Here is a 42505-nt window from a genome sequence, read left to right on the forward strand (position 1 = left end):
TGGCGAGCGAGACATCAAGAGCGGCAGCGATGTCCGGCAGCAGGCCGGCGAGCATGAACTCCGACGTGCCCATCGCGAAGACGGCCACGGCAAGCAGATAGAGGGCAAGAGGCATCGAGAACTCCGAGGTGAGTGAAGACGAGTGATGGACGTCTCGTCACCGCGGTCAGCTCCCCGACATGTGGCGCGCGGGCGCACCGCAAGGGCTATGAAATCAGCGGGCCAGGGGGCTGACGGCGTGACCGAAAGCCCCCACCTTGGCTGCCTCTGGGCTCGACATGGCGCGAACCCTACGCAGGCTCACGGTTGTGATGCAATCGGATTAGACGCCGGGAAATGACATGACGTGGCAGTCGCATAGGAGCGGAGGACGACGTGGAGACCTGGGATGCGCTGCGCGCCCGACGCAACGTCAGGAGCTACCGACCGGACCCGGTGCCCGAGGAGGCTCTGCGGCGCATCGCCGAGGCCGGGTGGCGGTCACCGTCGGCGAGGAATCGTCAGCCGTGGGAGTTCGTGGTCGTCCTCGACCCTGCGACGCTGCAGGAGTTGTCGACGGTGTGGCAGGGCGCGGGTCACACATCGCGTCGGCGCCCGCTGCCATCGCGCTCGTCGCGCCGGTGCCGCCGGAGGAACGCCGCAAGACCCTCGACCAGTACGACCTCGGGCAGGCGACGATGGCGATGATGCTCGCGCTTACCGATCTGGGCATCGGCACCGGGCACTCCTCGGTCGGCAATCAGGACAAAGCCCGCGCCATCCTGGGTGTGCCCGATGATCGCATCGTCGCGTATCTGCTCGGTATCGGATATCCCGCCGACCGCCCGCTGGCGCCGATCACCACACCGGATCGCCGCCCGTTCGACGGCGTCGTCCGCTACGGCCGCTGGTGACATGCCGGTAGGCGCTACGCAGGATGCGTTCCGCGACGCGGCGCGCGACGACGGTGTCGAACTCGTCGGCCAGCGCGTCGAATGGCTCAATCAGCGAGGTCACCTCGGGCTTCCGCCAGGCGCGCAGTTCGCCTCGGTGAGGGCGACTCTGGAGAGCATCTACGTCGCCCTCGGCGGCGACCTGGCGACGCTGGCGACCGCCCGCACCACACCACTGCGCGGCGACTTCCTCCACGTCGACTCCGGGACGCTGATCGAGGTCGACGAATCGCAACACTTCACCTCGGCGAGGCTTCGCTCGCTGCAGCTGTATCTGCCTGACGCGCCGCTGGGATTCGACCACGGCCGGTACACGGACCTCTGCGAGACCTGGCGGGACAGGTCGGACAACTTCTACCGGACGAAAGCCGCGCGAGGCTTCGGAATCGGCGGCCGGCAGCGGCAGCGCGCGTACTACGACGCACTTCGCGACCTGGCCACGCCCGCGGCGGGGCATCCAGTGCTCATCCGGATCGACGCGGCGGACCGCGACGGTGCCGACGCTTATCGCCGGCATCGCGACCGGTTGCGCGCGGCGCTCGGGAGGTAACCCTCCCTGTTCGGATGCGGACCTTATCGCGGTCTAGTTCCGCATTCATGGTTGAATTACAGAAATATTGCCGCAGCTGCGGTTCTACATTCGAGCAGTGGGTGACGACGTGCCGACAATGAAGATCAAGGACGCCGCGGTGATCCTCGGCGTCAGCGACGACACCGTCCGCCGCTGGATCGACAGCGGCAGCCTCGCGTCGCACAAGGACGAGACCGGCCGCAAGGTCATCGACGGCAAGGCGTTGGCCGAATTCGCCCGCGAACACGCGACACCGCCACCGGACCCCCTCGGTGTCGGCAGTTCGGCGCGGAATCGGTTTGTCGGGCTCGTCACCAAGGTGACCGCCGACCAGGTGATGTGCGAGGTGCAGATGCAATGCGGACCGTTCACGGTCGTCTCCCTGATGAGCACCGAATCGGCCCGCCAACTCGGCCTCGAACCCGGTGTGCTCGCCGTCGCGGTCGTCAAAGCCACCAACGTGATCGTCGAGACTCCCGCAGGTACGTCATGAGGTCGATCGTCGGCATCACCGCGACGCTGAGCGCTGTAGCACTCGTCGCGGCGTGTTCGTCGTCGCAGACCGACTCGTCCTCCGCAAGCGCAGGCACGCCGATCACCGTGTTCGCCGCGGCATCGTTGACGACGACGTTCACCCAACTCGGCGCCCGGTTCGAACGCGATAATCCCGGGGCCACCGTCTCATTCAACTTCGCCGGCTCATCGGATCTGGCCACCCAGCTGACGCAGGGCGCACCCGCCGATGTCTTCGCCTCCGCCGACGTGAACAACATGACCAAGGCCGTCGACGCCGGCCTGGTGGCCGGTGAGCCGGTCAACTTCGCCACCAACAGCCTGACCATTGTCACGCAGCCCGGGAACCCCACGGGCATAGCGACATTCGCAGACCTCGCCAAGCCCGGAACGCAGGTCGTCGTGTGCGCGCCGCAGGTGCCCTGCGGCTCGGCCACCGAGAAGGTCGAGCGGGCGACGGGCGTCACCCTGACACCGGTGAGCGAGGAGTCCGCCGTGACCGACGTGCTCGGCAAGGTCACCTCCGGCCAGGCAGACGCGGGTCTGGTGTACGTCACCGATGCCGTCGGCGCGCGCGACGACGTCACCGCGATCCCGTTTCCCGAAGCCGGCGACGCACTGAACACCTATCCGATCACCGTCCTCGAAGACTCACCGAATCCGATTGCGGCACAGACGTTCATCGATCTAGTCACCGGTCCGGCCGGGCAGGAAGCCCTGGCGGCAGCGGGCTTCGCCGCGCCGTGACCACCACCCGGCGGACGAATGGCCTGATCCAGGTCGGGCTGCCGGCCTGGGTCTACCTCCCCGCCGCCGGGGGAGCGCTCTTCGTCATCGTGCCGCTGGTGGCGATCCTGCTCGAGATCGACTGGGCGAACTTCATACCGCTCATCACCTCCGAATCCTCGCGTGCGGCACTGCTGTTGAGCCTGCAGACCGCGACGGCGAGCACCGCGGTCTGCGTGCTGCTCGGCATCCCGATGGCGCTCGTCCTGGCTCGTGGCAGCTTCCCGGGACAATCCGTGCTGCGCGCGCTGGTGCTGCTTCCGCTCGTGCTGCCACCCGTGGTGGGCGGCATCGCACTGTTGTACACGTTCGGCAGGCAGGGGCTGCTCGGCCACCAACTCGACCTGCTGGGCATCCGGATCGCCTTCTCCACCTCCGCGGTGGTGCTCGCTCAGTCGTTCGTGTCGCTGCCCTTTCTCGTCGTCAGCCTCGAGGGTGCGCTGCGTTCGGCGGGGACGGGCTACGAACACATCGCCGCCACGCTCGGCGCCCGGCCCACCACGGTGCTGCGGACCGTGACCTTGCCGCTGGTGCTTCCCGGATTGGTGTCGGGCGCAGTGCTCGCCTTCGCGCGCTCGCTGGGCGAATTCGGCGCCACGCTGACGTTCGCCGGCTCACTGCAAGGCGTGACCCGGACCCTGCCACTGGAGATCTACCTCCAGCGCGAAACCGACGCCGATGCCGCCGTCGCGCTGTCGCTGCTGCTCATCGTCGTCGCCGCGGTGATCGTCATCGCCTCGGCGGGCCGCCGCCTGACGGGCCGACTGTGAGCAGCGTGCGCGTCGATGCGCGCCTGACAGGACGCGGCGTTGATCTCGACCTGGATCTCGGCGACGGCGAAGTCCTTGCTGTGCTCGGCCCCAACGGGGTCGGCAAGTCGACCCTGCTGCTGATGATCGCGGGTCTGCTGCGGCCCGACGACGGACGGATCGAACTGGGCGGCACCGTCGTCACCGACACTCAGACAGGCACCTTCGTCCCGGCTCACGCCCGCCACGTCGCGATGCTCACGCAGCGGCCGCTGTTGTTCCCGCATCTGAGCGTCGAGGCCAACGTCGCCTACGGGCCGCGCTGCGCCAGGCAGTCCCGGTCGGCGGCGAGGGCCACCGCCCACCGCTGGCTGGACGCCGTCGGCGCCGCCGATCTCGCCGACCGTAAGCCGGCCCAGCTCTCGGGCGGGCAGGCGCAGCGGATCGCGATCGCCCGCGCGCTTGCCGCCGAACCACGGCTGCTGCTGCTCGACGAACCGCTGGCCGCCCTCGACGTCGCCGCCGCTCCGGCGTTGCGCCGACTGCTGCGTGAGATGCTCCGCGATGCGGGCCGCACGGCGATCATCGTCACCCACGACCTGCTCGACGCGTTGGCCATCGCCGACAGGATCGTCGTCATCGAGAACGGCCGGGTGGTGGAGAGCGGTCCGGCCCGTCGCGTCCTCACCGCGCCCCGCAGCGACTTCGCGGCCAGGATCGCGGGGGTCAATCTCGTCCCGGGAGTCGTGACCGAACCCGGGGTGATCCGCACATCCTGGGGCGCCGACGTCCGCGGGATCGGCGACGTCGAGCCGGGCGCCGGAGCCATCGCGCTGTTCCGTCCCGGTGCGGTCGCCGTCCACCTCGAACCGCCGCACGCCAGCCCGCGCAACGTCATCGCCGTGACGATCGCCGAGGTCGACATCCATGGCACGGCCGTTCGGATCCGGGGGGCCGAACAACCTGACGGGAGCACGGGCCTGGCCGCCGACATCACCGCGGCCGCGGCGGCCGACCTCGACATCGAGCCCGGCAAGACGGTGCATTTCGTGGTCAAAGCTCAAGAAGTGCAACTGCATCCGGCGTTGCCGCGACCCTACTCCTCGCCCAGGTAGGCCTTCAGGCACCGGTCGGCCACGGCGCGCGCCGCCGAAGCATCCGCGCCATTGCCGACGTCCGCGGTGTACCAGTCCTCGCTCGACAGCCGCAGGAACCGGCGGCCGTCCTCGGTGGCCAGCCACTGCTGCCCGAAGGCGGGGTCGATGGACTCACCACTGCTCAGGTGCATCGCCAGACCGAGCAGCATCGAGTCCCAGCCGATCCCGACCGCACCGGGCCCGAACTCCCGCCAATTGTCGTCCTCGGCGGCGATGATGTGCTCGAGCACCACCCGGGCCCGACCGGGGCCCTCGCTGGTGACGCGGACGTCGATCCAGCTGACGTTGTCGCCGTATTCCCAGGTGGCCGTGAAGTTCTCGGGCGGATCGCAGGTGAGGATCTTGCCGCCGGCATGCCCCTCGAACTGGTAGGTGCCGCCGAGGGACAGGTCGCCGGATATCGGCAGGAACCATCGCGGGATGCGTTCGATGTTCGTCACCGCGTCCCACAGGTCTGCCTGGTCGGTGTCGTAGGCCTGGCTGATGGTCAGGATGCGGGCCTCCCCCGCGTCGTGCACCGTGTCGCCGACGGTGCGCCGCACGGCATTGATCTGATGATCGACGTCAATCATGATGTCTTCCCTCGTCGTTGTCGTTTCCCACGTGCGATCTCGGTGGCCAGCGAATCCAGGCGCGGCGCCCAGAATCGCCGGAACGTGTCGAGCCATTCGTCGACGTCGCGCAGCGCGGCGCCGTTCACGGCATAGAGTCGGCGCTGACCCTCCGGCCGCACCATCGTGAAGCCGTTGTCCCGCAGCACTTTCAAGTGCTGCGACACCGCCGGCTGGGTGATGGCGAACTCCTGCCGGATGGCGAGACCGATGGAACCCGCAGGCATCTCACCGTCGGCGAGCAGTTCGAGTATGCGGCGACGCACCGGGTCTCCGAGAACGTCGAACGCATGCACAGTCCCCGAAGATAAAGCTGCCACTTATATAAGTCAAGACTGAACTATTCTCCGCGGAGCGCCTCGCCAAGGGCAGCCATGAGGTGTGCGGTCCGGCTGGCGCCGGCCGGGGCGGACGGATACCGGCACAGAACGTCGATCACCACGGGTGTGGCGCGCGCCCGAGCCCGCTCGATCATCGCGTCGCCCACGGTGGCGTCATCCCCCGCCCGCAGCTCAGCCGCCCGCGCCGCATTCGCGGCGGCGCGCAGGATATGGCCGACCTGGGTCGCCTTGGCGAGTGGATGCAGGTAGGCCGCGGACGCCGCGTCGCCTGCGGCGCGCGCAGCATGACGCGCGGCCTCGTCGGCAGCCTCCCTGGCCGCGCGATGGGCGTCGAGCGAGGCCACTCGCTGCAGGGCCGTTCGCGGAGCGCCGCCGGCGAAGGCCCAGGCGGCCGCGATCGCATCGCGGGGCCTTCGGTCGTGCGGATCGCCGTCTTGGAAGATTGCCAGGACCTCCTGCGCGCTCTCGGCCGCGTAGCGGGCCACCGCCCGCAGTTCGTCCAGGGTCAACGCGAAATCACCCGGTCCGTTCGGCACGCATGCCATTCTCACGCGCCGAGCGTCGGCGAGTCGGCACCGTCAGGAGCCCGGGCCGCATCCAACCCCCGGAATGATTTTCGCGCCGATTTCGTTATCAGAGTTTGTCCCAGTTGTCACACGGGTAACTCCAGTAACAGCGGGCGGGACTTCTGCACCGCTGTCAACGGCGAGAAAGAGTCGAATGGATCATCGGGATGAACACAATTCTCTACTTCAGCACCCGCGGCACCGTCTATGAGACCCGGGCCTACACCAGGGCCGATGTCGAGCGTCTCGTCCACGACCAGGGCCTGCACAGCCTGACCAGTGCCGATCGGCAGTTCGACTTCTGGTTCAGTCCGTCGGCGAGCCGGTGCCAGCGCCGCGTCAATCGGGCGGCCACCGAACTGTTCCTGGCCACCACCGATTTCACGGCCAAGACCGTCCCCCTGTTGCGGGGTTCCGTCGTAGTGGCCACGCACGACGCAGACGGTGACCTCGACGGTCTCAGCTGGGAGCAACTCGATCTCCTGGTGGACCGCAACCGCGCCGTGACCAAGCGCGACGCCCGCGTGCTCGGCCGGCGGATACAGCGCGACCTGCGTCTCGAGCGGCGACCCATCGAGGCGCCGCAGGTCACAGGCGTCAGCTGCGCGAGACCGCGCACTCTCGTGAAGCGCTGACGACCTCTCGTCGCGCCATCGCGGGCGCAGTGGAAAAGTAGCCGCGATGAGTTCCGACAAGCCCGCCCTGGTGCTGCTGCACGGCGTCACGATGTCCGCCGCGGCCTGGCGGGACGTGACACCGCTGCTCGACGCGGACTTCGAGATCCACGCGCCCACCGCCGCCGGACACCGCGGCGGACCCGCGGCACGCTCTCGTCCCGCCACCATCGCCGACACCGTCGATGCGGCGGAACGCTACCTCGACGAGCGCGGACTCGACCGGCCGCACGTCGCCGGCAACTCGATGGGCGGCTGGATGGCCGTCGAACTCGCGCGCAGAGGACGGGCGGCGAGTGTGTGCGCCCTCTCGCCGGCGGGCTTCTGGACCGTGGGTCAGCGCTCGCACTCCGCGTCGACCGCACGCGTCCGGCGGACCGTCACGATGAGCCGGTTACCGCGGCCACTGTCGTCGGTCGCCTTGCGATCGGGTCTCGCGCGGCGGCTTGCCTTCCGCGACATCGTGTCTCGCGCAGATCGGCTCTCCCACGGGCAGGCCGTCGCCGCGATCGACGACGTGCTGGGCTGCGCGGTCGCGGCCGACCTGCTCGGCACCCCGGAAGCCGTCGCGTCCCTCGACCCGCTGCCGTGCCCGGTCACGCTGGCATGGGGCGAACGCGACAGAGTGTTCCCTGTCGACGTCAACGGCGTCATCGCGCGAGAACGCCTGCCGCAGGCGACGTTCGTGGTGCTGGCGGGCGTGGGGCATGTGCCGATGATCGACGACCCCGCCCTGGTCGCTCAGACGATTCGCGCGAGCATCGGTTGACCGCTTGACAGTGCGACGCAGCGTGACCCCGGAGACGCTGGGGGCCTGGGTGATCAAGTGCAACCCGCACAGGACTCCCGTGGAACCCATGCGCGCAGCGGGCCGGGCGAAGCCGGTCTGGTGCGTGGCCGACAACTACCGGTCGGCACTCATCCGGCCTGGTCACCGCGTGCTGTTCTGGGTGTCGGCGCACGCCCGGCGAGGGATCTGGGGGGCCGGCCGGATCGTCGGCGAGGTTTCCGACGAAGACGGGCAATTGCATGTGCCGGTGGACATTCCGCTGTTCACCGCGCCGCTCACCGCCGACGAACTCTCCGCGGTGCCCGGTCTGCGCTCGATGGAGGTGTTCCGCTCGCCGCAGCAGGCCAACCCGTCCTGGGTGAGCCTGGCGGAGATGGCGCTGCTCGAACCCCTGCTGCACAACCGGTGACGCAAGGCTCAGACCATGTGGAGGCTCAGCGATTGCGGCTGCTGGTGGGTTCACTGCACTTCCTTCGCGCCGGCATCGGCCTGCCGCCGCAACAGCAGCATGGAGGTGACGCTGATGACGGCGAGCGCGTCGATGTAGCCGGCCACCGACCAACTGGTGTGGGTGGCCGCGAGCAGCGATGCCGTCACCAAGGGAGCGAGGCCACCGCCGAAGACGGTGCCCACCTGATAACCCAGTGATGCCCCGGAGTAACGCACTTCGGTCGGGAACAGCTCCGAGTAGAGCGCCACCTGCGGGCCGAACATCATCGAGTGCCCGACGAAACACACGACGAGCGCGAGCAGCATCAGCCACAGGTTGGCCGTGTCGATCAGGGCGAACATCGGCCACGCCCAGACTGCCACTCCGAGCGCTCCGAGCAGGAACAGGCGCGGCCGGCCGTACCGGTCGCTGAGGTGGGCGAAGTACGGGATGCAGAACAACGGACAGACGCAGGCGGCCAGAATGACGCCGAGTACTGCGTCCCTGCGGAGTTCGAGAGCCTGAACGCCGTAGTTCAGCATGCCCGAGACGATGACGAACACGACCGCGTTCGGCAGGACGAACGCCCCGCCGGCGAGCAGGATCGTCCGCCAGTGCTCCCTGACGACGCGGACGATCGGCGCGGACTGCGTGGCGACGGCCGGGCGCACGGAACGCTCGGCCTCGAGACGGCGGAACATCGGAGTGTCCTCGATGGTGCGGTGGATGTAGAGGCCGATCCCCACCATGACGATGCCGCTCAGGAAGGGAATGCGCCATCCCCACGACAGCATCTGCTGGTCCGAGAACGCCAGCGACAGAACGAAGTAGCTCGACAGTCCGCCGATGAGGCCCAGTTGCGCCCCGAGCTGCACGAAGCTGCCGAAGAACCCCCGACGTGCGGCAGGAGAACCTTCCGTCAGCAACAGCGACGCGCCGCCCCACTGACCGCCGAGTGCGAAGCCCTGCAGAATCCGCATCGCGACCAGGACCGCAGGCGCCGCCCAACCGATCGCGGCCGCGGTGGGTAGCAGGCCGATCACGAACGTGCTCACGCCCATCAGCAGGTTCGACGCGACGAGGACGGGTTTGCGGCCGTACCGGTCGCCGAAGTGACCGGCGACCGCGCCGCCGAGCGGGCGGGCCACGAACCCGACGGCGAAGGTGCCGAAGGCGGCGAGAGTGGCTGCAGTGCCACTCAATTGCGAGAAGAACAGCGGGCCGAGGAAGATCGCCGAGGCGGTCGCGAAGACGAAGAAGTCGAAGTACTCGACGGCCTGGGCGAGCACGGCGACGGTGATCACCCGTCGCGGCGGCCCGGCGCTTTCCGTGCGCGCACCGCGAGCCGGGTCGGGATCTGCCTGCGCTGTGTCTGTCATCGTCGCCGCGGCTACGTGTCCACTGGTGTCGGCTCGGGCTTCTTGCGGATCGCGACGATGCCGCCGCCGATCACGAGAACCATGCCAAGGACGACGAACAAGGTCGGCGCCCGGTCCCAGAGCACCCAGTCGATCAGGGCGGTGAACACGATGACCGTGTAGATGAAGGGGCCCACCTTGACCGCCGACGCGTAGCGGTAGGCAAGGACGATGAACACCTGGCCCACGAGCAGGGTCAGCCCGATACCGACCAGGTAGATCGACGCCTCCGCCCCGAACGGTTCCCAGTCGAGCAGCGCGAACGGTGCGACCAGGACGGTGGAGAACAGGAAGTAGTAGAACAGGATCCTGGGCGCCGGCTCGGTCGTCCCCAGCCACCCCACGGACATCAGCGCCACCGCGAGGAAGAACGCACCCGCCAGCGCGTAGACGACGCCGACGTTGAAATCCTGGTGATGGGGTTGCAATACGAACACCACGCCGACGAAGCCGATCGCGGCGCCGACCCATGTCGCCCGCGAAACACGTTGGCGCCGAACCGCCCAGGCGATCACCGGCATCCACAACGGCGCACTGAACGTGAGCAGGATCGCGTTCGTCAGCGGCATCAGCGTGATGGCGACGAAGAGCGCATACCAGGCAGCCGTTCCGGTCACCGCACGCAGCACGTGAAGGCCGATCTTGCCGGTGCGCAGCGAGGCCCAACCGCGACGGAGGGTGACCGGGATGATGAACAGAAGACAGATCAGGTTCTGGAACAGCAGGATGACGGCGGTCGAGGTGAGGTCTTCGGTGGCTCTCACCAGGGCACTCATCACCGCGGTGCAGAAGAACGACAGTGAGCTCAGCGCGGCCCCGAATGCCAGGTTCTCCGGCATTGATCCTGCGCCGGTGCCAGGCATCTGGGCCGGCGTCATGCGATCATCACGCCGACGAGGTGGCCGATACCGAAGGTGATGACCATCGCGAGCGCGCCGCCCACGGTCACGCGCAGGATCGGGCGCAACGGTTTCGCGCCGCCGAGCCGGGCGGCCAGCCAGCCGGTGACCGCCAGTGCGAGCAGCACCACGACGGCGGTGACCGGTATCCGGGCGGTCGGCGGCGGAATGAGGATCGCGAGGAACGGCAGCAGGGCGCCGACGGTGAACGACGCCGCGGATGAGAACGCCGCCAGCCACGGATTCGTCAGGTTCTCCGGATCGATGCGCAATTCGACCTCCGCGTGCGCGGCGAGCGGGTCGAAGGCGGTCAGTTCGGCGGCGGCCTGACGCGCCGTCTGCGGCGACAGCCCCCGTGCCTCGTACAGCCCGACGAGTTCGTCCAGCTCGGCGTCCGGCTGCAGTTGCAGTTCCTGCTCTTCCCGGTCGAGCACCGCCCGTTCGGTGTCGCGGGCAGTGCTGACGGACACGTACTCGCCGACCGCCATCGACAGCGCGCCGGCCACCAACCCGGCAAGGCCGGCGGTGAACAGTGGTCCGCGGTCGGCGGAGGCCGCGGCGACCCCGACGACGATTCCCGCTGTCGAGACGATTCCGTCGTTGGCTCCCAGAACCGCGGCGCGTAGCCAGTTGAGCCTGCCGGCGACCGATCCGTGGTGCGGCTTCGCTGTGCCCGGCGTGGGGGCGCTTCCCGCACCGTCACCTGTCATAGGTTGAGGCTAATCCCGCCGCTGACGCTGACGACGATTTCCCGCAAAGCAACTTCACGCTTCGACAGGGAGGTTTAACCTCCGAGCTAACCCAAGGATCACATGTCGCGGATATTCCTCAGCCATTCCAGTCTCGATGCGCGAGAGGCGTTGGCCCTGAAGCGCTGGATGGTGGGCCAGGAGCCTGCGCTGGCGACCGAGATCTTCCTCGACATCGACCCAGAGGTGGGGCTGCGGCCTGGAGAGCGATGGAAGGACCGGCTGCAGCAGGCCAGCGCCCGATGTGAGGCCGTGGTCTGCCTGCTGTCCGCAAATTGGGAAGCGTCCCATGAGTGCAAGACCGAGTACCGCGTTGCGGAGAATCTGAACAAGCAGATCCTGTGTGCTCGAATCGAGCCTTCGGCCGGTGACGATCTCACCTCGGAGTGGCAGCGGTGCGACCTCTTCGGCGAGAGTGACATGACCTCCATTGACATCGGCAGCGGACCGCCGGTGTTGTTCGCCACCAAGGGGCTTTACCGGTTACGTGACGCGATCCGCGGGACCGGCACAAGCGCGAATTCCTTCGTCTGGCCTCCACCGGAGGACGTGAACCGGGCCCCGTATCGCGGTTGGGAGCCGTTCGAACAAGTCGACGCGGCGGTGTTCTTCGGCCGCGATGCGCCAATCGTGAGGGGGCTCGACGAACTCCGCGGCATGAGACTGGCAGAAACGAAGTCGCTATTCGTGATTCTGGGGCCGTCCGGAGCGGGCAAGTCCTCGTTCCTCCGCGCGGGTCTGCTGCCCCGCCTGGCACGCGAGGACCGGCGTTTCACACTCCTGGGCACCGTGCGGCCCGGCCGCAACGCGCTCACCGGGGCCACCGGACTGGCAGCGGCCATCTGGAACGCCCGGGACAGGATGGGCATGTCGACACCCAGCCTCGGCGACATCAAGACCGCCTGCACCGACGACATCGAGCGCCTGCGCGAATTACTGCTCGACATCCAGCGGGCGGCGGCCGACCGGTTGCCCGATCCGGTTCGCGGCGATGAGAAACCCGCCCCTCCGACTTTGATCCTCCCCTTGGATCAAGCCGAGGAATTGTTCTCCGCGGACGCCGGAGCGCAGGGTGGCGAGCTGCTGTCGCTGCTCAGACGGCTGACGGCACGCACCGACGCTCGGCCTCTGAACCTGGTCGTGGTGGCGACCATCCGGACCGACCGGTTCGAGATCATGCAGACCCATCCTGAATTGGCCGGTCTCGAGTCGAGAGTTTTCGACGACCTGAAGCCGATGCCGCCCACCCAGTTCAAGGAAGTGATCACCGGCCCCGCTGCGCGCGCCACCGAAGGGGGGCGTCGCCTCGCGATCTCGCCAGCCCTGGTGGAGATGCTGCTCGTCGACGCCGCCGAGGGCGCCGACACACTGCCGATGCTGTCGTTGACGCTGGCGCGCCTGTACTCCGACTACGGCTCGACCGGTGAGCTGACGGTCGAGCAGTACGAGGCGATGGGTGGGATGCGCCGCGTCGTCCAGACCGAGATCGACGAGGTCCTCAGCACCGATACCGAAGAACGGAGCAGACAACTCGGTTGTCTGCGATCTGCTTTCATCCCCTGGCTGGCCACGGTGAACCCCAAGAACGACCAGCCCCTTCGGCGGATGGCCCGCTACGACGACCTACCGGAGGCGAGCAGACCACTGATCGACCGGCTGGTCGCCAAACGACTGTTGGTCAAGGACCGGCGCGATGACCACGTGGTGGTCGAGGTCGCGCTGGAAAGCCTTCTGCGACAGTGGGACGAGCTGGCGAAGTGGCTTCGCGAGCAGCGGCACGAACTGCAGGTCGCCGATGACGTCGAGCGTGCCGACACAGCGTGGAAGACCAACAATAGAGATGCGGCATGGCTCCTCTCCGGAACCCGTCTCACGGATGCCGAAACCGTGGTGAGCTCTCCCACATTCATCCAACGCATGCAGCCGGTTCGCGAATACCTCGACGCCTCTCGGCAGAGCGAGAACGAACGGGTGGCCGCGGAGGAAGAACGCCGGCACGCCGAATTACGTCATGCGCAGGAACGGCAAGCGGAGGCCGAGGCGCACACGATCGATCTCCGCAAGCGATCGCGCATCCTGCGTGCCGTTCTCGCCATGACCGCGGTGGTCGCCGTTGTTGCCGTCGTCGGACTCGTCTATGCCACCAGCGCTCGCCATCAGGCACAAGACCGGTTCCGCCAGGCGACGAGCGTGCGGCTGGCCTCCGATGCCGACAGCATGCTGAACGGCAGCAGACCGGGCAGTGATGCACGGGCCCTGCTGGAGCTACTTGCCGCGAACGCCCTGTCTCCGAACACGTTCGACCAGAACATGTACTCCGTCGGTGTCGACACGTTCGACACGCTCAAGCTGATCGACCCGGCAATGGGCGTCTTCGGAGCCATCTTCAGCCCTGACGGCCGCCGCTTCGTCGCAGGCGGGGACAACGGGACATTGCGCTTGTACGACGCTCAAACCGGCCTTCAGCTGGGCCCGGACCTTGTCGGACACACCAAGTGGATCGACGGCGCCACCTTCAGTCCCGACGGTCACACCATCGCCTCCGTCAGCGACGATCTCACCGTACGGCTGTGGAACGCCGACACCGGGCAACCCATCGGCCAGCCGATGACAGGCCATCAGGACCAGGTGTGGGCGGTGTCGTTCAGCCCGGACGGGCAGATGCTCGCGTCCGGCAGCATAGACCGCACCGTGCGGCTGTGGAATACCAATAACGGCATGCCCATCGGCCAACCGCTGAGACACCCGGACAGGGTCATCAGCGTGGAGTTCAGTCCCGACGGCCGGCGCATCGTCACCGGGAATGCCGACGGAACGCTGAGGTTGTGGGACGTCAGGACCGGGAGTCAGGCCGGGCCTTCGCTGACCGGTCATGCCGGCGAAGTGATCGATGTGGCGTTCAGCCCGGACGGCCGCCGCATCGCCTCCGCGGGCGGCGACGGGGATGTGCGGTTGTGGGACGCCGGAACCGGGCGGCCGACCGGCGAACCCCTTGCCGCCCGCGGGAGCCGGGTGCTCAGCGTGGCGTTCAGCCCCGACGGGCACCGGCTCGCCTCCGGCAGTGGGGACGGTGCGGTGCGGCTGTGGGACGCCGACACTCGCCGAATGCTGGGTGCGCCCATGCTGGGGCAGAAGGGTGGAGTGTGGACGCTGTCGTTCAGTCCCGACGGAACGCGCCTCCTCTCGGGATCGCAGGACGGGACGATCCGATTGTGGGATGTCGGCATACGTCGGCCCTTGTTCGGTCACATCGGAGGCGTATCCAGCGTGGCGGTGAGTCCCGACGGTGAACGCATCGCGTCGGCCGGCGACGACGGCACGGTGCGCCTGTGGGACGCGGCCAACGGCCGCCCGATCGGCAAGCCGCTCGTCGTCAGTGACAAGCCGCTGTCCAGCGTCGCATTCGGCCCGGACGGACGGCGCCTGGCAATCGCCGGCGCCGACGGCTTCGTCCGGATGTGGGACGCAGACACCGGCATGGCTGTCGGTGTGCCGATCGACCCCGGGCAGGGGCCACTGACGAGCGTGGCGTTCAGTCCCGACGGACGCCGTCTGGCCATCGGCGGTGGCGACACGTCGGTCGGCATAGAAAGCGACCGCGATGGCACCGTCCAGCTGTGGGATGTCAAGACGTTCCGTCCCGTCGGCGAGCCGCACAGACACGGCGAACGAGTGAACAGTGTCGCGTTCAGTCCTGACGGTAACCGCATCGTCTCCGGCGGTGACGAGGGTGACAACACCGGGTCCGTGCGGCTGTGGGACGCCAACACAAGGCAATTGATCGCGGCCACCACGATCGGCGAGGCGCGGCGGATCGTGTGGGCGGTGACCTTCAGCCCCGACGGGCGTCACGTCGCGGCAGCCGGTGTCGACGGATTCATCGAGGTGCTGGATGCCGACGGGCTCGACGTCGCCGGTCAGCCGATGGAAGGCCACGAGGACAGGGGCGTTTCTCTGGCGTACAGCCCGGACGGCCGCACGCTCGCTTCCGCCAGTCGCGACGAAACCGTCCGGTTGTGGAACGTCGAATCCGGCCAGCAGGTGGGTGATGCGTTGACCGCGCACACCGACAACGTGAACAGCGTGGTGTTCAGTCCTGACGGCCAGCGCATCATCTCGGGCAGCGCAGACGGTACGGTACGAGTCTGGCCGGCCGTTGCCGGCGCAAAAGAGTTGTGCGACAAATTGTCCGGGAACATGAGCCACAAGCAGTGGAACGAGTGGGTTTCGCCCGACCTGGATTACATCAAGGTCTGCCCGGATCTGCCGATCCCCACCGACTAGCGAGGCCCTGTTATCCGATCGTCGTTGACGAGCGTGGGCTGTCCCAGACGGCGTGGGCCGTCGGCGGACCGGACGGCCTTGAGGTCGACCAGCGCGAGTGCCTCAGGAATCTGACGCACCGCGTCCCGATCAAGATCGGCGATGTCGTCCGGCAGTTCGTCGAACGGGACCAGATACGGCGTGGTCTTCCGCTCGACGTCTTTGGGACCTGGCCGCCAGCCCGCCTCCAGGCGTTCGGTGACCCAGCGTTTGTGCTCCGCGACGGCAAGCATCTCGAACTCCGCCTCGGTGAACTCGAAAGCCGGTGCGCCGATGTCATGCAGCGGCGCGATGCTGCATCCGATGCTGCGCAACTTGACCGGCATGTCGCGGGCTTGGGCCCGGTTGGACTCCCTGCGCGACTCGTCGAGCTCCGACCAGGGCGGCGCGTCCTTCCCGACGGCGAGCTGCCCGGCGCGCCAGCGGTCGTGGATGGCGATGGCAACCCGCTCGAACGACCCGCCCGCGACGAATTCGGCCGTGCACGTTCGCTCGAGGGCGGGGAACACATTGACGTGGGTCAGCTCGCCGCTGGCGGTGGCGTCGGTGATCAATCGGGCCACTCCGTCCGTGCGTGACAACACGACGACCATCGGAACCGCCGGGCCGACGTCGTGGCGCAGCCTCAGCATGGCCTCGATAGCGTCCTCGTCGCGGTACGCACTCACGTAGGCACGCGTGACAGGGGGCGCTCCCGCCTCGGCATGCATCGCGTCGAGTCGGTCCAGATCACGCACCGACATCGACGACTCGATGAACCGGCACGTCGATTCGAGTGCGGGATACCGGTCGAGAAGCCCCTGGATGCGGTCCCGGGCCTGATCGTCGACCACCGTGACCCACAGCGGCGTGTCGTCCTTCCGGTCCGAATACCAGCTCCACGCCGCGTGTTTCACCAGCCACGTGCCCACCGCGTCGAGGCGGCTGACCAGGATGTGCGGCCGGTCGCAGTCCCCCACCGCGATCGGGAACTCGTCGAGGCACAACTGCGCGCTGATCTCCTCGAGGTTGAAGAAGTCGAGCGATGACGGCGAACCCGCCGACAAGTTCGCCTCTTGTACCCGCAGCAACCGGCACAGTTCGGGATTGTCGATCCGCGCCAGGCATCGCAGCGGACCGCGTCGTCGACCGGTGACGAGTCGCCGCGCGACAGCGACGATCTCGGTGTTCACCGAGTCGTCCGGGCAGACCGCGAGAAGGCGGTCCGCGCGTTCCACACCAGCCTCGCGCAAGGTGGCTTCCAGTCGCGCGTCGCCCACGATGACAGGACTGCGCCAGCTCCGGGACACCTGTAGCTGCGGATTCGCCGGGTCCAGCTCGACGACGACGACCCGGTAGCCGGCCCGCCGAAGGCGGTCCACGAACAGGGTGCCGACATAGCCCAGTCCGCAGACGATGACGTGTCCCCGCATCAGCGGGATGCGGAGTTGTTGCATTCTGTCGCGAAACAGCAGGGCCAGCCCGCTCAGCGCGGCGTACCCGGACACGACCGGCGCAAGGATCCGGGCGATCTCGAGCGTTACCGGTAACGCCGTCGCGCCGGGCGATCCCCCGAGGAAGAGCTTGAAGGTGTTGTAGGCGATGTCGGTTGCCACCGGGGGATGCTTGGCCGATCCCTCGACGTACAGTTCGGTGAGGTGGTCCGAGTAGCCCACCCAGCCGAGCACGAATGCCACGAGCGCGGCGAATCCGAGCCACGCCCAACGGAAGTCGGCGAAGACGCGTCTGACAGACCGTGGGCGGACCATGCAGAGATCCCTACGCCGACATCACGTCGTCAATGCGCGATCCACCTCGGAGCGACGCCATCGGGCGAGCGTATCCGACCACCTGCGGTCGCCATGGGCAATCGCCGGCATCCGTGCTGCGCCGCAGATCCGATCACTGATCCGGCGGCCGTGCAGTGGCGCGACCACGGAAGGCTTCGACAGCCGTCGGCAGGGTCATGAAGATGCGGTCCTCCCCGATCTTCTCGACCAACCCAGCGGCGTCCAGAAGTTCACGAAGGTCCTGCTTCACCCGGGCCATCGCGAAGACAATGCCGCGTGTCTCGAGATCGCGGCGCAACTGGTCAAGCGCATCGACCGCGGTGAGATCCACTTCGACATTGGCTTCGGCATTGAGCACGAACCATTCGATCGGACCCACGCCCTCCGCATTCTCCGCAACCGCCGCAAGGGCGCGTTCACGGAAATCCTCGGCGTTGGCGAAGAACAGCGGCGCGTCATACCGGTAGACCATGAGTCCGGGCACCGGTTTCGCGTCGGGATAGTCGTCGAGATCGTGCATCCCTGCCACACCCGGCACCAGCCCGAGGACGCCGTCATGCGGCCGGGCCACCCGCCGAAGGAGGTCGAGGATGGACAGCGCGATGGCCACCAGCACGCCGTAGAGCACGCCGAATCCGAGTACCGCTGTGGTGGTGGCCAGCGCCAGCAGCAGTTCGCTGCGCCGGAACCTGCCGAGCCTGCGGAACTCTGCGACATCGATGAGCCGGAGCGCGGCGAACACGACCAAGGCGCCCAGGGCCGCGGTCGGGAAGTTCTCCAGGAGGCCGCGTCCGAAGAACATCACCGCGACCACGGAGGCCAGCGCCACCAACGAATACACCTGGGTCCGGCTACCGACCGCGTCCCCGAGAGCAGTACGGCTGCCGCTCGAGCTGACCGGGAAGCCGTGCGTCAGACCGGTTGCCACATTGCAGATCCCCAAAGCTCGAAGTTCGGCGTTGGCGTCGATGTTCTCGCCCTTGCGCGCCGCGAAAGTGCGAGCGGTCAGCGCATTGTCCGAGAAGGCCACCACCGCGATTCCAGCCGCGGGAATGAGCATCGCCAGCAGATCTGCGGCGGGAATCACCGGCACACTCGGAGTCGGCAGGCCCGCCGGTATCTCGCCGACGACGCGGATCCCCCGGGATTCGAGCGCGAAGACCACCACCGCAGCAGTCGCGGACAGGACAGCGACCAACGCGCCCGGGAACTTCGGCGCCACCCGCCCGATCGCCAGCAGCATCACCAGCACGGCCGTGGCGAGTATGACGGTCGGCCAGTGGGCGCCAGCGGCGCCGGTGACGAAACTCCGTATCTGATCCACGAATTCGGCGCCCTCGACGGTCACACCGGTCACCTTGCCCAGCTGTCCGCCGATCATGATGACCGCCACCCCGGTCATGTAGCCGATCAGTACCGGCCGCGACAACAGGTCAGCCAGAAAGCCCAACCGCAACAATCCGCCCAGCAGGCAGAACCCGCCGACCAGGACTGCCATCACCGCCGCGAGCACGGCATAGCGGGCGGGGTCGCCCAACACCAGCGGCGCCAGCGCGGTGGCCGTCATGAGCGCGGTCGTGGATTCCGGTCCCACCGACAGCTGCCGTGACGACCCGAGGAATGCATACACGGCCAATGGCACCAGCGCCGCCCAGAGGCCGGCTACGGCGGGGAGGCCCGCAACCGTCGCGTAGGCCATCACCTGCGGAACGAGGTAGGCAGCCACGGTGACGCCGGCGAGTATGTCGCCGCGCAGCCAACCACGCTGATAATTCAGAAGCGGGCGCAACCCAGGGGCCAGCGTCGACCAGCTCGCCGACGAATTCCTCGGTGACGTCATAGCAGAGACAGTGTGCCGAACTCGCCGAACGGTATGCAGCCGAATGGAGAGTTGGACGCTGCAGCCCCCTCGATGTCACTGATCGACACGCGCGAAGACCGGTCGATCAGACATTCGGCCAAGGCACATCCGGTGAGCGATCGATGCGGCATCATCTGGATAGCGCGACGGACGGAAACGATCGAAAGGCCCCCTTGCCCGGCACAGAATCCCAGGACCACAACGACGTCGAGAGACTTGCCGATGCACTCCTGGCAGCAATCGAGGAGGGCGCCGAGGCGGACACCAGCGCCGCGGACACCCCCAATGACCTGATCAGCGGTGCGGCCTTCGCCTTCCGGCGCATCGCGATCGAGTTCGTCCGTCGATACAACCGCCTCGAGGTGACCTCCGAGGCCACGACTCCAGACGACCCCGTTCTCTTCGTGGCGAATCACGGGTTCGGCGGGATCTTCGACCTCAACGTCTTCGCGGTGGCAGCCACGCTGGAACAGCTGGCACTCGAGCGCGAGGTCACCATTCTCACTCACCAGTTGGCCTGGACGCTGAGAGTCGGCAGCCTGATAGAACCTCTCGGGGCGCGCCCCGCCGACAAGCAATCCGCGCAAGAGGCATTCGCGCGGGGTGACCACGTCGCCGTGTTCCCCGGCGGCGACATCGACTCTGCCAAGTCGTGGGACGACCGTAACGTCATCAAGTTCGACGGTCGCGCCGGGTTCGCCCGGTTGGCCATCGAAGCGGGTGTTCCCATAGTCCCCATCGTCACCGCCGGCGCCGGCGAGTCTCTGTTCGTGATTTCCAGCGGGGAACGCCTGGCTCGGGCGCTCCGGCTCGACAAGCTCCTTCGTCTCAAGTCGGCCCCGATCAGCGTTTCTCTTCCCTGGGGCATCAGCGTCGGCGCCGTCGGGTTGCTGCCCTACCTTCCGCTGCCCACCAAGCTGGTCACTCGCGTACTACCCGCCATGTCGGCATCCGACGGCGAGAATGCCGACGAGTACGCAGCCCGCGTCCAAGCAGCGATGCAAGATGCGCTCACCGACATGACCGCGACGCGAACCCCCCTCATCGGCTGACGCCCACACTCGCTGCGGCGCGGCGCCATGCCGCTGTGCCGTGCCACCGCGCTTGATACCACGCCGCCGGCCGATCGTCGGCCAGAACATCTCCGACCGGCTGCTGCACATCCGCCGAGCGTGATCACACCCGAGGGCCTGCCCGCTCAGACGACCCCACGGTCACCTTTACCCCCGACGGCGACTTAGTCCGAGCAGCCGCCACCGGGACATGACTAGTGCTGTCCAGCAGGGCATCTCGGGACTCAGGGCAGACACCTGCCAGCCGGGCGAGGCCGCCGTCGATACCGGATCCCACATTTAGTGATTCTTTGTCATTGACATGAAGTCAATCAAATCGTAGGGTCAAGCGAAGTCGCCGACGAATCGGAGCCCGCAATGGCCTCACGCGCAGAACAGATGCGCGTCCACCAGGACCTGCGGCCCCTGGTGTTCCACGATCCGGTGTTCCGACAGCTCGCCAGGTAGCCCACACCACCCCGGCACCACGCCCCCGACCATGAGGAGAAACGAATGACCACCCTCGACGCCACGACCACCGAAACCGCCGCCGACGTCCTCGACCGGGTGCGGGCGCTGCAACCGTTGATTCGCGAACACTCGGCTCAAAACGAGCGCGACCGCAAGGTCTCCAACGAGGTCATCGCCGCACTGCAGGACGCCGGCGCTTTCCGACTCGCGGCGCCGCGTCGCTTCGGCGGACTCGAGGCGGGGCTGCGTGCCATGCTCGACCTATCGGCCCTCATTGCCGAGGCCGACGGTGGAACATCCTGGGTGACAACGCTTTCCAACATCAACGCATGGTCGACGTGTCTCTATGACGAAGCTGTCGTCGCCGAGATATACGCGAACGGACCCGACACCATCCTCTCGGGAGTGGTGTCCCCCGGTGGCACAGCACGCAAAGTGGCTGGCGGCTACGTCATCAACGGACAGTGGCCGTACTCCTCGGCGAGCCTGCACGCCGACTGGGTCTCCGGCGGCGTATGGGAGGTCGACGGAGACGGCGACGAAATCGACCAGGCGATGGTCGTCATGCCCATCGCCGACGTCGAGATCAAGGACACCTGGTACGTCGCCGGGATGCGCGCCTCGGGAAGTAACACCATCGTCGCCGACGAGGTGTTCGTGCCCGACCACCGGCTCAGCTCCATGCTGCCGGTCGTCTCCGGCGGGTACCTGGAGCAGTACCCGGACAACCCCTTCTACCGGGCGGCGTTCGCCTCGATGCTGGTGCTCGTCCTGGTCGGCCCCCAGCTCGGATTCGGCCGCGCCGCCCTCGACATCGCCGTGACGAAGGCCTCGGCCAAGGCCCTGGCCTACACGAACATCGAACATCAAGCCGATTCTGTGGCCTTCCAGCTGCTGGTGGCCGACGCCGCGTCGAAGATCGAAACCGCACACCTGCATGCCTACCGCGCCGCCGACGACGTCGAGAGGTACGCCGCCCAAGGCGTCTACCCCGATTTCGCCGCGCGCGCCCGGATGCGCGCAGACTCCGCCGTCGCGCTGACGAGCATCAATTCCGCCATCAACATCCTGCTCAATGCCTGTGGCGCTGGCAGTTTCGCGGATGTCAACCCCATGCAGCGCATCTGGCGCGACTCCAACGTCGGACAGCGGCACGCGGTGATGCTGCCCCAGGTCTCGATGGAGACTTACGGAAAGGCGTTGCTGGGCAAGACCGATCACATCACCGCCATCCTCTGATGCGCACCCCCGACCGGCCACCGAGAAAGGCGAGCGATGCCTGAGATCACCACGTCGCGAGAGATCGATGCCTCGCACACGCACGTCTGGTCCGTGGTGTCCGACCCGCGGCGGTTCGCCGACTGGAACACCTTGCACCTGAGGTGGGACGAGGAACCGCCCGCTGAACTCGTCAAGGGAACGCGCCTCGTCGACGTCGTGAAGATCAAGGGCATCGTCGACACCATCGACTTCACCACCGACGACGTCCGCAACCCCGGGTTCGTATCCCTGTCGGGCAGGGGCAGCACGGGATCGTCCGTGGTGCTGGAGTTCACGGTGGACGATCATCCCGGCGACCGTTGCGTGGTCACCCTGCACATCGATTTTTCGAGTTCAGTCCTGTTCGGACCGCTCGGCAAGGTGGTCGAGCGCGCGTTCCGCAAGGAACTCAACGCCTCGCTGGAGAAGCTTGCCGACGTCGTCACCGGAGCATGAGAACGCCCCGTGCCGGTGGTCTACGTCGAGGACTGCGCGTCGACCTCGTTCAATGCGCCCTCGACCCCCATTGCGGGGTCGAGGCGGGTCGCCTCGCGAACGATCGACGCGGTCATTCTCACCATCCAGTCGACCATGTCGTCTTCGGCGAAGGGCTGCTCGTTGTTCAGCCAGAAGATGGTGGCTTCGTCCATGGCGCTGACGGCGGCCCGCCCCGCCATGCGCACGGCCGGACGTCGGGGATCGACGCCGAACAGTTCGGCGGTCGCTTCGACAGCTCGCCATCGGGCTGCCTCAAACACCTCCCATGCCACCGGATCCGCGCCGCGGCCACCCAGGATCAAGCGGAGGGCGAGACCACGATGGGTGGCGAGGTAGCGCAGGTGCGAGGCCATCGCGTGGCGGATCTGTTCTGCGGGTGGCAGGTCGGGCTCGAAGGCGAAGGCGACCTCGAGTTCTTCCGCTGCTCCGCGCATCGCCTCCAGATAGATTCCGCGCTTGCTTCCGAAGTAGTGAAACAGCAGCCCATGTGCGACACCCGCAGCCTTCGCGATGTCGCTGACGGCAACGTCGTCGTAGGTCTGTTCGGAGAAAATCCCGACCGCGGCGGTAACGATCCGTTTGCGGGTTTCCACAGCTTGCCGGGCTCGCGCGGTGGGTTTCCTCGTCGCCATGCTGCCCCCCTTCGACTTCGAACGCTCGGCTACTGCGACGCAGCGGCGCTTGTCCATCGTAAGTCAATGACCGACAGTCAACGGCATTGCCGGCGGGCCCGACGTGCGTGGCCTGATCTTGGACCGTGAACCACGCAGTGGCATGGCCACACGGTCTTCACCTGAAGAGTCCTGTTCTTCACCGACCAGAGGAGTTTCGGTGGTCACCCACCTCGTTCGCTACCGCCACCACCAACGAGTCGGGTGGGGGGTCCTCGCCGACGGAGCCATCTCTGCTCTCGACGGGAGCTACGACCGCACCGCCGACCTGATCGAGCACGGCGAATCCGATTGGCGCGCCGCCGCGGCCACACCCGGTGACCTCGCGTTCACGGAAGTCGAGCCGCTGTCACCGGTCACCACCCCCTGCCGGGTGATGTGCCAAGGAGCGAATTACCGCCAACACGCCATCGAATCCGGGATGAATCCCGACGAACGCGCGTTCAACCTGTTCTTCGACAAAACCGACGCCGCCATCACCGGGCCGAACGCTGCGGTCACCCGTCCGGCCCACGTCGCGCTCCTGGACCACGAGATCGAACTGGCGCTGGTCATGCGCCGAGCCGTCAATTCGCCGACCATGATCACCCCGGACACCCTGCACGAATACGTTTTCGGCGTCACCATCGCCAACGACCTGTCCGCGCGCGACGTGCAACTCCCCCAGGGCCAATTCCTGAAGGGCAAGAGCTACCGGGGCTTCTGTCCCACCGGACCGGTGCTGGCCGTACTCGAACCCGAAGACTTCACGCTGCTCGACGACCTCGATCTGCGGCTCGACGTCAACGGTTCACCGCGCCAACGCGACAACACCGCCAACATGCTCTACCGCCCTGCGGAGACGATCACCGAGTTGACCGAGTTCTGCGATATCAGCCCCGGAGACCTCCTGCTCACCGGTACCCCGCACGGATGTGTGGCCACCTCCCCGCCGCCGCTGGTGCGCCGGCTCGCCACCGCGCTGCTCCCCGAGGACAAACTGTGGGCATCGTTCATCAAGATCAACAAGGGCAAGCCGTATCTGCAGCCCGGTGACCTCATCAACGCCTCCATCCGCAATCGCAGCGGTTCCCTCGACCTCGGGACCCAACGGACCCTCATCTCAGCACCATCGGAAGGAGACCGCTCGTGAGCGCGACGCCCAGCCCACTGCAACCGTCGGACCCGGAGGAGACCGACACCGCATCCTCGGCGCCCGACCTGGATCGGCTGCCCGACCGGGTCGTGCCCGCCTTCATCGCCCACTGGGTGGTCAAGACGGCCCGCAGCGCCGAGATGATCGACTGGTACGGACACGTCTTCGGCGCGCGGGTCGTGCACGAGGACGACCAGATCGCCTTCCTCACCTGGGACCACGAAAGCCACCGGCTGGCACTGGTCAAACTCCCAGCACCGCTGCGGCTCGCCTTCCCGTTGGCTCGGTTTCGGCGCAAGACCTACGGAATCGACCACCTTGCGTTCACCTTCCCCTCGCTGAAACACCTACTCCTGACCTATGAGCGACTCACGTCGGCCGGAATCGACCCCGTGTGGTCCATCAACCACGGACCCACCACCAGCCTCTATTACGAGGACCCCGAGGGGATACGGCTGGAGTTCCAGGTCGAGAACTTCCCGACGGCCCAAGAGACCGCCGACTACTTCAGCAGCCGGGAATTCGCCGACAATCCGATCGGCGTCAACGTCGACCCGGACTACCTACTGGAACGTCTGCGCGGTGGCGAGGAGGAGTCCGAGTTGCTCAAGCGGGGCGCGGGGACTCGGCCGGGCACTAGGCAGCGGGCCAACAAACGCACAATCACCTGGAAGACATTGTGACACATGCGTACTGAAACGGTCATCGGTCGTACGGGTGCCGCCGGACGTACTACGATCGGAAAGCTCACGGCCCGCCACCAGGAGCAGTCATGACCCGTACGGAGCCGACGCCGCCACTACCAACGGACGCGCGTCGCGAAGCGCTGGCGCAGATCCACGACGCGACGCTGTGGCTGTCCACGGCGATCGTGCACCACGCCAATCGTGTCCGACCCAACCCGACCGGCCTGAAAGTCGGTGGACATCAGGCCTCCTCGGCGTCGATGGTCTCCATCATGACGTCGCTGTGGTTCGAGCACCTCCGACCCGAGGACCGTGTCTCGGTGAAACCGCACGCCTCCCCCGTGCTCCATGCCGTGAACTACCTCCTCGGCGAACTCGACGAGAAGTACTTGACCACCCTGCGGGAGTTCGGCGGTTTGCAGAGCTATCCGAGCCGATCCAAGGACCCCGACCCGGTCGACTACTCCACCGGCTCGGTCGGGATCGGTGCCACCGCCCCCATCTGGGGTGCCATCGCCCGCCGCTACGTCGACACCACCCTTGCCGACTCCGGTGCCGGTCGCCAGTACTCACTGGTCGGTGACGCCGAACTCGACGAGGGCGCGGTGTGGGAGGCCATCCTGGACCCCTCGGTGCAGCATCTCGGTGAGATCGTCTGGATCGTCGACATGAACCGCCAATCCCTGGATCGCGTCGTCCCCAACATCGCGGCCGGACGGCTGGAGTCGATGTTCTCCGCGGCCGGCTGGCAGGTCGTCACCGTCCGGTTCGGCAGGCTGCTCGAGGAGCTGTTCGCCCGCTCCGGTGGAGGCGCGTTGCGCCGCCGAATCCTGGACATGCCCAACCCCGAGTATCAACGCCTCTTGCGTTGTTCCGCAGCCGAACTGCGGGAGCGACTGCCCGGCAGCGCGACCGACGCCGAGCAGATACGCACGCTCGCGGATGAGTTGGATGACGCCACGTTGATCGCGGCGATTCGCAATCTCGGCGGCCACGACCTGGATGCACTGCGCGAGGCGTTCGCTCAGATCGACGACACCCGTCCGACGATCATGATCGCCTACACCATCAAGGGATACGGCCTTCCCACCATCGGACATCCACAGAACCACTCGTCACTGTTGACCGACGAGCAGTACGGCGACCTGGCCATGACCCTCGGCAAGGACGTCACCCGGCCGTGGGCCACCTTCGACGCGGACAGCCCCGCGGGCCGTCTGTGCGCGGCCACCGCCGCACGGCTGCACAGAGTTCACCCGACGCCGGTGCCGCCGCCCGCGGTGCCCCCAGACCTGGGCCGCACCCCGCCCGCGGTGACGACCACCCAGGCAGCCCTCGGCCGCGCCCTCCTCGACCTCAGCCGAGACGCACCCGAGGTGGCCCGACGCGTCGTCACGGTCAGCCCCGACGTCAGTTCGTCGACCAACCTCGCCGGCTGGCTCAACAAGGTGGGGGTCTGGTCGACCGACGAACGGCGCAACTGGTTCGACGACGATCGCGAAACGATCATGCACTGGCGGGAGAACCCCACCGGGCAACACATGGAACTCGGCATCGCCGAGACCAATCTCGTCGGCCTGATCTCCGAACTCGGTGCCACCTGGAACCGCTGGGGTCAGCCGCTGTTTCCCATCGGGGTGCTCTACGACCCGTTCGTGGAACGAGCGCTGGAACCCTGGTCCTACGGCATCTACGCCGGCGGCCAGTCGATTCTGGTCGGCACCCCGTCGGGCGTCAGCCTGGCCGCCGAAGGCGGCGCGCATCAATCGATCAAGACTCCGTCCATCGGTCTCGAGCAGCCCGGATGCGTCAGCTTCGAACCCGCGTTCGCGGTGGAAGTCGAATGGGCGCTGATGGATTGCCTGTCGCGGCTGGGCCGCCCCGAGGGCTCCTCGTCTTACCTGCGATTGTCCACCAGGCCGGTCCGGCAGGAACTCGCCGACATCCCCACCGACCCCGTTGCGCGCGAACGCCGTCGACGCCACGTCGTCGCCGGCGGCTACACCCTCAGGACCACCGCAGGCGATCCAGCCATCACCCTGGTCACCATGGGCGCCATGGTGACCGAAACCCTAGAGGCCGCAGAGCGATTGGCGCACCTCGGCGTCGCCGCCGACGTCGTGTGCGTCACCAGCCCCGGACGGCTCTACGCGGCGCTGCAGGCACGCCGCGGGCTCGACGGCGGTCCGTCCTGGATCCTCGACCAGATCCTTCCCGCCGGCCGTGCCGCCCCCATGGTCACCGTCCTCGACGGACACCCGCACACGCTGACCTTCCTCGCCACCATCAACCGGGTCCCGGTCATGTCGCTCGGCGTCAGCAGATTCGGACAGGTGGGATCCCTCGACGCGGTCTACGAGTACCACGGCATCGACTCCGACAGCATCGTCCGCGCAGGTCTGGATCTCGTGAACTGACGCGGCGCGGGCGTCGTGTCGACCACACCCCGCCATTCCCCGAGCGTTTTCCCAGCGCATGAAAACGGCCCCCGGAGTGATCTCCGGGGGCCGTTTCAACTGGTAGCGGGGACAGGATTCGAACCTGCGACCTATGGGATATGACACAGACTTTTCTGATTGTGTTACTGAGTGCGCCCTCCGAGCGGTTCCGTCTGATCGCATCCGTCTGGGCCCGTTTCGCCGAGTTTGGTTCCCAAAATTGTTCCCAGATCAGACCGAATGGGGCGTCGCTCGATCTTCTGGAGTGCCTGTCAGGCTGGGAAGTTCTGTCCGTTACGGCGGCGCACACGGTCAGGCTCAATAGGGCAGGCGAGGTCCTACAGGCCGCATCCGAGAGGCAGGGTTGCTCAGGCGGGTGCACCAGGTCTAGCACGCTTCATCGGCACGCTGCTGCGCTTCGTCTGCGATGCGTCGCAACGCATTCTCCGTGGCGTGAGTAAGTTCGGCAGGAACACCGAGTTCTTCGAGATAGGCTGCGGTGTCGTGCATTTCGTGAGCGCGCCGATCGGCATGAGTGCGGGTGCCGCTGAGCAGACGATCGATGACGGCGTGCCCATCACCAGCGAGTTGGGCCGCGATCTGATCGCGGATCCACATTTCATACCCCGCTGCTGCACCGGCGGTGACTGCTTCGGTGACGACACCGGCCAGTCCCTTCATCAGCACGCTGCGGAGAAGTTTGTGTGCCATCGCTGATCCTGGTGGTCCGTCGACGATCTCGACGTGCGCGCCCCATCGTCTCGCGACCTCAGCGACCTGGGCTGCACCATTGCCGGCGACCATAAGCGGTGTCTGCGCACCATGCCACGACACTGGCCCCAGGATCGCTACATCGCAGAATTCGGCGCCGGCACCTTCGACGAGATCGGCTACAGCCCGCATGGCCGACGGGGCCGACGATGTGAAGTCCGCATAGCAGGCGCCTGAGGCCAGCTGCCCCACGACGGATTCAGCGACGGGGTGAGATGCCTTGGCGGCGGTGAGGACGAGAATCAACTTGGCACCGCGTACGGCGTCGGCGGCCCGGTCTACCCGCGTCACTCCCGGTGGGGTTGACACTGGACCGGGGTCGAAACCGACTACTGACCAGCCAGTTTCAGTGAGCGCTGCCGCATATTTCGCGCCCGCTTCACCGAGACCGATAACCGCGCAGTGCGCACGTTCCGTGGGTTCGGTGGGTTCGGTGGGTTCGGTGTTCATCATCGCCCCGCCTTTATCTCTGCGCGCCGAGCCGTCTCGTCTGCGAACTTGGCTTCCGCGGCCTTCAGTACGTGCTCGGCATCCTGCTGCGGGACGATCACAACTCCGTCGGCGTCACCGAGCACGATGTCACCGGGTGCGACTGCGACACCGCCTACCGCGATGACGCTGCCCAATCGACCCGGGCCGTACTTGTAGGGACCGGCCGGTGTGACAGCGCGCGCGAAGACAGGCAGCTCGATCTCACCGATGATGTCGGCATCGCGGACTGCGCCATCGACGACGAATCCCGCCAACCCGAGTACTTTGGCACGTTCGGCCATCAGTTCACCCAGAAGGGCGCGTGATTCGTCACCCTGGCCGTTGACGATCAGCACGTCTCCAGGGGCTGCCATCCGCATGGCTTCGTGCAGAAGTTTGTTGTCGCCGGCACGGGTCCAGACGGTGAAGGCCGGCCCGATGATCGTGGCGCCGGGCCACACGGGTTTGATCCGCGCATCAAGCGCACCGAGGCGATCCATCGCGTCGCCGACATTCGCCGCCGGGAGCTGGGCGAATCTCTCCAGCATCTCGGGCGACGGGCGGTCTACACCGCTGCTTGGGTGGCCTGTGGTCGAGGTGTGCATCAGTTGGCTTCCTGGCTGACGGCGGGCATGAGCTCCTTGTAGGTGGTCTCCTGCTCGGTCCACAACTGCTCGTACTGCGTGGCGTCGAGGTATCGGGTCTCCAGACCCAGGTCAGTCATTTTGGTGACGACTTCTTGCTTCTCGATGGCCGACTTGAGCGCCTCCTGCAACTTTTTCGACACCGCGTCGGGCAGGCCTGCCGGTGCAGAGTAGCCGCGCGCGGTGGTCGACACGACGTCGTATCCGGACTCCTGGAACGTCGGCACGTCGGGCAGGAACTTGCTGCGCTGGGTATCCATCACTCCGAGGACACGGATTTTGTTCTGCTTGACGAGATCGATCACGTCGCTGGTGCTACCGACGTAGACCTGTACGTGATTGCCGAGAAAAGCTGCGACAGCTTGCGATTGACCTTCGGAGAAGTGCACTGGTGAGAGTTCTGCCCCGGTGACCTCATTCATGTCGGCGATGGCGAAATGCTCGCCGGTCTGGATGCCGGTTGTCGTCGCGGTGATCGTCCCCGGCGCCGCCTTTGCGGCATCGATCAACGAACTCAGTGATTCGTAGGGGCTATCCGGTGCGACACCAACGACGGCGGGATCGACGACCTGCATGCCTAGCGGTTGAAAGCTCTCGCGGGTGTACGTGGCGCCCCGTGCCGGATCCAGCGGCGAGACCACCACCGAAGGCGAGCCCGTCGCGCCGATCGTGTACCCGTCGGCTTTGGCGCCCGTCAGCTCGGTGTATCCGATCTGACCACCCGCCCCGGGGCGGTTGACGACCTCGACGTTGGTTCCGAGGTTCTTCTCCAGTTCGGGGGCGACGAGACGGGCGGCGGTGTCGACGGCGCCGCCGGGCGCGAACGAAACGACCAGCTCGATCGGTTTGTTACCCGGAAAGCCGTCACCGGCGCTGCCACTTTCCGTCGGGCGACCGCAGCCGGACAGGGCCAAGCTCGCCATCAACGCAGCGGCAGCCGCGATTCGAAGTTGTTTGGTGGACATCATCTCTCCTTGATTTTCGAAGGGGTGGGTTCGGTGATGGTCGGAACCGTTCAGGTCTCCGGATCGTCTTGCAGCAATCGCGGTTTGCGGAGCTTCAGCAGGGGGCTGATGACGATCAGGGCGGCAATGATCAGCAGGACTGCGCTGATAGGCCGGGTGAAGAACACCGTCGGGTCACCGAGCGACAGCTCGAGGGACTCGCGCAGTGAGCGTTCCATCAAGGGCCCCAGGACGAGCGTGAGTACCAATGGGGCCAAAGGGATGTCGAGTTGACGCATGGCCAGCCCGACCACACCGGCGCCGATCATCACGAATACGTCGAACACTGTGAAGTTGATCGTGTAAGAGCCGACGACGAGGAACAGCAGGATGATCGCCGCCAGAACCGGATACGGAATACGCAGGATCGAGGTCCACAACTTCACCAACGGCACATTGAGCGCGAGCAGGATCACGTTGCCGATGAACAAGCTGGCGATGATGGTCCATGCAATCGCCGAGTCCTCGGCGAACAGGGTGGGGCCGGGGGTGAGTCCCTGCTGCAGGAACGCCCCCATGAGGACCGCGATGGTCGGTGAGGCCGGAATTCCCAGCGTGAACAACGGGATCAGCGCGCCGTTAGCGTGGGCGTTGTTGGCGGTCTCCGGACCGGCGACGCCCTCGACAGCGCCGTGGCCCAGATCATCTCGGTGGTGGGAGAATTTCTTCTCCGCACCGTAGGCGAGCAGCGACGATACCGAGCCGGTCATACCCGGGATCAGACCGAGGGCAGAACCGATGACAGTTCCCCGGCCGATAGAGGGTGTACTGCGGCGCCAGTCTTCGCGTGTCGGCATCAGCGACCGGAAGCCGGGTGCTTTCGGCGCGGCGATCTTCGAGCGGCCGGCCATCAGCAACTCGGACAGGCCGAAAAGGCCGACGACAATCGCGACAAAGCTGACACCATCGAGCAGACGGTCGGCGCCGAAGGTGAAACGCGGGGCGCCAGCGACCGGATCGACCCCGATCATCGCGATCAACAGCCCGAGCACACCCGAAATGAGCGCTCGAACCATTGACTTACCGGACAGCGCCACCAGCAACGACAGCCCCACCATGACGAGCGCGAAGAATTCGGGCGGGCCGATTCTCAGGCCGAGGGACCCGAGCGGTTTGGCCGCGATGACCAGAAGGACGGTTGCGGCTGTTCCTCCGACGAAGGAGCCGACGGCCGCAATGGTGAGTGCAGAACCAGCGCGGCCCTGCTTCGTCATCTCATAGCCGTCGAGCGTGGTGATGGCTGATGCCGCTTCACCGGGTGTATTCAGGAGCACGCTGGTGATCGTTCCGCCGTATGTGGTGCCGTAGAAGATGGCAGCGAGCATGATGATCGCGCTCGCCGGATCAAGGTTCATGGTCAGTGGGATCAGCAGGGCGACTCCGGCGACAGGCCCGATCCCCGGCAGGACCCCGATGAGGGTGCCCAGTAGGCATCCAATCAGGGCGAACGCGAGGTTCTCCCACGTCAGCGCAGCGGCGAAGCCGTTCGCCAGTTCATAGAGGACGTCCATCTACAGCCCCAATCCCGACAAGAACGGCAGTGAGGACAGCGGTAGTTGCACGGCCAGAACCCGGTCGAACAGCACGAAGACCCCGATACTGCCGACAAGGGCTACCGACGCGGCCACCCACCATTTCTGGCGGCCGAGAAACATGAGCTCGGCGAAGAGAAATACCGCCATCGAGATCTGGAAACCAATCAGTTCCATCACGGCCGCCAGCACGATCAAGCCGCCGACGACGCCGAGAATGTAGGGGCGGTCCAATGGCTCGGCCGGACCGTCGTCGTCCCAGGATTTGGTAGCCCGGCGGCGGTCCAGAACCGTCTGAACCAGCCAGGCTGCCGCGAGCCCGACGAGAGCGACGCCAAGGATCAGAGGGAGAAGACCCGGGCCGGGACCAAGTTTCGTCCATAGGCCCAGCGATCTGGATTCGACAGCCACGTAGAGGCCCACCGCGATCAGGACGAGCTGAGCAGCGAGCACCAGAACACGCTGAGCCACGGGCGAAGGGGTGTCCGGCGGCTGCGCTTGAGCATCGGGATATGTCACCGTTGATACCGTTCTATCATTGTGTGATAGCTCCTATCACTTGATGCAGTAATGGTGGTCACACCTGGCCGTCGATGTCAACCCCGAACGGAATTCCCACGTGCTTGTCCCCGTGGACACTTGTGAACGTCCCGGGGCTCTGCTCAGCGCACGTCGGTGCGCGGTGTTGAACGCGCACACGTCGATTGAAAGCCGCGACGGTGGCTTGGCAGGCGAGCCGTGATGTGCGAGGAGGCGGATCTATCCGGTCACAGGCAAGCGGGCGCCCAGCGCCGTTGCCGCGCGGCGAACCTCGTTGATCACGCGCGCGACGTGCGGCTCGGTCATCTCGTCCGCGGGACCAGTGATTCCCAACACGGCCACCAACGTCCCGCTTGGCGATCGGACCGGGGCCGCGACCGACGCGATCCCGTAACTACGCTCGCTGACCGAGTAGGCGTGTCCATCGTCACGGATCCTGTCCAGTTCGGCGAGAAGGTCCGACTTGGTCGTAGCTGCGCCCGAAGCCAGAGGAATGGGCTCGCGAGGGACGATCTGATCGACCTCTTCGACATCGAGTTCGGCGAGAAATATCTTGCCGGCCCCCCCGAGGTGCAGAGGAAGCCGTTCACCAACAGGCAGCACGTAGCTCAGTGGATTCGCGCTCTCCACCCGGGCCACCAGAACGCGCGAATTCTCCACTCGCACATAGAGCGATGCCGTAAAACCGGTGATTGCGGCCAACTGCTGCAGCGTAGTCTGCGCCAGGAGGCTCAACGGGTTAGTCACCATGAATGCGTGTGCCACGGCCAGCGCCGCAGGGCCGGCAGTGTATGTGTCGCCGGTCCGGGCGACGTAGCCGCGGGAAAGCAAGACGTTGAGGATGCGCTGACCGGTCGCAACGTGAAGACCGCTGAGACGCGCGACTTCGCTGAGACGCAACGGTTGCTTCGCAACCTGCAGCACAGTCAGCACGTCGAAAGCGCGATCCAAGGACCGCATGTTGCCATTCGGCGCAGCCATCTCGCTCCTCAAACCGTTTGTGATTGCATTTATCATCCTACGAGATGCGAAGGTGAGCGAGCGGGCCTAGTCGCCGCCAACGAACAGCGCACGGCCAACGCTTCACGTGCGGAAAGCGTGATGTGTGCGGATTCTGGTGCTGTTCAGTCCCACCGCGGCAATCGCGACGCAGGATGAGTGACCATGGATTCGCGAATCCCTCCCGCTTTCAGCTTCTTCCAGAGATCGTTGACGGTGACGGGTGCTCAAGACCCCACATCGCAATTGATCTCCGGGGGCCGCTTCAACTGGTAGCGGGGACAGGATTCGAACCTGCTAAGGGATATGAGCCGGGCGCCAGGGCTCGTCACGTCTCATGAGCCCAGTTCATGGCACGTTCGCTGTCGTGGACATTCCACTAGGTCCCAACCGCTCGGGTCGGAGGGGAATTCGACGGTCAGGTATGCGTGCAGGGTGTCGCCCTCGTTGCGGAACTGGTGCCGGACGCCTCCGACGACGTGGCCGTCGAGTACTGCGCGGCCGGCGACGACCTCTTGCCGGCGCGGATCGCCATTATCGGACGGCCGCTGTTCTACTCAGAAACCGGACGCTCGGAGGACATCCTCGCCAGCTCTACACCCACGCGACCAACAGCTGAAGCCCTAGCTGTCAACTCGATACGTCGTCGACCAGCCCGAGTGGCCAAACCTGATCACTGCCTACTTGAACGGGTTGAAGGTGCGACCCAGGACGTATTGAAGCCGCTGCGGGATAGGGCGCATCGCTGCAGCGGTCAGCTTGTTGACAGTGCCCGGCACGCAGACGGGGTTGCCTTTGGTGACGGCGGCCCATCCCTCCCGAACCACTGGTTCGGGCTGTTGCCACAGGAAATTCGGGAGTCGGTCGGCGGCATCGCGGGTTCCCATGACGTCGTGGAACTCGCTATGGGTGAAGCCGGGGCACAGCGCGGTGACGTGGATACCGTGGGGTTTGAGTTCCATGTCCAGCGACTGGGAGACGTCGAGCACGTAGGACTTGATGCCGGTGTAGAGCAAGCCTCCGCCCGGCGGACTCAACGCGGCCAGTGAGGACATATTGACGATGCGTCCCCACCGGCGTTCCTTCATGCCGGGAATGACGCGGTGGATCAGTTCGGTCGGGGCGGTCACCATGAGTTGTATCTCGCCGGCCACCGACTCCCACGGGGTCTTGGAGAACGTCGTGCTCGACGACAAGCCGGCGTTGTTGATGAGTACGTCAATGCGCAATCCGACCTGGCCGGCGTGATCGATGATGGCAGCCGGCGCGGCGGGGTCGGTGAGGTCGGCGGCGAAGACCTCGCACCGCACGCCGTGCGCCTGGCGGAGGTCCGCAGCCAGTTCTTCGAGACGCTCGGCGCGGCGGGCGACGAGCAACACGTCGTGTCCCTCGGCGGCGAGGTGGCGGGCGAAGACGGCTCCGATACCAGCGGAGGCACCGGTGATCAGGGCGGCTCGTCGACTTGTCGACATCGGAAGTTCCTCTCTCGTCATACTAGGGTCGTTCGCTTTCGTGGATGGAGACGCGCAGTGCGAGTTTCACGCAGCGGCCTACCGGGCTCGGCGAGCGTCGTCGTTGGCTACGTCGAAGGTCTCGTGACCATGTCGGCCAATTCTGCGAAACCCGCCCCGACCACCAGGCGATGAACGGCAGCCAGGCGGGTCGGGGCCGTCGACGGCGGTGTGATCAACGGGGTTCACCTCCGATGTGACGGTTCAGGAACGCGATCTGATCGGTCACGACCTGCTCGAAATGCGGCTCCAGATACGGCTCGAAATGCGTGATGTCGTAGGACCGCACCTCCCCCTTCGGGATCCGTGCCACGATCTTCCGCGCCTTCGCGTACGGCGTGACGTCGTCCTTCGTGGCGAGTTGAACCAACGTGGGCACGGTGATCTTGGCGGCGCGTCGACCGGGTGAATACATCGGCACGCGCAGGGCGATTCGGGCGGCGACGTCGTTTTCGGCCTCGAGTTGCGCGCGCAGGTGCTCAGCCGCCTCGCCCCCAGCCATCTCCTCGACGAGTTCATAAGCGCCGGGTGAAGTCATCATCGCGAACTCGCCGGGCCTGCCGATGGACGTGACTCGATACGGTTCGCGCCCGAGCCACGCGCCCACCTGATCGCGCAGGCCTGCGGCGATGAGACGCGCGACCAACTTCGGGGATTGAGAGAACGCTGAAGCCGGTCCGGAGACATGGGGCACCTGGACGATGGCGGCCGCGAAACTCCGGTCGCGGGCGGCCAATGTGAGAACGTGGCCACCGCCGAAAGAAGAACCCCACCCCACCACCCGAGTGGTGTCCACGTCGTCCAAACTACGGGCGTAAGCGACGGCGGCCCGCCAGTCCGCCTGCTGTTTGGCGATGTCCAGAACGCGGCGGGGCTGTCCCTCGCTGGCACCCCAGTGCCGGTAATCGAACACCAGAGCGGCGTAGCCCGCCTGAGCAAAACGCACGGCGTAGGCGTCCAGGCGCAGTTCGCGGAACGCGGCAAATCCGTGTGCCAACACCACAATGGGCGGATTCTCGACGCCGTCGGGCCGGTACAGCCACGCCGCGCACGACGTGCCCCCAGAGGAGAACGTGACGTCGGTCCGGACGTAGGTGTGCTCAGTCATGTCTCTCCCTGTGGTGCGCAATCTTCTTGATTGTCGTTCAAGAAGGTTAGCAGTATCTTGAACAGCAATCAACACACTGATCTAAGCTGACCGCATGCCGCGAAATCGACGACCACGGGCATCCGAAGAGAAACGTGCCGAAATCGTCGCAGCGGCGCGAAAGCTGTTCGTCGACGCGGGGTATGACGCCACGTCGATGAGCCGTCTCGCCGCAGCGGCCGGCGTCGCTGCTAACACCGTGTACTGGTATTTCGGCGATAAAGACGACGTGCTCATCGCGGTGCTCGACGATGTGATGACCGACGTGTGGTCACAGTACGAAGCGGTGGCCAACGAGTCGATTTCCGCGCGACTTTTCTGGGTGGTGCGCCAGCTGCAGCAGATGAGCCGGCTAGTGAGCGCCGTGCACGCCCGAGCCGAACGTTCATCGACAGTTGCCCAGTGGCACAACAACTTTCACCTGCTCACCGGGAGCATCTATCGATGGGAACTGCAGAGCGCTGGTGCCCCCGAAGCGGTCCTCGACGCCGAAGTCATGATCGGCGTGTTCACCATCGAAGGCTTGCTGATGCATCCCCTCGGGGAGGAACAGGAGCGTGCGATCTGCGACACCCTTGCCGCGCGCTGGTTCACAGCACCGCCGCAACAGATCGATCCCGAATCGTTGTCGTAGCACACGCCGCCTGAGTCTCACGACAGATCGAACGAGCGACTTCTCGACAATTCCCATATCCAATTTCTGCCCTTTGTCGTGCCCTGTCGCAGAACCCACACCGCCCCACATGGGTTTGTTACGGGTTCGCTTCTGGTTGGCGGGAAAACTAAACCGTCACAGGTGCGCGCTGCCGGGAGAATTGCAGTGCGTCGTCGTCGATCTTGCCGTCGCGGATGACCCGCAGGTCGACGAAGTAATTCTGCTTGAGCCGCCACGGTGCCTTGGAACCGGACTTCGGGATCCGGTCGGTCGCCCGTTTGATGTAGCCCGAGGTGAGGTCCAAGAAGGGCCGGCGCTCGACGTCGCTGCCGGGCTGGCGCGGCTCGACGGTGGTCAAGCCGTTGTCCTCCATGTAGTTCAGCAGGCGGCTGACGTACTCGGAGGTGAGGTCGGCCTTGAGCGTCCAGGACGCATTGGTGTAGCCGAACGTGAAGGCCATGTTCGGGACACCGGAAAGCATCATGCCCTTGAAAGCCACGGTGTCAGCGACATCGATAGGCGCACCGTTGCGTTGCAGCTGGGCGCCGCCGAAGAATCGCACGTTCAGCCCCGTGGCGGTGACGATGATGTCGGCCTCGAGCGTCTCGCCGGACGTCAGCAAGATCCCCTCGGGGGTGAACCGGTCGATCGTGTCGGTGACGACGTCAGCTCTGCCCGTACGGATCACCGTGAAGATATCGCCGTTGGGTGCCAGGCACACCCGCTGGTCCCAGGGCTTGTAATCAGGCGCGAAGTGCTTGTCGTAGTCGAAGCCCTCGGGCAGGCGGCGCTCGGCCATCGAGCGCAACGTTCTGCGAAAGACACCGGGCAGCATGCGAGCGATCTGATATTGCGCGGTGGCGGTCAGGATGGCCTTCCACCGCACCGCCGTGTAGGCGGCCTTCTGCGGCAGCAGCCTGAATGCCCGCGCCGCGAAGGGATCCTTGTCGGACAGCGAGCCGATATAGGTCGGGGTGCGTTGCAGCATGGTGACGTGGCCAGCGCCATCGTCCGTCAGCGCGGGGACCAAAGTGATTGCGGTGGCACCGCTGCCGATCACAACGACCTTCTTGCCCTGGTAGTCGAGATCCTCCGGCCAGTGCTGCGGATGCACGATCGTCCCGGCGAAATCGTCGGCGCCGGCGAACTCCGGCGAGAAACCCTCGTCGTAGTCGTAGTAGCCACTGCACGCCCAGAGGAAGCCGGCGTGAACGATTGCCTGCTCGCCGCCGCGGTCGACGGTGATCTCCCAGACGCCGTCCTCGTCGGACCAGTTCGCCGACACCACCTTCTGGCCGTAGCGGATGTGCTTATCGATGCCGTTCTCGGATGCTGCCTCGTCGAGGTAGTTCCAAATCGAAGGACCACTGGCGATCATCTGGTCGGTCGCCCACGGCTTGAAGTGGAAGCCCAGGGTGTACATGTCCGAATCCGACCGGATACCGGGGTATTTGAACAGGTCCCAGGTGCCTCCTAGCTTCTCGCGGCGCTCGAGGATGGCGTAGCTCTTGCCGGGGGCTTGCTGCTGTAGGTGCCATGCGGCACTGATGCCGGAGATCCCGGCACCCACGATCACTACGTCGACAAAATCGGTCATGATGTAAAGCTATCAACAGTGCGTCGAAAAGGTCAACACCGTGTTGAGAAACTCGACACCATGTAAAGTCGGCTGCGTGACCACCGCCGCTACGGCCCGCGTGTCCCGCGGTCGCCGACCGATTCGCCGGTCCGGCGACGAGCGCGAACAGGCCATCCTCACCACCGCCGAGCGCCTGCTCGACGAACGAGGCTTCGCCGCAATCTCCGTCGACGAATTGGCCCGCGGGGCCGGGATCTCGCGCCCGACCTTCTACTTCTACTTCCCGTCTAAGGATGCGGTGCTGCGAACGCTGTGGGCGCAGGTGATTCGCGAGGTCGACACGGCGCTTGAGGTACTGGCCGATACCGCCGACGGTCGCGAAGTCTGGCGGCCCGGCATCAAGGTCTTCATCGACACCTTCGGCGCGCACCGGGGCGTCACGATGGCCGCATTCAGCTCCGACAACCCCGAGGTTCGTCAGATGTTCTCGACGTTCATGAGCAAGTGGATCGACGTCACGGCAACCGCCATCGAGGCCGAACGCAAATGCGGCGCCGCACCGGTCACTCTCCCTGCACACGACATCGCCACCGCACTCAACTTGATGAACGAACGCACGCTACTGGCGGCGTTCACCGGCGGGTCGCCCGCCGTTGCAACTGACCAGGTCCTCCAAACGCTGGTCCATATGTGGACGTGTGCGATCTACGGAGCGCGAACGGACTCGGGGTCAGCCGGAAGGTATGGCCAACCGTAGTCACGCCGGACGTTCGCGACCGAAGCGCGTTGGCGGCCGACAGCCGGCACCGATCCGGTGGCAACGTCCTCAAGCCGTCCGCATCTCGACCGCCTGACGACCTCCACTCGGCACCGGTCGCCACATTGCCGGCAGGACGAAAACCTTCGGTGAATCCTCAAATCGGGAAAACGGCTCGAGAATCACGATCCGGCGACGGTTGCGCCGCGATGCGCCACCACTGCGGCCTGAAGACGTCGTCAGCCGCTCAGGCGCATCACCGCCGTGTCCACACTCTCCTGTCCGCCGGTCCGGGGCAAGGACCGTCGGTAGGCCGAACAACGACAGGGACCTACTCGGTCGGTCGCAGAGTCGACAGACGACGACGTCTTCGCCCATCGCCCGCTCGATGAAACCCTGTCGGCGTCGTAGCGTCCATTTCCGAGAAACTCCGCCAGTTCCCAAACTGGTTTCCCAGACCGCATGAAAACGGCCCCCGGAGTGATCTCCGGGGGCCGTTTCAACTGGTAGCGGGGACAGGATTCGAACCTGCGACCTCTGGGTTATGAGCCCAGCGAGCTACCGAGCTGCTCCACCCCGCGTTGGTGAACGCAAGGTTACCTATGCCGAGGGCACAGCTCCAAATCGCGTGGTCGCCGACAGGATCAGCACCCTCGGAACGCATCGATCGTGCACAATCCGCTGGTCATCAGCGGCGTGTCCACCGGCAGACACGCACGCTCGCGCAAACCAGGTGAGGTGTGGTGCTGGTCACGGTCATCGAAATCCCTTCAGTCTGGTGTGCGACCAGCATCGAGGACCGCGCTTGGCGTCGGCTTGGCGCGCACACCAAGTGCCCGCCAAGGATTCAATCGGCCGTGGCCGGAGGGTTGGGGGTGCAGACGGCGGCGAAGTCCTTGCCATCCTTGGCGGCGACGTCGGCCGGGTTCAGCCAGCCGACCCCGTCGAACCAGAAGGTGTCGGCGGGATGATCCGGCGAACCGTTCACGATGTCGGATACCTCGGTCGTGGCACCGAAAGTCACGTCTTTGCCGTCGACCTGCAGTACCAATTGGTCGGCGGCGCGCCAGTCCATTCCGGCCGGCCATGACTCGGTCACGCGGAAACCCGGGTACGGCCCGCCCAGCGTCAGGTGTTCGACGTTCGCCCCCTCGGAAGCGGCGGCCGTCAAGACCAGGTCAGGCCCGCCCATGTCGTGCCCAAGGGTGAGCTTGGTGATACCCACGCATGGCGTGCCAGTCCAAATTTGCAGCTTCCCGTCGGTCTCCCTCGCGCCCCACGAGGGCAGCAGCGAAGGTGCGCCCGGCGGCGGGCGGTAGCCCTTCTCGCTGTCGCACGCGCTCGAGGCAACGAGCGCCGCCACGGCCACCGCGACGGCGAATCGACGACGAATCACCGCGTGTATCCCCCGTCGTGCAGGCCGGCGTCCTCCTCGAGGGGATTCGTCATGCCGTGCTGATCCATGTAGTAACCGGTGCCGTAGTCGATGCCCATCAGGAGCGTTCCCTTGTCCGCCCACTGCTGGGAGTGCCGCTCCTCGTGATGCAGGATCCGGTCAAGATCGAGGGTCCCCTCTCTGGCCGAGCCCGGTGTGGCACCGGCACCCCACTCATGTCCTGACTCGATCATGTCGCGCATCGTTTCCTGCGGGTTCTTCAGGTCGTTGATGTTGACCGCGAAGATGTCACCGTAGGTGGTCCCTGCTTGGAAGGCTGCGTAGTCGGTCGGCTTGCCGCCCATCGACATCAGCATCCCGTTCGGTGTCGTCGCGACCGCCGCACCGGTGTAGGGCAGTCCGGCGGCGACGAGGTAACTCCTGTCGTTCTCGTTCTGCCGGTCGATGATCCGCTGGATCTCGTCGGCCGAGTACGGCACTTCCTCGAAATCGTTCTGAACGTCGTCCGAGGTGCCCGCGATCCCGTCGTCACCGGCCGCGGCCTTGCCGTAGTCGGTACCGGCATTGAGCACGTAGGTCATCATGGTCGCCTTCTTGATGTCCGCCGGGCTGGTGCCGGGCGGGATGATGAAGAACGACTTGCCGTCGGCATCCTTGACCTCCTGCATGCCGTCGAAGACGTCGAAGTCCTGCGGGTCGATGTCGTGGGTGCGGGCGATGTCGACAATGGTCTCGGGTGGCACCCCGTTCTCGGCGGCGTTGCGCAGCCACTGTTCGTACTTGGACCCCTTCTCCACCGGACCGGTGAGCAGACCGGCGTCACGCAGCGCCTGCTCGTAGGCCGGAAGCTTCTGTTCGGGTGTCGCGTTGGGGTCCTCGGCCGGGGGTTCCTCCGGCCCGGCGAAGTCGATGTTCTCGGCCGCTTCGATGTCGCCGTCCTGGTACTTGCTCGCCGCCAGATAGAGCTTGTCGGAGAAGTCGGATACGTCGTTGCCAAGCGATTTCGCCTGACCGGTCAGCGATTCGCCGACCTCGGTGAGCGCAGACGCGGTCGCGAAGCCCGACATCCCTCCTGCCGCTTCCGAGACTTCTCCGCCGGCATGGTCGAACCAGAGCCACTTCGCGATCGTGGCAAGCCCGCTCGCGCTGTCGCGCATCCCGTCGATGCTGACTTCCAGGGCCTCCGGCGCCACGTCAGCCCCGGTTCGCCGTGCGGATCGCGCCTGCGGCGGCCTTGTCCGCGGCGTCGAACTTGTCGAGCGCCGTCTGGATCTTCGTCTGCAACTGCAGCCGCCTGATGTTGACCTCCATGGCGTTTCGCGGCGACAGCGCGCCCCACGCCAACAGTCGCCAGCCGGGCGTCACGGTCCCGTCGTCGGAGATGTCGAAATACCCCGCCTCGCCGCTGGTGACGAGGTCGGACAGCTCCTTGCGGATGTCGCGCAGGCTCCCCCCGTAGTGGTTGAGCTGCTTCTCCAGAGCCGACAGCTTGTCGCGGTAGATCACCTGGTCGCCGATCATCTCCGCACCGCTGACCTGAGCCGACTCGGCGGCGGTGCCGTTCCACTTGGTGTCCAGATCAGCGAACTGGGTGCGTCCGCTGGCGATCTGGACATCGACGTTCGACACCGACTCGACCACCTGACCGGCAGCGGTGATCAACGCCTCGGGCTTCGAGCCGAGGACCGCTGCGATTCCCGGAGACACCGTGCCGATCCCCTGTCTGCGTGGCCAGTGCCTCCATTGTGCGTGCCGGACTCGAGGGTCGGGCGCACCAATATCGCGATCAGGCCAGTCGGTCGGCGGCCTCGGCGACCGCTCGCATCCCGAGCCGTCGCGCCTGCTCGGACCACCTGCAGGGGTCCGAGCAGGCGATAGTGCACCGGTCGAGCTTAAAAGGGCCGTCCGCGCCGGTCAGCGCGCGCTGTTGTACTCGGTCATCGCGTCGTTGAGGCGCTGCAATGCCTCGCCGTACTGGGCGAAGTCACCGCTGCGCTGCGCCTCGCGGGCCGCCGTCAGCGCGGTCTCGACCTCCTGCAGGGCCTGCGCCTTGGCCGCCGACAACTGCTGCGGTCCAGCGGGAGTCGGCGGTACCGCGCCGGCGGGCGCCGGTGCCTCCGGGGCGCGGCCGGCCTGGTTGGCCGGCGGC

40 protein-coding genes, 1 tRNA gene and 1 pseudogene (1 of these 42 only partly in view) are annotated in these 42505 nt (G+C 66.2%); 18 read left to right on the forward strand and 24 right to left on the reverse strand.

Annotation, left to right across the window (positions count from 1 at the left end):
- Positions 1–115 carry the 5' portion of a Cmx/CmrA family chloramphenicol efflux MFS transporter gene (locus H7I41_RS27775; protein ID WP_264015868.1) on the reverse strand. The gene continues 1070 nt to the left of window position 1, outside the view, so 115 of the gene's 1185 nt are visible here — the first part of the coding sequence; the start codon lies at positions 113–115; its stop codon lies beyond the left edge, outside the window.
- 260 nt (positions 116–375) lie between these two features.
- Here H7I41_RS27775 and H7I41_RS27780 point away from each other — a divergent pair.
- The 6 genes and pseudogenes from H7I41_RS27780 to H7I41_RS27805 all read left to right on the forward strand — a co-directional run bounded on the left by H7I41_RS27780 (position 376) and on the right by H7I41_RS27805 (position 4666).
- Positions 376–893, forward strand: a pseudogene (locus H7I41_RS27780) (nitroreductase family protein).
- Between the two features lies 1 nt (position 894).
- A complete protein-coding gene (locus tag H7I41_RS27785; protein ID WP_264015869.1) occupies positions 895–1482 on the forward strand; it encodes a DUF7255 family protein in 588 nt (195 codons plus the stop codon).
- A 118-nt stretch (positions 1483–1600) separates the two neighbouring features.
- Positions 1601–1996, forward strand: coding sequence for a TOBE domain-containing protein (locus H7I41_RS27790; RefSeq protein ID WP_276009793.1), 396 nt, complete (start codon positions 1601–1603; stop codon positions 1994–1996).
- Entirely contained in the window at positions 1993–2763 is a 771-nt protein-coding gene (gene modA, locus H7I41_RS27795; protein ID WP_264015870.1) for a molybdate ABC transporter substrate-binding protein, read from the forward strand. The genes H7I41_RS27790 and modA overlap by 4 nt, the downstream gene beginning before the upstream one ends.
- Positions 2760–3572, forward strand: coding sequence for an ABC transporter permease (locus tag H7I41_RS27800; RefSeq protein ID WP_264015871.1), 813 nt, complete (start codon positions 2760–2762; stop codon positions 3570–3572). Before modA ends, H7I41_RS27800 begins: the two co-directional genes overlap by 4 nt.
- Positions 3569–4666, forward strand: coding sequence for a sulfate/molybdate ABC transporter ATP-binding protein (locus H7I41_RS27805; RefSeq protein WP_264015872.1), 1098 nt, complete (start codon positions 3569–3571; stop codon positions 4664–4666). Before H7I41_RS27800 ends, H7I41_RS27805 begins: the two co-directional genes overlap by 4 nt.
- Here the strand turns inward: H7I41_RS27805 and H7I41_RS27810 are convergent.
- From H7I41_RS27810 to H7I41_RS27820, 3 genes are read right to left on the reverse strand one after another with little or no spacing between them, the layout of a single operon-like run.
- Positions 4648–5280: an SRPBCC family protein gene (locus tag H7I41_RS27810; RefSeq protein ID WP_264015873.1), complete on the reverse strand. Its 633-nt coding sequence runs from the start codon at positions 5278–5280 to the stop codon at positions 4648–4650. The two genes, H7I41_RS27805 and H7I41_RS27810, sit on opposite strands and share 19 nt — an antisense overlap.
- Positions 5277–5615 carry an ArsR/SmtB family transcription factor gene (locus H7I41_RS27815; protein ID WP_264015874.1) on the reverse strand — a complete coding sequence of 113 codons (339 nt, stop codon included), beginning with the start codon at positions 5613–5615 and terminating at the stop codon, positions 5277–5279. The genes H7I41_RS27810 and H7I41_RS27815 overlap by 4 nt, the downstream gene beginning before the upstream one ends.
- A gap of 44 nt (positions 5616–5659) precedes the next feature.
- Positions 5660–6205: a putative immunity protein gene (locus H7I41_RS27820; protein ID WP_372503814.1), complete on the reverse strand. Its 546-nt coding sequence runs from the start codon at positions 6203–6205 to the stop codon at positions 5660–5662.
- A 188-nt stretch (positions 6206–6393) separates the two neighbouring features.
- Between H7I41_RS27820 and H7I41_RS27825 the strand changes: the two genes are divergently transcribed.
- From H7I41_RS27825 to H7I41_RS27835, 3 genes are all read left to right on the forward strand, one after another.
- Entirely contained in the window at positions 6394–6861 is a 468-nt protein-coding gene (locus tag H7I41_RS27825; RefSeq protein ID WP_264015876.1) for a hypothetical protein, read from the forward strand.
- Positions 6862–6907: 46 nt separating this feature from the next.
- Positions 6908–7669: an alpha/beta fold hydrolase gene (locus H7I41_RS27830; protein WP_264015877.1), complete on the forward strand. Its 762-nt coding sequence runs from the start codon at positions 6908–6910 to the stop codon at positions 7667–7669.
- Between the two features lie 88 nt (positions 7670–7757).
- Positions 7758–8099 (forward strand): EVE domain-containing protein, encoded by a 342-nt coding sequence (locus H7I41_RS27835; RefSeq protein ID WP_308214662.1) that lies wholly within the window; start codon positions 7758–7760, stop codon positions 8097–8099.
- A 50-nt stretch (positions 8100–8149) separates the two neighbouring features.
- Here the strand turns inward: H7I41_RS27835 and H7I41_RS27840 are convergent, their stop codons facing one another.
- Genes H7I41_RS27840 through H7I41_RS27850 form a run of 3 tightly spaced genes read right to left on the reverse strand, consistent with a single transcriptional unit; the run spans position 8150 to position 11147 of the window.
- Positions 8150–9499, reverse strand: a complete 1350-nt coding sequence (locus H7I41_RS27840) for an MFS transporter (protein WP_264015878.1) — start codon at positions 9497–9499, stop codon at positions 8150–8152.
- 11 nt (positions 9500–9510) lie between these two features.
- Positions 9511–10416 carry a DMT family transporter gene (locus H7I41_RS27845; protein WP_264015879.1) on the reverse strand — a complete coding sequence of 302 codons (906 nt, stop codon included), beginning with the start codon at positions 10414–10416 and terminating at the stop codon, positions 9511–9513.
- Complete coding sequence (locus H7I41_RS27850) at positions 10413–11147, reverse strand: VIT1/CCC1 transporter family protein (RefSeq protein WP_264015880.1); 735 nt, start codon at positions 11145–11147, stop codon at positions 10413–10415. Before H7I41_RS27850 ends, H7I41_RS27845 begins: the two co-directional genes overlap by 4 nt.
- A gap of 102 nt (positions 11148–11249) precedes the next feature.
- On the opposite strand from H7I41_RS27850, the gene H7I41_RS27855 reads away from it, so the two are divergent.
- Entirely contained in the window at positions 11250–15470 is a 4221-nt protein-coding gene (locus tag H7I41_RS27855) for an nSTAND1 domain-containing NTPase (protein WP_264015881.1), read from the forward strand.
- On the opposite strand, the gene H7I41_RS27860 is transcribed toward H7I41_RS27855, so the two are convergent.
- Both H7I41_RS27860 and H7I41_RS27865 read right to left on the reverse strand, forming a co-directional pair.
- Positions 15467–17257, reverse strand: a complete 1791-nt coding sequence (locus H7I41_RS27860; RefSeq protein WP_264015882.1) for a potassium channel family protein — start codon at positions 17255–17257, stop codon at positions 15467–15469. The two genes, H7I41_RS27855 and H7I41_RS27860, sit on opposite strands and share 4 nt — an antisense overlap.
- A gap of 133 nt (positions 17258–17390) precedes the next feature.
- Positions 17391–19118, reverse strand: a complete 1728-nt coding sequence (locus H7I41_RS27865) for a SulP family inorganic anion transporter (protein WP_264015883.1) — start codon at positions 19116–19118, stop codon at positions 17391–17393.
- Positions 19119–19261: 143 nt separating this feature from the next.
- Between H7I41_RS27865 and H7I41_RS27870 the strand changes: the two genes are divergently transcribed.
- From H7I41_RS27870 to H7I41_RS27880, 3 genes are all read left to right on the forward strand, one after another.
- A complete protein-coding gene (locus H7I41_RS27870) occupies positions 19262–20191 on the forward strand; it encodes a 1-acyl-sn-glycerol-3-phosphate acyltransferase (protein ID WP_264015884.1) in 930 nt (309 codons plus the stop codon).
- 513 nt (positions 20192–20704) lie between these two features.
- On the forward strand, positions 20705–21901 hold the full coding sequence (locus H7I41_RS27875) for an acyl-CoA dehydrogenase family protein (RefSeq protein ID WP_264015885.1): 1197 nt from the start codon (positions 20705–20707) through the stop codon (positions 21899–21901).
- Between the two features lie 36 nt (positions 21902–21937).
- On the forward strand, positions 21938–22378 hold the full coding sequence (locus tag H7I41_RS27880) for a type II toxin-antitoxin system Rv0910 family toxin (RefSeq protein ID WP_264015886.1): 441 nt from the start codon (positions 21938–21940) through the stop codon (positions 22376–22378).
- A gap of 20 nt (positions 22379–22398) precedes the next feature.
- Here H7I41_RS27880 and H7I41_RS27885 read toward each other — a convergent pair whose 3' ends face one another.
- Positions 22399–23109 (reverse strand): TetR/AcrR family transcriptional regulator, encoded by a 711-nt coding sequence (locus tag H7I41_RS27885; RefSeq protein WP_264015887.1) that lies wholly within the window; start codon positions 23107–23109, stop codon positions 22399–22401.
- Positions 23110–23251: 142 nt separating this feature from the next.
- On the opposite strand from H7I41_RS27885, the gene H7I41_RS27890 reads away from it, so the two are divergent.
- The 3 genes from H7I41_RS27890 (at position 23252) to H7I41_RS27900 (ending at position 27329) form a co-directional block, all read left to right on the forward strand.
- Entirely contained in the window at positions 23252–24223 is a 972-nt protein-coding gene (locus H7I41_RS27890) for a fumarylacetoacetate hydrolase family protein (RefSeq protein WP_264015888.1), read from the forward strand.
- Complete coding sequence (locus H7I41_RS27895) at positions 24220–24909, forward strand: VOC family protein (RefSeq protein WP_264015889.1); 690 nt, start codon at positions 24220–24222, stop codon at positions 24907–24909. Before H7I41_RS27890 ends, H7I41_RS27895 begins: the two co-directional genes overlap by 4 nt.
- Positions 24910–24998: 89 nt before the next feature.
- Positions 24999–27329, forward strand: coding sequence for a thiamine pyrophosphate-binding protein (locus tag H7I41_RS27900; protein ID WP_264015890.1), 2331 nt, complete (start codon positions 24999–25001; stop codon positions 27327–27329).
- A gap of 408 nt (positions 27330–27737) precedes the next feature.
- On the opposite strand, the gene H7I41_RS27905 is transcribed toward H7I41_RS27900, so the two are convergent.
- The 8 genes from H7I41_RS27905 to H7I41_RS27940 all read right to left on the reverse strand — a co-directional run bounded on the left by H7I41_RS27905 (position 27738) and on the right by H7I41_RS27940 (position 35930).
- Entirely contained in the window at positions 27738–28574 is an 837-nt protein-coding gene (locus H7I41_RS27905; protein WP_264015891.1) for an NAD(P)-dependent oxidoreductase, read from the reverse strand.
- Complete coding sequence (locus tag H7I41_RS27910) at positions 28571–29197, reverse strand: RraA family protein (RefSeq protein WP_264015892.1); 627 nt, start codon at positions 29195–29197, stop codon at positions 28571–28573. The genes H7I41_RS27905 and H7I41_RS27910 overlap by 4 nt, the downstream gene beginning before the upstream one ends.
- Positions 29197–30201, reverse strand: a complete 1005-nt coding sequence (locus tag H7I41_RS27915; RefSeq protein ID WP_264015893.1) for a tripartite tricarboxylate transporter substrate binding protein — start codon at positions 30199–30201, stop codon at positions 29197–29199. Before H7I41_RS27915 ends, H7I41_RS27910 begins: the two co-directional genes overlap by 1 nt.
- A 50-nt stretch (positions 30202–30251) precedes the next feature.
- Complete coding sequence (locus H7I41_RS27920) at positions 30252–31751, reverse strand: tripartite tricarboxylate transporter permease (RefSeq protein WP_264015894.1); 1500 nt, start codon at positions 31749–31751, stop codon at positions 30252–30254.
- Entirely contained in the window at positions 31752–32291 is a 540-nt protein-coding gene (locus tag H7I41_RS27925) for a tripartite tricarboxylate transporter TctB family protein (protein WP_264015895.1), read from the reverse strand.
- Between the two features lie 240 nt (positions 32292–32531).
- A complete protein-coding gene (locus H7I41_RS27930) occupies positions 32532–33293 on the reverse strand; it encodes an IclR family transcriptional regulator (RefSeq protein WP_264015896.1) in 762 nt (253 codons plus the stop codon).
- Positions 33294–33991: 698 nt separating this feature from the next.
- Complete coding sequence (locus tag H7I41_RS27935) at positions 33992–34783, reverse strand: SDR family NAD(P)-dependent oxidoreductase (protein ID WP_264015897.1); 792 nt, start codon at positions 34781–34783, stop codon at positions 33992–33994.
- Positions 34784–34997: 214 nt separating this feature from the next.
- Positions 34998–35930 carry an alpha/beta hydrolase gene (locus H7I41_RS27940; protein WP_264015898.1) on the reverse strand — a complete coding sequence of 311 codons (933 nt, stop codon included), beginning with the start codon at positions 35928–35930 and terminating at the stop codon, positions 34998–35000.
- A 94-nt stretch (positions 35931–36024) separates the two neighbouring features.
- Between H7I41_RS27940 and H7I41_RS27945 the strand changes: the two genes are divergently transcribed.
- Entirely contained in the window at positions 36025–36603 is a 579-nt protein-coding gene (locus tag H7I41_RS27945; protein WP_264015899.1) for a TetR/AcrR family transcriptional regulator, read from the forward strand.
- Between the two features lie 148 nt (positions 36604–36751).
- On the opposite strand, the gene H7I41_RS27950 is transcribed toward H7I41_RS27945, so the two are convergent.
- The gene (locus H7I41_RS27950) at positions 36752–38221 is read right to left on the reverse strand and encodes a flavin-containing monooxygenase (RefSeq protein WP_264015900.1); all 1470 of its coding nucleotides are present in this window, start codon (positions 38219–38221) and stop codon (positions 36752–36754) included.
- Between the two features lie 76 nt (positions 38222–38297).
- Here H7I41_RS27950 and H7I41_RS27955 point away from each other — a divergent pair, with 76 nt between their 5' ends.
- Positions 38298–38960, forward strand: a complete 663-nt coding sequence (locus H7I41_RS27955) for a TetR/AcrR family transcriptional regulator (RefSeq protein WP_264015902.1) — start codon at positions 38298–38300, stop codon at positions 38958–38960.
- A gap of 504 nt (positions 38961–39464) precedes the next feature.
- Here the strand turns inward: H7I41_RS27955 and H7I41_RS27960 are convergent.
- The 5 genes from H7I41_RS27960 to H7I41_RS27980 all read right to left on the reverse strand — a co-directional run.
- A tRNA-Met gene (locus H7I41_RS27960) sits at positions 39465–39541 on the reverse strand.
- Between the two features lie 266 nt (positions 39542–39807).
- Positions 39808–40329, reverse strand: a complete 522-nt coding sequence (locus H7I41_RS27965) for a hypothetical protein (RefSeq protein ID WP_264015903.1) — start codon at positions 40327–40329, stop codon at positions 39808–39810.
- 23 nt (positions 40330–40352) lie between these two features.
- Positions 40353–41549 carry a type VII secretion target gene (locus H7I41_RS27970; RefSeq protein WP_264015904.1) on the reverse strand — a complete coding sequence of 399 codons (1197 nt, stop codon included), beginning with the start codon at positions 41547–41549 and terminating at the stop codon, positions 40353–40355.
- A 1-nt stretch (position 41550) separates the two neighbouring features.
- A complete protein-coding gene (locus tag H7I41_RS27975) occupies positions 41551–42063 on the reverse strand; it encodes a hypothetical protein (RefSeq protein WP_264015905.1) in 513 nt (170 codons plus the stop codon).
- A 207-nt stretch (positions 42064–42270) separates the two neighbouring features.
- Positions 42271–42505, reverse strand: a 235-nt coding sequence (locus H7I41_RS27980; RefSeq protein WP_264015906.1) for a hypothetical protein, incomplete at its 5' end; no start/stop codon positions are given.

Origin of the sequence: [Mycobacterium] manitobense (genome assembly GCF_025821665.1) — a bacterium.
GTDB classification, from domain to species: Bacteria; Actinomycetota; Actinomycetes; order Mycobacteriales; family Mycobacteriaceae; genus Mycobacterium; species Mycobacterium arseniciresistens.

Coding starts and splice junctions, on each gene's coding strand:
- H7I41_RS27785 (WP_264015869.1), top strand. CDS start 895: ATGCCGGTAGGCGCTACGCAGGATGCGTTCCGCGACGCGGCGCGCGAC.
- H7I41_RS27790 (WP_276009793.1), top strand. CDS start 1,601: ATGAAGATCAAGGACGCCGCGGTGATCCTCGGCGTCAGCGACGACACC.
- modA (WP_264015870.1), top strand. CDS start 1,993: ATGAGGTCGATCGTCGGCATCACCGCGACGCTGAGCGCTGTAGCACTC.
- H7I41_RS27810 (WP_264015873.1), bottom strand. CDS start 5,280: ATGATTGACGTCGATCATCAGATCAATGCCGTGCGGCGCACCGTCGGC.
- H7I41_RS27820 (WP_372503814.1), bottom strand. CDS start 6,205: ATGGCATGCGTGCCGAACGGACCGGGTGATTTCGCGTTGACCCTGGAC.
- H7I41_RS27825 (WP_264015876.1), top strand. CDS start 6,394: ATGAACACAATTCTCTACTTCAGCACCCGCGGCACCGTCTATGAGACC.
- H7I41_RS27830 (WP_264015877.1), top strand. CDS start 6,908: ATGAGTTCCGACAAGCCCGCCCTGGTGCTGCTGCACGGCGTCACGATG.
- H7I41_RS27835 (WP_308214662.1), top strand. CDS start 7,758: ATGCGCGCAGCGGGCCGGGCGAAGCCGGTCTGGTGCGTGGCCGACAAC.
- H7I41_RS27840 (WP_264015878.1), bottom strand. CDS start 9,499: ATGACAGACACAGCGCAGGCAGATCCCGACCCGGCTCGCGGTGCGCGC.
- H7I41_RS27845 (WP_264015879.1), bottom strand. CDS start 10,416: ATGACGCCGGCCCAGATGCCTGGCACCGGCGCAGGATCAATGCCGGAG.
- H7I41_RS27850 (WP_264015880.1), bottom strand. CDS start 11,147: ATGACAGGTGACGGTGCGGGAAGCGCCCCCACGCCGGGCACAGCGAAG.
- H7I41_RS27855 (WP_264015881.1), top strand. CDS start 11,250: ATGTCGCGGATATTCCTCAGCCATTCCAGTCTCGATGCGCGAGAGGCG.
- H7I41_RS27860 (WP_264015882.1), bottom strand. CDS start 17,257: ATGGTCCGCCCACGGTCTGTCAGACGCGTCTTCGCCGACTTCCGTTGG.
- H7I41_RS27865 (WP_264015883.1), bottom strand. CDS start 19,118: ATGACGTCACCGAGGAATTCGTCGGCGAGCTGGTCGACGCTGGCCCCT.
- H7I41_RS27870 (WP_264015884.1), top strand. CDS start 19,262: ATGCGGCATCATCTGGATAGCGCGACGGACGGAAACGATCGAAAGGCC.
- H7I41_RS27875 (WP_264015885.1), top strand. CDS start 20,705: ATGACCACCCTCGACGCCACGACCACCGAAACCGCCGCCGACGTCCTC.
- H7I41_RS27880 (WP_264015886.1), top strand. CDS start 21,938: ATGCCTGAGATCACCACGTCGCGAGAGATCGATGCCTCGCACACGCAC.
- H7I41_RS27885 (WP_264015887.1), bottom strand. CDS start 23,109: ATGGACAAGCGCCGCTGCGTCGCAGTAGCCGAGCGTTCGAAGTCGAAG.
- H7I41_RS27900 (WP_264015890.1), top strand. CDS start 24,999: ATGACCCGTACGGAGCCGACGCCGCCACTACCAACGGACGCGCGTCGC.
- H7I41_RS27905 (WP_264015891.1), bottom strand. CDS start 28,574: ATGATGAACACCGAACCCACCGAACCCACCGAACCCACGGAACGTGCG.
- H7I41_RS27910 (WP_264015892.1), bottom strand. CDS start 29,197: ATGCACACCTCGACCACAGGCCACCCAAGCAGCGGTGTAGACCGCCCG.
- H7I41_RS27915 (WP_264015893.1), bottom strand. CDS start 30,201: ATGTCCACCAAACAACTTCGAATCGCGGCTGCCGCTGCGTTGATGGCG.
- H7I41_RS27920 (WP_264015894.1), bottom strand. CDS start 31,751: ATGGACGTCCTCTATGAACTGGCGAACGGCTTCGCCGCTGCGCTGACG.
- H7I41_RS27930 (WP_264015896.1), bottom strand. CDS start 33,293: ATGGCTGCGCCGAATGGCAACATGCGGTCCTTGGATCGCGCTTTCGAC.
- H7I41_RS27935 (WP_264015897.1), bottom strand. CDS start 34,783: ATGTCGACAAGTCGACGAGCCGCCCTGATCACCGGTGCCTCCGCTGGT.
- H7I41_RS27940 (WP_264015898.1), bottom strand. CDS start 35,930: ATGACTGAGCACACCTACGTCCGGACCGACGTCACGTTCTCCTCTGGG.
- H7I41_RS27945 (WP_264015899.1), top strand. CDS start 36,025: ATGCCGCGAAATCGACGACCACGGGCATCCGAAGAGAAACGTGCCGAA.
- H7I41_RS27950 (WP_264015900.1), bottom strand. CDS start 38,221: ATGACCGATTTTGTCGACGTAGTGATCGTGGGTGCCGGGATCTCCGGC.